The organism is Desulfosporosinus sp. Tol-M2 (genome assembly GCF_059735615.1).
This window is the reverse complement of the sequence record NZ_JCAIJG010000201.1, coordinates 1-57,671: the sequence shown is the minus strand read 5'-3', so window position 1 is coordinate 57,671 and position 57,671 is coordinate 1. Positions and strand designations below refer to the sequence as shown.

General features: G+C 45.1%; 60 protein-coding genes and 1 riboswitch (1 of these 61 running past the window's edge). Of the genes, 3 read left to right on the top strand and 57 right to left on the bottom strand.

Annotated elements, in window-relative coordinates; translation table 11 throughout:
* The 8 genes from AC6I5A_RS14545 to AC6I5A_RS14510 form a co-directional block, all read right to left on the bottom strand.
* Nucleotides 1–549, bottom strand: partial view of a purine-nucleoside phosphorylase gene (locus AC6I5A_RS14545; RefSeq protein WP_034617668.1) — the 5' portion only. 282 nt of this gene lie to the left of the window's left edge; the window shows 549 of its 831 coding nt (coding positions 1–549); it begins with the start codon at nt 547–549; the stop codon falls past the left edge of the window.
* Between the two features lie 110 nt (nt 550–659).
* Complete coding sequence (locus AC6I5A_RS14540) at nt 660–1,835, bottom strand: phosphopentomutase (RefSeq protein WP_034617667.1); 1,176 nt, start codon at nt 1,833–1,835, stop codon at nt 660–662.
* Between the two features lie 30 nt (nt 1,836–1,865).
* Entirely contained in the window at nt 1,866–2,759 is an 894-nt protein-coding gene (gene xerD / locus AC6I5A_RS14535; RefSeq protein ID WP_497900795.1) for a site-specific tyrosine recombinase XerD, read from the bottom strand.
* Nucleotides 2,760–2,833: 74 nt separating this feature from the next.
* Entirely contained in the window at nt 2,834–3,061 is a 228-nt protein-coding gene (locus AC6I5A_RS14530; protein WP_034617662.1) for a hypothetical protein, read from the bottom strand.
* A gap of 144 nt (nt 3,062–3,205) precedes the next feature.
* On the bottom strand, nt 3,206–4,318 hold the full coding sequence (ald, locus tag AC6I5A_RS14525; protein WP_034617659.1) for an alanine dehydrogenase: 1,113 nt from the start codon (nt 4,316–4,318) through the stop codon (nt 3,206–3,208).
* 146 nt (nt 4,319–4,464) lie between these two features.
* Nucleotides 4,465–5,064 (bottom strand): stage II sporulation protein M, encoded by a 600-nt coding sequence (gene spoIIM, locus AC6I5A_RS14520; RefSeq protein ID WP_034617655.1) that lies wholly within the window; start codon nt 5,062–5,064, stop codon nt 4,465–4,467.
* A 136-nt stretch (nt 5,065–5,200) separates the two neighbouring features.
* Nucleotides 5,201–5,737 (bottom strand): NUDIX hydrolase, encoded by a 537-nt coding sequence (locus tag AC6I5A_RS14515; RefSeq protein ID WP_497900794.1) that lies wholly within the window; start codon nt 5,735–5,737, stop codon nt 5,201–5,203.
* A 51-nt stretch (nt 5,738–5,788) separates the two neighbouring features.
* Nucleotides 5,789–7,351: a class I adenylate-forming enzyme family protein gene (locus tag AC6I5A_RS14510; RefSeq protein WP_034617648.1), complete on the bottom strand. Its 1,563-nt coding sequence runs from the start codon at nt 7,349–7,351 to the stop codon at nt 5,789–5,791.
* Nucleotides 7,352–7,564: 213 nt separating this feature from the next.
* Here AC6I5A_RS14510 and AC6I5A_RS14505 point away from each other — a divergent pair, with 213 nt between their 5' ends.
* Nucleotides 7,565–8,122: a DUF3231 family protein gene (locus tag AC6I5A_RS14505; RefSeq protein WP_034617645.1), complete on the top strand. Its 558-nt coding sequence runs from the start codon at nt 7,565–7,567 to the stop codon at nt 8,120–8,122.
* A 211-nt stretch (nt 8,123–8,333) separates the two neighbouring features.
* Here AC6I5A_RS14505 and AC6I5A_RS14500 read toward each other — a convergent pair whose 3' ends face one another.
* From AC6I5A_RS14500 to AC6I5A_RS14305, 40 genes are all read right to left on the bottom strand, one after another.
* Nucleotides 8,334–9,086: an ABC transporter ATP-binding protein gene (locus AC6I5A_RS14500; RefSeq protein ID WP_034617750.1), complete on the bottom strand. Its 753-nt coding sequence runs from the start codon at nt 9,084–9,086 to the stop codon at nt 8,334–8,336.
* Nucleotides 9,064–9,852: an ABC transporter ATP-binding protein gene (locus tag AC6I5A_RS14495; protein WP_034617642.1), complete on the bottom strand. Its 789-nt coding sequence runs from the start codon at nt 9,850–9,852 to the stop codon at nt 9,064–9,066. The genes AC6I5A_RS14500 and AC6I5A_RS14495 overlap by 23 nt, the downstream gene beginning before the upstream one ends.
* 24 nt (nt 9,853–9,876) lie before the next feature.
* A complete protein-coding gene (locus tag AC6I5A_RS14490; RefSeq protein WP_034617639.1) occupies nt 9,877–10,869 on the bottom strand; it encodes a branched-chain amino acid ABC transporter permease in 993 nt (330 codons plus the stop codon).
* Complete coding sequence (locus tag AC6I5A_RS14485; RefSeq protein WP_497900793.1) at nt 10,869–11,750, bottom strand: branched-chain amino acid ABC transporter permease; 882 nt, start codon at nt 11,748–11,750, stop codon at nt 10,869–10,871. Before AC6I5A_RS14485 ends, AC6I5A_RS14490 begins: the two co-directional genes overlap by 1 nt.
* An 18-nt stretch (nt 11,751–11,768) precedes the next feature.
* The gene (locus AC6I5A_RS14480) at nt 11,769–12,944 is read right to left on the bottom strand and encodes an ABC transporter substrate-binding protein (protein ID WP_034617636.1); all 1,176 of its coding nucleotides are present in this window, start codon (nt 12,942–12,944) and stop codon (nt 11,769–11,771) included.
* A gap of 334 nt (nt 12,945–13,278) precedes the next feature.
* Nucleotides 13,279–13,860, bottom strand: a complete 582-nt coding sequence (locus AC6I5A_RS14475) for an indolepyruvate oxidoreductase subunit beta (RefSeq protein ID WP_034617633.1) — start codon at nt 13,858–13,860, stop codon at nt 13,279–13,281.
* Nucleotides 13,853–15,616, bottom strand: a complete 1,764-nt coding sequence (gene iorA, locus AC6I5A_RS14470) for an indolepyruvate ferredoxin oxidoreductase subunit alpha (protein WP_034617630.1) — start codon at nt 15,614–15,616, stop codon at nt 13,853–13,855. The genes AC6I5A_RS14475 and iorA overlap by 8 nt, the downstream gene beginning before the upstream one ends.
* A gap of 218 nt (nt 15,617–15,834) precedes the next feature.
* Nucleotides 15,835–16,653 carry a sporulation transcription factor Spo0A gene (gene spo0A / locus AC6I5A_RS14465; RefSeq protein WP_034617628.1) on the bottom strand — a complete coding sequence of 273 codons (819 nt, stop codon included), beginning with the start codon at nt 16,651–16,653 and terminating at the stop codon, nt 15,835–15,837.
* A 186-nt stretch (nt 16,654–16,839) separates the two neighbouring features.
* A complete protein-coding gene (spoIVB, locus tag AC6I5A_RS14460) occupies nt 16,840–18,102 on the bottom strand; it encodes a SpoIVB peptidase (RefSeq protein WP_034617625.1) in 1,263 nt (420 codons plus the stop codon).
* Between the two features lie 303 nt (nt 18,103–18,405).
* Nucleotides 18,406–20,076, bottom strand: a complete 1,671-nt coding sequence (gene recN / locus AC6I5A_RS14455) for a DNA repair protein RecN (RefSeq protein WP_034617622.1) — start codon at nt 20,074–20,076, stop codon at nt 18,406–18,408.
* An 11-nt stretch (nt 20,077–20,087) separates the two neighbouring features.
* Nucleotides 20,088–20,540: an arginine repressor gene (gene argR / locus AC6I5A_RS14450; RefSeq protein WP_034617621.1), complete on the bottom strand. Its 453-nt coding sequence runs from the start codon at nt 20,538–20,540 to the stop codon at nt 20,088–20,090.
* A gap of 18 nt (nt 20,541–20,558) precedes the next feature.
* On the bottom strand, nt 20,559–21,374 hold the full coding sequence (locus AC6I5A_RS14445; protein WP_034617620.1) for an NAD(+)/NADH kinase: 816 nt from the start codon (nt 21,372–21,374) through the stop codon (nt 20,559–20,561).
* 3 nt (nt 21,375–21,377) lie between these two features.
* Nucleotides 21,378–22,187 (bottom strand): TlyA family RNA methyltransferase, encoded by an 810-nt coding sequence (locus AC6I5A_RS14440; RefSeq protein ID WP_034617618.1) that lies wholly within the window; start codon nt 22,185–22,187, stop codon nt 21,378–21,380.
* A 43-nt stretch (nt 22,188–22,230) separates the two neighbouring features.
* Nucleotides 22,231–24,117, bottom strand: coding sequence for a 1-deoxy-D-xylulose-5-phosphate synthase (gene dxs, locus AC6I5A_RS14435; protein ID WP_034617616.1), 1,887 nt, complete (start codon nt 24,115–24,117; stop codon nt 22,231–22,233).
* A 27-nt stretch (nt 24,118–24,144) separates the two neighbouring features.
* Nucleotides 24,145–25,017 (bottom strand): polyprenyl synthetase family protein, encoded by an 873-nt coding sequence (locus tag AC6I5A_RS14430; protein WP_034617747.1) that lies wholly within the window; start codon nt 25,015–25,017, stop codon nt 24,145–24,147.
* Between the two features lie 8 nt (nt 25,018–25,025).
* On the bottom strand, nt 25,026–25,343 hold the full coding sequence (gene xseB / locus AC6I5A_RS14425) for an exodeoxyribonuclease VII small subunit (protein ID WP_497900792.1): 318 nt from the start codon (nt 25,341–25,343) through the stop codon (nt 25,026–25,028).
* Nucleotides 25,340–26,548 carry an exodeoxyribonuclease VII large subunit gene (xseA, locus tag AC6I5A_RS14420; RefSeq protein ID WP_034617745.1) on the bottom strand — a complete coding sequence of 403 codons (1,209 nt, stop codon included), beginning with the start codon at nt 26,546–26,548 and terminating at the stop codon, nt 25,340–25,342. The genes xseB and xseA overlap by 4 nt, the downstream gene beginning before the upstream one ends.
* Before the next feature lie 70 nt (nt 26,549–26,618).
* Nucleotides 26,619–27,170 (bottom strand): hypothetical protein, encoded by a 552-nt coding sequence (locus tag AC6I5A_RS14415; RefSeq protein ID WP_034617615.1) that lies wholly within the window; start codon nt 27,168–27,170, stop codon nt 26,619–26,621.
* A gap of 179 nt (nt 27,171–27,349) precedes the next feature.
* The gene (locus AC6I5A_RS14410) at nt 27,350–27,985 is read right to left on the bottom strand and encodes a cyclodeaminase/cyclohydrolase family protein (RefSeq protein WP_034617613.1); all 636 of its coding nucleotides are present in this window, start codon (nt 27,983–27,985) and stop codon (nt 27,350–27,352) included.
* Nucleotides 27,985–28,836, bottom strand: coding sequence for a bifunctional 5,10-methylenetetrahydrofolate dehydrogenase/5,10-methenyltetrahydrofolate cyclohydrolase (locus tag AC6I5A_RS14405; protein ID WP_034617612.1), 852 nt, complete (start codon nt 28,834–28,836; stop codon nt 27,985–27,987). The genes AC6I5A_RS14410 and AC6I5A_RS14405 overlap by 1 nt, the downstream gene beginning before the upstream one ends.
* A gap of 12 nt (nt 28,837–28,848) precedes the next feature.
* Nucleotides 28,849–30,261, bottom strand: a complete 1,413-nt coding sequence (gene gltA / locus AC6I5A_RS14400) for an NADPH-dependent glutamate synthase (protein ID WP_052168127.1) — start codon at nt 30,259–30,261, stop codon at nt 28,849–28,851.
* Nucleotides 30,261–31,103 (bottom strand): sulfide/dihydroorotate dehydrogenase-like FAD/NAD-binding protein, encoded by an 843-nt coding sequence (locus AC6I5A_RS14395; RefSeq protein WP_034617610.1) that lies wholly within the window; start codon nt 31,101–31,103, stop codon nt 30,261–30,263. Before AC6I5A_RS14395 ends, gltA begins: the two co-directional genes overlap by 1 nt.
* Before the next feature lie 97 nt (nt 31,104–31,200).
* Nucleotides 31,201–31,318: riboswitch (molybdenum cofactor riboswitch) on the bottom strand.
* 118 nt (nt 31,319–31,436) lie between these two features.
* Entirely contained in the window at nt 31,437–31,874 is a 438-nt protein-coding gene (nusB, locus tag AC6I5A_RS14390; RefSeq protein WP_034617608.1) for a transcription antitermination factor NusB, read from the bottom strand.
* Nucleotides 31,875–31,885: 11 nt separating this feature from the next.
* Entirely contained in the window at nt 31,886–32,134 is a 249-nt protein-coding gene (locus AC6I5A_RS14385; protein ID WP_034617606.1) for a DUF2273 domain-containing protein, read from the bottom strand.
* Complete coding sequence (amaP, locus tag AC6I5A_RS14380) at nt 32,131–32,646, bottom strand: alkaline shock response membrane anchor protein AmaP (RefSeq protein ID WP_034617603.1); 516 nt, start codon at nt 32,644–32,646, stop codon at nt 32,131–32,133. Before amaP ends, AC6I5A_RS14385 begins: the two co-directional genes overlap by 4 nt.
* 53 nt (nt 32,647–32,699) lie before the next feature.
* On the bottom strand, nt 32,700–33,101 hold the full coding sequence (locus AC6I5A_RS14375) for an Asp23/Gls24 family envelope stress response protein (RefSeq protein ID WP_034617600.1): 402 nt from the start codon (nt 33,099–33,101) through the stop codon (nt 32,700–32,702).
* A 424-nt stretch (nt 33,102–33,525) separates the two neighbouring features.
* Nucleotides 33,526–34,101, bottom strand: coding sequence for a SpoIIIAH-like family protein (locus AC6I5A_RS14370; RefSeq protein ID WP_034617598.1), 576 nt, complete (start codon nt 34,099–34,101; stop codon nt 33,526–33,528).
* Between the two features lie 3 nt (nt 34,102–34,104).
* The gene (locus AC6I5A_RS14365) at nt 34,105–34,674 is read right to left on the bottom strand and encodes a SpoIIIAG-related protein (protein WP_034617596.1); all 570 of its coding nucleotides are present in this window, start codon (nt 34,672–34,674) and stop codon (nt 34,105–34,107) included.
* Nucleotides 34,675–34,708: 34 nt separating this feature from the next.
* Complete coding sequence (gene spoIIIAF / locus AC6I5A_RS14360) at nt 34,709–35,290, bottom strand: stage III sporulation protein AF (RefSeq protein WP_034617595.1); 582 nt, start codon at nt 35,288–35,290, stop codon at nt 34,709–34,711.
* Between the two features lie 15 nt (nt 35,291–35,305).
* Nucleotides 35,306–36,475 carry a stage III sporulation protein AE gene (spoIIIAE, locus tag AC6I5A_RS14355; RefSeq protein ID WP_034617592.1) on the bottom strand — a complete coding sequence of 390 codons (1,170 nt, stop codon included), beginning with the start codon at nt 36,473–36,475 and terminating at the stop codon, nt 35,306–35,308.
* A gap of 10 nt (nt 36,476–36,485) precedes the next feature.
* Entirely contained in the window at nt 36,486–36,872 is a 387-nt protein-coding gene (spoIIIAD, locus tag AC6I5A_RS14350) for a stage III sporulation protein AD (RefSeq protein WP_034617588.1), read from the bottom strand.
* Between the two features lie 11 nt (nt 36,873–36,883).
* Entirely contained in the window at nt 36,884–37,081 is a 198-nt protein-coding gene (gene spoIIIAC / locus AC6I5A_RS14345; RefSeq protein ID WP_034617585.1) for a stage III sporulation protein AC, read from the bottom strand.
* A gap of 21 nt (nt 37,082–37,102) precedes the next feature.
* A complete protein-coding gene (gene spoIIIAB / locus AC6I5A_RS14340) occupies nt 37,103–37,612 on the bottom strand; it encodes a stage III sporulation protein SpoIIIAB (RefSeq protein WP_034617582.1) in 510 nt (169 codons plus the stop codon).
* Entirely contained in the window at nt 37,612–38,676 is a 1,065-nt protein-coding gene (gene spoIIIAA / locus AC6I5A_RS14335; protein WP_034617579.1) for a stage III sporulation protein AA, read from the bottom strand. The genes spoIIIAB and spoIIIAA overlap by 1 nt, the downstream gene beginning before the upstream one ends.
* Nucleotides 38,677–39,070: 394 nt before the next feature.
* Complete coding sequence (locus AC6I5A_RS14330) at nt 39,071–40,939, bottom strand: putative ABC transporter permease subunit (protein ID WP_034617576.1); 1,869 nt, start codon at nt 40,937–40,939, stop codon at nt 39,071–39,073.
* A 5-nt stretch (nt 40,940–40,944) separates the two neighbouring features.
* Entirely contained in the window at nt 40,945–41,727 is a 783-nt protein-coding gene (locus AC6I5A_RS14325; protein ID WP_034617573.1) for an ABC transporter ATP-binding protein, read from the bottom strand.
* Nucleotides 41,728–42,090: 363 nt separating this feature from the next.
* Nucleotides 42,091–42,825 (bottom strand): type II toxin-antitoxin system prevent-host-death family antitoxin, encoded by a 735-nt coding sequence (locus AC6I5A_RS14320; RefSeq protein ID WP_034617572.1) that lies wholly within the window; start codon nt 42,823–42,825, stop codon nt 42,091–42,093.
* A 233-nt stretch (nt 42,826–43,058) separates the two neighbouring features.
* Nucleotides 43,059–43,967, bottom strand: coding sequence for a PLP-dependent cysteine synthase family protein (locus tag AC6I5A_RS14315; protein ID WP_034617570.1), 909 nt, complete (start codon nt 43,965–43,967; stop codon nt 43,059–43,061).
* A gap of 108 nt (nt 43,968–44,075) precedes the next feature.
* On the bottom strand, nt 44,076–45,341 hold the full coding sequence (locus tag AC6I5A_RS14310; protein ID WP_034617566.1) for an adenosylhomocysteinase: 1,266 nt from the start codon (nt 45,339–45,341) through the stop codon (nt 44,076–44,078).
* 40 nt (nt 45,342–45,381) lie between these two features.
* Entirely contained in the window at nt 45,382–46,116 is a 735-nt protein-coding gene (locus tag AC6I5A_RS14305) for a class II aldolase/adducin family protein (RefSeq protein WP_497900791.1), read from the bottom strand.
* 160 nt (nt 46,117–46,276) lie between these two features.
* Between AC6I5A_RS14305 and AC6I5A_RS14300 the strand changes: the two genes are divergently transcribed.
* Entirely contained in the window at nt 46,277–46,906 is a 630-nt protein-coding gene (locus AC6I5A_RS14300; protein WP_497900790.1) for a hypothetical protein, read from the top strand.
* 115 nt (nt 46,907–47,021) lie between these two features.
* Here the strand turns inward: AC6I5A_RS14300 and AC6I5A_RS14295 are convergent, their stop codons facing one another.
* The 4 genes from AC6I5A_RS14295 to AC6I5A_RS14280 all read right to left on the bottom strand — a co-directional run bounded on the left by AC6I5A_RS14295 (nt 47,022) and on the right by AC6I5A_RS14280 (nt 50,275).
* Entirely contained in the window at nt 47,022–47,369 is a 348-nt protein-coding gene (locus AC6I5A_RS14295) for a type II toxin-antitoxin system PemK/MazF family toxin (protein ID WP_034617564.1), read from the bottom strand.
* Nucleotides 47,363–47,635, bottom strand: coding sequence for a hypothetical protein (locus tag AC6I5A_RS14290; protein WP_034617560.1), 273 nt, complete (start codon nt 47,633–47,635; stop codon nt 47,363–47,365). The genes AC6I5A_RS14295 and AC6I5A_RS14290 overlap by 7 nt, the downstream gene beginning before the upstream one ends.
* A 181-nt stretch (nt 47,636–47,816) precedes the next feature.
* Complete coding sequence (gene htpG, locus AC6I5A_RS14285) at nt 47,817–49,664, bottom strand: molecular chaperone HtpG (RefSeq protein ID WP_034617558.1); 1,848 nt, start codon at nt 49,662–49,664, stop codon at nt 47,817–47,819.
* Between the two features lie 176 nt (nt 49,665–49,840).
* Nucleotides 49,841–50,275, bottom strand: coding sequence for a YaiI/YqxD family protein (locus tag AC6I5A_RS14280; RefSeq protein ID WP_034617554.1), 435 nt, complete (start codon nt 50,273–50,275; stop codon nt 49,841–49,843).
* Nucleotides 50,276–50,383: 108 nt separating this feature from the next.
* Between AC6I5A_RS14280 and AC6I5A_RS14275 the strand changes: the two genes are divergently transcribed.
* Complete coding sequence (locus tag AC6I5A_RS14275) at nt 50,384–50,782, top strand: hypothetical protein (protein ID WP_034617551.1); 399 nt, start codon at nt 50,384–50,386, stop codon at nt 50,780–50,782.
* 451 nt (nt 50,783–51,233) lie between these two features.
* On the opposite strand, the gene AC6I5A_RS14270 is transcribed toward AC6I5A_RS14275, so the two are convergent.
* The 5 genes from AC6I5A_RS14270 to AC6I5A_RS14250 all read right to left on the bottom strand — a co-directional run bounded on the left by AC6I5A_RS14270 (nt 51,234) and on the right by AC6I5A_RS14250 (nt 57,598).
* Nucleotides 51,234–52,091 (bottom strand): CvfB family protein, encoded by an 858-nt coding sequence (locus AC6I5A_RS14270; protein WP_034617545.1) that lies wholly within the window; start codon nt 52,089–52,091, stop codon nt 51,234–51,236.
* A gap of 241 nt (nt 52,092–52,332) precedes the next feature.
* A complete protein-coding gene (sdhB, locus tag AC6I5A_RS14265) occupies nt 52,333–53,082 on the bottom strand; it encodes a succinate dehydrogenase iron-sulfur subunit (RefSeq protein WP_034617542.1) in 750 nt (249 codons plus the stop codon).
* A 27-nt stretch (nt 53,083–53,109) separates the two neighbouring features.
* The gene (gene sdhA, locus AC6I5A_RS14260) at nt 53,110–54,834 is read right to left on the bottom strand and encodes a succinate dehydrogenase flavoprotein subunit (protein ID WP_034617541.1); all 1,725 of its coding nucleotides are present in this window, start codon (nt 54,832–54,834) and stop codon (nt 53,110–53,112) included.
* A gap of 108 nt (nt 54,835–54,942) precedes the next feature.
* Nucleotides 54,943–55,557: a succinate dehydrogenase/fumarate reductase transmembrane subunit gene (locus AC6I5A_RS14255; RefSeq protein ID WP_034617540.1), complete on the bottom strand. Its 615-nt coding sequence runs from the start codon at nt 55,555–55,557 to the stop codon at nt 54,943–54,945.
* 343 nt (nt 55,558–55,900) lie between these two features.
* Nucleotides 55,901–57,598 carry a sigma-54 interaction domain-containing protein gene (locus tag AC6I5A_RS14250; protein ID WP_497900789.1) on the bottom strand — a complete coding sequence of 566 codons (1,698 nt, stop codon included), beginning with the start codon at nt 57,596–57,598 and terminating at the stop codon, nt 55,901–55,903.
* Between the last annotated feature and the right edge of the window lie 73 nt (nt 57,599–57,671).

The window sequence follows — 57,671 nt, the reverse complement described above, 5'->3', positions numbered from 1 at the left end:
AAGATTTATCCCCAATTCTCTGGCGATCACTAAGGCCTTTTGCCGCCAATCCCAATTATACGCTTCGCTTAGGTCCGGAAAACGTGGGCCTAAACTCGACAAATTTGCACCCCGCAACGGATTGACTCCCATCAGGTTGAGATGATCCTTAATGAGAATCAGGTCCCCCGGCTGAAAGGCAGGATTTATCCCCCCGGCGGCATTCGTGACAACAAGGCCGCTCACTCCCAGGACTTGCATGACCCGAACAGGGAAGATCACTTCGTGCATCGTGTACCCTTCGTAATAGTGAAAGCGTCCTTGCATAACCACGACCCGACGACCATCAACGTTACCAAAGACCAATTGTCCGGCATGCCCTTCAACAGTCGAAGCAGGGAAGTGCGGAATGTCTTTGTAGGCTATCACCTGTTTTTCCAGAAGATGATCGGCAAAAGCGCCTAACCCTGAACCCAGGATCACACCGAGTTCCGGCAGTCCAGTGACACTCTCCATAAGATATTTACGCACTTCCTCCAGTTTAACGCTATATCCCTTTTTCGAAATCATTTTATCATCCTCCTCCTTTAGTCAACGGGTATAGGAAACTTACTTCATCTGAAGCTAGTTGAACTTAGCCAGGGACTAAGCGCCACTCATCTTTCACTTAAACTCAAAATTTAGTGGCGCTTAGTCAACGGGTAAAAACTTGTCCCTTTAGATATCATCTCGGTCTCCAGGTATTCAGCCACTGTTGCCCCGATATCCGCGAAGGTGGCTCTGACTCCCAGATTAATCCCTTTTTTCAGATTTGGACCGCGCACCAGTAACGGAACATATTCCCGGGTATGATCCGTCCCGGGCTGGGTAGGATCACATCCATGATCAGCCGTAATAATGAGCATATCCTCTGAGCGCAGAGCAGCATAGATTTCCGGCAAGCGTTGGTCAAAGGCCTCTAAAGCCCGTGCATATCCTTCCACATCATTGCGGTGTCCATATAACATATCGAAGTCCACAAGGTTGGTCATGATCAGACCGGATTTTACCTTAGCCATGTATTCTAAAGTCTTCTGAACGCCTTCCATGTTTCCCTTTGTGGTCGCAAAGTCGGTTATTCCTTTCCCAGCATAAATATCATAGATTTTCCCCACGCCGCAAACCTCAAGACCTCGTTCCTGCACATATTCCATTAAAATTTTGTGGGGAGGCTCCAGCGCAAAATCATGCCGGTTTGGGGTTCGATAAAACTGTCCGTCAACACCTAGAAATGGCCGCGCAATGACTCTTCCAACTTGCAGCTCACCCTTAAGCATTACCCGGGCAAGCTGACAGATCCGCATCAATTCCGCCAGAGGAATAACTCCTTCATGGGCTGCCACCTGGAAAACAGAGTCCGCCGAAGTATAGACAATGGGTTTCCCTGTCCGGACATGTTCTTCGCCGAGACGCTGGATAATTTCTGTTCCCGAGGCGGCAACATTCCCAAGTACCCTTCGCCCAATCGCTGACTCATAGCGTTCAATAAACTCTGTAGGAAAACCATGTGGAAAGGTCGGAAACGCTCTCTCCAAAATTACCCCCGCCATCTCCCAATGTCCAGTCGTCGTATCCTTACCGGCGGACCGTTCCGCCATTTTCCCAAAACTGCCTTCCGGGTTGGCATTTTCCGGAACTCCAGTAAGCGAGTCAATATTCCCCAGACCAAGTTTTGCAAGCTGAGGAAGATGGAGTCCCCCCCGGAGACGGGCGATATTTCCTAATGTATTGCTCCCCCGGTCTCCATATGCTTCGGCATCAGGCATTTCTCCAATTCCGACACTATCTAAAACAATGATTATAATTCGCCGTGCCATGTTTTCCCTCTCCCTCCCTATCCATAGGGCTTACTCCGCCCGTGGGTGCGACTTCCTAAAGACATCCAGCAAACGTGTCCGTGTTAAATGCGTATAAATTTGCGTCGTCGAGATATCCACATGTCCCAGCATTTCCTGCACGGAACGCAGGTCGGCCCCATGATCCAGCAGATGAGTGGCAAAACTGTGCCGAAACATGTGGGGGGAAATTGTTCGCTCGACATTATGAGTTTTTCCCCATTTTTTCAAAATGTACACTATCCCCTGGCGGGTGAGAGGGCGGCCGTGAACATTCAAAAATAGAATATCGCTTTCCCGCTTCCCGCACAAACGCCGGCGCAAGGAATTTAAGTAAGCCTTCACAGCCCGAACAGCCGGGTCACCTAAGGGGATAATCCGTTCCTTATTTCCCTTGCCCAGGCAGCGAACATATCCGACATCCAACGAGACATCGGACAAACGTAACCCGACCAATTCAGAAACACGGAGACCGCTGCTATAAAGCACCTCCAGCATCGCCAAATCTCGCAGGGCAAGATCGGATTTCTCCCCTGCCCGTAACAGTTTATCCATTGTTGCTTCCGACAACACCTTCGGAAGTGCTTGATTTAGCTTGGGGGTCACTAAATAAGTACTGGGATTGTCATTCCTTCTCCCTTCATCCAACAGGAACGCAAAGAATCCTCGTAAAGTCGCATTGCAACGAGCAATACTGCGCGGTGATTTTCCGTTATCTCTCCATTGAAGAAGGAATAAAAATAGATCATTGGCTTCACAGCCGGTAAAATCTGTCCCCCGCTGTGTAAGGAAGATGATTAGTTGACGCAGATCCCGCTCATAAGCCTGACGTGTATTCTCTGACAGCCCCCGTTCAACATGCAGATAAATCATATACTGCTTCAGTAGTTGTTCCTTGGAGGTCACTTTATCCACTCCTTTCCTAGGAACGTTCTACACGGCAAAGGGATTTTCCTTTCCAACTGTTTTCCCTGCAAAAATTATCGTTCTTTCTGAGCATTCGGGAACAACTGAATGACAAACTTGCTCCACCCCGGTGTTTCAACACGCAGTGGGTTTCCGATTGGTCTTTGCTCATTATGTAAGTGTGAAGACATCCAAATGTTAAACACCGCAGCTACCTTTGGTAAGAGTACGGCTAGAATTATTAGGAGTATTAATATCCTTCCCAGGTAAAGGAAAAAAGCACTCCAGCGTTTTGTCGGCAATGCACTCCCCCCTATCCCTAAAACCTATGCATCACCGGATTGTCCTTATCCTGGAAAAATGAAAGGACGATTGAAACAAAAGTGGAACCCGTTTTAAACGGATTCCACTCAAATACATTAGCCACGAGCTGCTGGAACCTAAACTTAGAGTACTTCCTCCAGTGGCGTATACTCCATGTTTAGCGCTTCGGCGACTGCCTGATAGGTTAACTTACCGTTAACGACGTTAACTCCTTTACGAAGCGAACGATTTTTCTGGATCGCTTTAAAATAACCACTATTTGCTATCTCCAGCACATACTCCAGCGTTACATTGGTTAGGGCATAGGTCGACGTCCGGGCAACTGCTCCGGCTATATTGGCGACGCTGTAATGGATAATCCCATATTTAACATAAGTGGGATTACTATGGGTTGTCACCCGGTCAGTAGTTGCTATATTACCGCCTTGGTCGATGGCAACATCGACGATGACACTTCCAGGCGTCATTGTCTTCACCATTTCTTCCGTAACCAAACGAGGCGCTCGGGCGCCAGGGATCAGTACGGCCCCCACAAGCAAATCCGCTTTAGCTACACTCCTCGCAATATTATAGGGATTGGACATCAATGTTCTTACCCGGCCATTAAAGACCTCATCAAGCTCCCTTAACCGCTGGGCGTTCTTTTCGATAATTGTTGCTCCTGCGCCCAGGCCAATAGCCATCCTGGCCGCATTTGTACCCACTATTCCGCCACCGATAATGGTTATATTTGCGGGAGTTACTCCAGGGACTCCGCCCAGCAAAATCCCTCTTCCCCCATTGGGTTTTTCAAGTAATTGTGCTCCGATTTGAATAGCCATTCTCCCGGCAACCTCACTCATCGGAATAAGCAAAGGCAATGAACCATTATCTAATTGGATGGTTTCGTAGGCAATCGCCACCACTTCTTTTTCCATGAGGACTTTGGTTAATTCCGGTTCATTCGCCAAATGCAAAAAGGTTAACAGAATTTGTTGGGGTTTAAAATATGCGTATTCGGTGGCAAGGGGTTCTTTGACCTTTATGATCATGTCGGCGTTCCAAACTTCTTCAACAGAGTCCAGGATCATTGCACCCGCTCCGCTATACTCCTGATCGCTGATTCCACAACCTTCACCTGCGGATTTTTCCACACCAACTTGATGCCCATTCAAAGTTAAAGCATGGACCCCTGCAGGGGTAATTGCTACCCGACTTTCATTGTTTTTAATCTCTTTTGGTATTCCAATCAGCATAAAACTACCTCCGTCATAATCATTAACCCTCATCTGTTTATTATAAGCATGTATTATGCTATACGCAAGCTTAAGAGGTTTGATGCCTCAATTGTCCGCAATATAAGACCTATACGGCTTCCCAATAAGCACTCCCACTTGTATTATTATATTCCAAAAAAGCGAACTCCAAGTATTGAAAAATATCCTTGCACGACGCCGACAGCAACTGCTCCTACAGTAACAAAAGTTGCTGCAGCCGTATAATATAGAAATTCTCTGCGCAGTGATTCCCCTCTCGCCTTACCTCGAAGTAACAGAAACGAAAAAATAGTGGCAAGTCCTGCTCCGAGAAGCAGCAATGGAATAGCCAATAAGGCGGGTATAAGAACGGTAATTAGAATCAAGCCGAGCCCAAACGTCCCTTTAACCCCAATGATAAAACTGACGGTAAATCCAAGGATAAATCCCCGGGTAAAGACAATGATATATATTAAAGGGGCCCCAATGATCGTGAGTCCTAAAATCCAAATTCCGGCCATCATTATAAACATGTCCCTGGCAAGCGCACTCAAGAAAACCGGATCAAGAGTTTTCGGTTGACTTTGTAAAAGTGTATCCAGGAATTTCCCCAATTGGGAGGTTTCAGATACCTCTAAGGCGCCAACTCCGACCGCTCCAAACACCACACCTGCAAGATAGACACTTGAGAGCGTAAGATAAATGACACAATATTGACGAATGTGTTCGCCAAGTTTTTTCCACATCTTGAACATCCCCCCCCATACATCCTATGAAATTTTATTCCATGAACTGGGAAAGTATGCCCTCAACTCTACCGAATACACCCATCCTCTTCCGCCTTTGGTTCAACATGTCGTGCTTTATTATAATCTGTAAAAATCAGCCGATTCGACCCTTAACAAGTAAAATCCCGAGTATAGTTTTAGCGTCCTTAAACTCGTTCTGTTGGGCCTTTTGTACAGCCTCAGCCCAGGGGATTCTTTCCACCTCAATAAATTCGTCGTCATCCGGAGTCAGCGGATCCCAGACCAAATCCCGAGCCAGAAAAAGGTGCAGCACTTCATCTGTAAAACCTGGCGAGGTATAATAGGTACTGATATGTTCCATCGTCCCTCGGTAACCGGTTTCTTCACGGAGTTCTCTTACCGCACAGTCCAGAGGGGGTTCCTGTGGGTCGAGTTTTCCTGCTGGGATTTCCAAAATTTTTTGAGTAATAGCATAACGGTATTGCCGAACCAGGAGCACCTGTTGATCCTTCAAGGCTACGATCGCAACCGCTCCCGGATGCCTAACGACTTCGCGAGACGTTTGAAGTCCATTTGCCAAGTGAACCGTATCACGTTCCACACGGAGCATTCGCCCCTTAAATAGTACTTCTCCCCCGATGCGTTCCTCTTGTTGGTTTTGCTCTTCCAAAGTGTATCCTCCTTTAGGAATGAGTAAAGCGCTTTTGCTAATGTCTTTCTATCATATCGTAGCTAAACCATAGTTACGCCACTTTTCCCGCAGCTTGGGCTTTTCAATCTTTCCGGTCGGGTTTCTGGGCACCTTGTCAAAAATAACCTTTTTAGGCCTTTTATATCTCGGCAAAGCATTGCAGAACTGAAGCAGATTTTCCTCCGTGATATTTCGCCCGGCTTTCAATTCGACAATGGCTAATGAAATTTCCCCGAGACGCTTATCAGGTATTCCAATAACCGCAACATCCTTTACATCTTCATGAGCCTGAAGAAAGTTTTCAACTTCTACCGGATAAATATTTTCTCCTCCGGAAATAATGACGTCCTTTTTACGGTCTACCAGGTAGATAAATCCATCTTGATCCCGGTATCCGATATCCCCTGTGTAAAGCCATCCGTCCCTCAATGCTTTACCAGTTGCTTCCGGATTATTATAATAACCCTTCATAACTCCGGGACCTTTGACAATAACTTCTCCCTTCTCTCCGTACTGCAAGGGAACTCCACTGTCATCGACTATCTTCACTTCCCAGCCGAAACCCGGGATTCCAATGGCCCCAACCTTGTAAATGTTCTCAATTCCAAGGTGGACACAACCTGGACCGGTTGATTCACTTAACCCGTAATTGGTATCGTACAACTGATTGGGAAAAAACTTTTTCCACTGGATGATCAGGCTGGGCGGAACAGGTTGGGCACCAATATGCATCAAGCGCCATTGCTCCAGGCGATAATCGTTTAAGTCAACCTTCCCGCTCTCGATCGCGTCCAGGATATCCTGTGCCCAAGGGACAAGCAGCCACACTATTGTAGACTTTTCTTCAGATACAGCTTTGAGGATCCATTCCGGTTTCACCCCACGGAGTAGCGTGGCTCTGGAACCGACAAGCAGGCTCCCGAACCAATGCATTTTAGCTCCGGTATGATACAAGGGCGGAATACAAAGAAAATTGTCTTCATGATTTTGCTTGTGATGTACGTTTTCCGTGATGCAGGCCGAATATAAATTGGCGTGGGTTAGCATAATGGGTTTCGGAACCCCCGTTGTCCCGGAAGTAAAATATAACCCCGCCTCATCTTGTTCGATAATATTAATGTTGGGACAATCGGCAGGAAATTCCTCCAAGAGTTTGAAATAATCCTCCGTCTTATCCGGACAGCAGCCGCCAACAAAAATAATACTCTGCAAAGATTCCAGTGTGGATTGGATTTTGCTCATTCTCTCCAGGAACTCCGGCCCATAAACCAGCACTTTTGTCTGAACAGTTTCAAGGCATTTTGCAATTTCCTCCGCTGTGAATCGAAAGTTTAAAGGGACTACCACAGCTCCGGTTTTCAAAATACCGAAATAGATTGGCAGCCATTCAAGACAGTTCATCATCAGCAAGGCAACTTTATCACCTTTTCGGATATTTCGGGACAACAGGAAATTGGCAAACCTGTTTGTCATACTTTCGAATTCAAGCCATGTTATTTCTCTTCGAGAGTTTAAAGCCGGTTCAAGTTCGATAAGACTGGTCTCACAAGGGTATTTTTGTGAATTTAGCTTAAGTAATTCCATTATAGTCATATAAAAACAACCTCGATTCTGCCATTCTGCTCAATATAAGATTAAATTGATAAAATAAAGATAAGGCTCAAAAGCCTTACAATCCCTCGCACCAAATTTTTGTTATTATTCTGTCGAACTAGTGAAAGGCTAAAAAGTACCATACTGAATATTTTTTACATTTCTTGCGAATATTATAAATAAGGTACCCAAACTGGGAGGGGTTTTATCTTAATGAAACCAATAGAACATAATACTGAATCAATTAGGCTGACATCGTCTGAAATAGGGCATCTTTGGAATACTTATATGCTGGAGTCAACGGTACATCATATGTTCTCCTATTTTTTACAACATGTCGCAGACGTAAACATTAAAGAAATACTTGAGATATGTGTATATACGACAAATGATAGTCTTGGCTTATTAGAAAATACCTTTAAAAAAGCTGGCCTGCATACCACCAGGGGGACAATTTCGGAGGACGTATGCTTGACGGCCCCACGTTTATTTTCAGATATCTTCTATATACTTTATCTAAACTGTATGGCTCAATTTGCTTTAACGACATTTAGTACTGCATATTCCCAAAGCTCCAGAGACGATATAAGACAAATCTTTAAAGATTATCTTAATAAACTAATCCTCGTGAATCAACTGGTCACAGAATTGATGCTGAAAAAAGGCTTCTACGTTAGAACTCCTTCTGTGCCGACAAGACCCGAAATGGATATTGTTACGAAGGAAAGTTTTCTAACATGTTCCCTTGGTTTGACCGAAGAGGAATATTAGGTATAGGTCCTTGGACAGGATTAATCGTCTATAGTCTAAACTTTATTCACGCAGCCTTAATCTACGTTTATCAAGTATGGCTGGATGGTGTATATGAACGCAAAAAGTAAACGAATTATATTTATTATCGTGCACTTTTATGTGCACTATTTTAAATACCATTTCTTGGGGTATTTTACAATTTACAGTTCCCTCCCGTATAAACTGGCTCTCAATATCCGAAAGCCACGGCTACTTGGCCGGCATGGCCTCTGGTACGTCCCAGGTAAGCGTGTTGGACTCTTTCATCATTGACAAGCTCGCTGGGCTTGCCGCTAATTACCACCTGTCCCCGCTCGATAACGATGGCTCTGTCGGCGACTCTGAAAGCTGCAGCGGCGTTTTGTTCTACAAGGATTATCGTCGTACCGTCTTCTCTCAATTCTCTCAGAGCCGCCATAATCTCGGCGACTACCATCGGCGCGAGTCCTATGGAGGGCTCATCCAGCATGAGCAGTTTCGGCTTGGCCATCAGGCCCCGCCCTATGGCCAGCATCTGCTGCAGGCCGCCGCTTAAGATCCCGGCTGTTTGCATCTCCTTGCCCTGCAGGGCAGGGAATATTCGCAAGACCCTTTCCATATCTTCACTCAGTTTATCTTTATCTTTAAGATAACGGTGGAACGCGCCCAAGAGCAGATTATCCCGAACGGTAAGCGCATTGAATATCTGCCGGTGCTCCGGCACCAGAATCAAACCCTGCTTCACAATATATCCCGGGGACTGGCGAGTGATCGGTTTGCCCTTAAATAATATTTCACCGGTTTTCGCAGGGTATATGCCGGACAGCGCGCCCAGAAGAGTACTTTTTCCGGCGCCATTGGCTCCCAGCACAGCAACGATCTCGCCCTCTCTGGCCTGAAAGGTCACCCCGCGCAGGGCCTGTACATGTCCGTGAAACACTTTAAGACCATTTACATCCAGCATATTCATCCTGATCATCCTCCCCAAGATAAGCTTTCTTTACTTCATCGTTCCTCTGAATCTCTTCCGGAGTCCCTTCAGCGATTGCCGTACCGAAATTCAAAACCAGAATCCGGTCGGCTACATCCATCACTGTTTCCATGTCATGCTCCACCAGGACTAAGGTAAAGCCTTTCTCTTTTAATTTTTTTAAAAAGTTGGCCAGCTGTTTCGTCTCGCCGGCGTTAAGCCCGGCGGCCGGTTCATCCAGAAAGACCAGTTCAGGGGAACCTGAAAGCACCCTGGCAATCTCCAGCAGCCGTTGCTTACCAAAGGGCAGTGCCGACGCGGGAGTATTGATATCTTTTCCGAGTCCCAGTTCTTCGATGACTTCCAGCGATTTTTTCCGGACCTGCTCCTCTTCCCCGGCTACTCCTGGCAGACGCAGCAGCGATTGGATAAAACCTTTCCTGCCGCTGAGATAAGCGCCGACCATGACGTTTTCCAACGCTGAAAGGCTGTTGAAAAGCTGAAGATTCTGAAATGTACGCGCGATGCCCAGATTTCTGATTTGAAAAGGCTTCAACCCGCTGAGGCGTTGACCTTTGAATGTAGCTTCACCTTCGTCCGGAGGGAGCATGCCCGTGAGAAGGTTGAAAACCGTGGTTTTCCCCGCGCCGTTGGGCCCGATAAGCGCAAAGATCTCACCCTTATTAATCTTAAAATTGATGTGTTCGACAGCCATTACGCCGCCGAAATGCTTGGTCAGTCCGCCTACTTCAAGAAACATGGTGCTCCCTCCGCCTAGATATGATCAAATTTTCGTGTTTTCTCCCGCTTCATCTAAATCGGTTTTCTTCCGCCATCCGCTGCTTAAACCCTCCGGTTTAAAAATCATTGCCAGGACAAGGATCAGTCCGAAAAATATGATCTGATATTCCCCACCCGCCTGAGGGATAACAAGAGGAACCAACCACCTGAGCACTTCGCCCAGGGCCACCACCAAAACCACGCCGAGAACAGGGCCCCAAATGGTGCCCAGTCCTCCGATAACCGCCATCAGTACGAACTGGATCGACATGTTGAAGTTAAAGGGAGCAGGGCTGATGAAGGTAATGTAATAGGCATAGATTCCTCCGCCCAGACCCGCAAGAAAAGCGCTGAACACAAAGGCCTGTAATTTCAAAGCGGCGGTATTGATTCCGTTCGCCTCGGCGGCTACTTCACTGTCCCGGATAGCCCGCAGCGTGCGGCCGATCCTGGAACGGTCAAGGTTGCGCACGCCCAGGAACACCAGCAGCACAACCACACAGATGAGGTAATAAAATTTGATATCCCGGTTGAAAACAAAACCACCGATATTCAGGTAAGGAATACCTGTCAGTCCGGAAGGGCCGCCGGTCAGTTCTCCGCCCTCGTTGAAAAAGATGTTGATCAGGATTCCGAACGCCAACGTTGCCAGGGCCAGGTAGTGCTCTTTGAGCTTCAAAGTGGGCTTGCCTATAACAACTCCCACCAGCGAGGAAAGGACGATCGCTGCCAGAAGGGCAGAAATAGTTCCCCAGTGATAGCGGGTTGTTAAAATAGCCACCGCATAAGCGCCGATGCCGAAAAAAGCTGCCTGCCCAAAAGACACTTGCCCGGCGTATCCCATGAGGATGCCAAGCCCCTCCACCACTAGAGTATATATGCCTATGACAATAATAATACTGAGCAGATAGTTGCTTTTCAGCAAAAACGGCAACACCAAGAAACATACGGTTACCGCTGCAACGAGTAAATATTTCGTTAAGCTACCCCTATGCACTACACTTTCCTCCCAGAAACAACGCCGATAATTCCCTGCGGTCTAAATAAAAGGACAATAATCAAAACAATCATGGCTATGGCGTCTTTAAATCCGGAAGAAATCAGACCAGCCCCGAAAATTTCAAGAACACCAAGCAGGAGTCCGCCGATAATGGCACCCCCGACATTGTTTATTCCTCCGATAATTGCCGCTACAAAACCTTTCAGCCCGAGGGTGAAGCCCATATCATAGGTAGCCAGCGTAATCGGGGTTATAAATACGCCCGCGGCGGCGCCCAGTGCCCCACTAATGACAAAAGCCATCAAGGACAGGATATATGGGTTGATACCCATTAGTTTCGCCGCAAGACGGTTGATGACACATGCTCTGACAACCTTTCCCCAGTAAGTCTTTTCCATGAAAACGAACAAACCGGTAACAGTTACTATTAGAAGTCCAAAAATCCAAATGCTCTGGGTGTTTACGGCGGCGCCCCACACCATCAAAGGACCCCCCTGCGTGAAGGCCGGCAGGGAGTAAGGGTTCGTCCCCCAAATTAAAAGCGCAAGGCCGCGGAGCATTATTGACAGGCCGATGGTGACGATAATCAAAGTTATGCTTGAGCCGTTACGTATCGGGTTAATCGCCAATCTCTCCACCAAGCCGCCAACAAGCGCGGTTATAATCACTGAAAGGCAGAACGCCGCAGGAAGGGAAAAACCCGCTGCAGAAAAGGTGCAGGCGGAAAGTGCGCCCAAGGCGACAAACTCGCCTTGGGCCATGTTCAGAATGCCGGTAATATTATAGGTTGTCACCAGGGCAAGTGCAATCAGGGCATATATGCTCCCGAGCGTCAAGCCGGAAAAAAGAAACTGTAAATACAGGTCGTTAATGTGCACTATTACACCGCCTTGAAGCTATTTAATCAAAGTCCACTTGCCATCTTTAACCATTACCATGACCATGCAGTCGTCCGCCAGCCCGTTATGATCCTTATCGGACATATTGAACACACCGGAGATGCCTACAAAGTTCTTGGTTTGTTCCAATGCATCCCTTACTTTTGCCCGGTCAGTGCCGGCTTCTTTGATCGCGTTAACCATCATATTGAAAGCGTCCCAGGCATGACCACCGAAAGTGCTCGGAGGGGTATTAAATTTGGCGGTATAGTCTTTTGTATATGACACGAGAACCTGCTTCTGCGGGTCATTGTCAGGAAGTTGATCAGCCACAACGATTTTGCCTACGGGGAATTCAATACCGTTGGCTGCGCTGCCGGCCACATCAAGGAAGTTTTGGTTGGCAATACCGTGGCTGTGAATCATGGGTATGTTCATAGCCAGTTGACGGTAATTACTGGTTACAATCGCAGCGGAAGGAGGAATCGCCCACACCATAACTGCCTGGGCGTCGCTGCTTTTAATTTTGGCCAGTTGGGCGGACATTTCCTTGTCGGTTGCTTCAAACTTATCCTGCAGGACAACACTCATACCGTTATCCGCCGCGGCTTTGACCAAGGCTTTTTGTCCCCCATCACCGTAAGCGTTGTTCATGGAAAGGATGGCGATTTTCTGGATGCCTTTGGATTTTGCATATTTAATCATCCCTCCGGCTACGGTCGCGTCACTCTGAGCCATTTTAAAAACCCACTTGCGATCGCTTACCGGCTCGACAATTTTGCTGTTGGTAGCCAGCGAGATCAGAGGGACACCTTCCTTCTGCACCGTATCAACCATGGCCAGTGACGTGCCACTGGCGCTTGAGCCGATGATACCCACTACTTTTTCCTGGTTGATTAATTTCTTGACCGCCAGAACGCCTTCTGTCTCTTCGCTTTTATTATCAAGGACGATCAATTTAACCTGACGCCCATTGATTCCGCCTTTAGCGTTTAACTGGTCTGTCAGCATCTGCAGGGTGTCTCTTTCCGGAATACCGAGGGAAGAAGACGGACCGCTGATATCCAGCACCGCGCCGATGTTGATCGGGTCACCTTCTTTAGATGTGGGACTCTGTGACGAACAGCCAGCGGCAAAGATCAAGGTTAATAATGCCAACACACTAATTAATGAGATCGTTATCCTTTTAGTCATTTTATTAGCCTCCGTTTGATAAAATTAAACAAATAAAAAAACACCTCGAATGAGAGTGCCCAGATCGACAACTTCATTCTACCAATCTACCCGTTCTACTATTTTAACCATATTACCACCTGCCTTTGATCCCTAAAGAGAAAGAGGTCAAGAAACTACTAATTCTACACCATAGTTTTATCATAATTTCAGAATAGATTCAATAGGTTAAATTTCACCTGAAGGGGCATCAAAGGAGGGTGCTATATTCTTTTGGCACCCTTTTGGCACCCGAAAGCAAAAGGCACTGAAAAAGTCTGTTTATCCGGGCAGGATAAGCAGACTTTTTAACACACTAATCCTGGATAGCGTGATATCCTGCATTAAATGCTTCGACATTTACTTCAAGCAGCTTTTCCGGAACAATTTCCTTTAATGCTTCATCCCAAATTTGCTTTTCTATGGCTGTTTTGGCAGCCATCAGACCCAGTAAAACTATATTTACAACTTTGATGTTTCCACACTGTAAGGCTATCTTTAAGGCATCTAACGTAAAAACGTTTTTGTATTTTTGACTCAACGTCCTAACTATCTCTGAGGGATACTTAGCTTTACCTACTATTACCGGCATAGGATCAATTTTTTGACTATTAATAATAATCATGCCCTCATCCTTCACATAGTCAGCCCATCTTAATGCTTCAAGCTCTTCAAAAGCAAGGAGGATATCCGCTTCATGTTTTTCTATCAAAGGTGAATGAATCTTCCGGCCAAATTTAACATATGTTACAACACTACCGCCTCTCTGAGCCATGCCATGTACTTCAGAAAGCTTGACAGCATAATCTTTTTTTAAGGCAACGGCTCCTAATATCCTGCTAGCCAGCAGCGTCCCCTGTCCGCCTACGCCTACAATCATAATATTTAAATTATCCATTAAGCGCACCTGCCTTTTCTGCACTATCCGACGTTTCAAATGCATTGAAACTGCATACTTTCGTACATAATCGGCATCCGACACACAGCGCTTCATTTACTTCAATAAAATCTCCCTTATCAGCAAGAGCAGGACAACCGATAGCCAAACATTTCCGGCATTTTTTACACTTTTCCATATCTATCTTTAATGCCCCGGCATGTTTAACATTCTTTAACAGAGCGCATGGTCTTTGGGAGATAATTACAGAAGGTTCTGGCGACGCGATTTCTTCTTTGACAATCTTCTTTAATTCTTGAATATCGAACGGATCAGCAACCCTTACTCTATCGACTCCAATTGCCCTGGCAAGTTTTACTAAATCAACCTGCCTGGTAACTTCACCCTTAATTGTTAAACCGGTTGTGGGATTGTCTTGATGACCTGTCATACCTGTTGTTGAATTATCCGGAATTATTACAGTTGAATTACCTTTATTATAAACAACATCAATCAACCCGGTTATTCCAGAGTGGATGAATGTTGAGTCTCCAAGGATCGCTACTGTCTTTTTCGCAAACTCCGCCCCCCTTGCTTTTTCCATCCCAAGTGCATTACCGATGCTGGCGCCCATACAGATAACGGAATTCAGGGATTCAGTAGGCGGCTGTGCTCCAAGTGTATAACAACCTATATCACCGATCACATTCAGTTTAAGTTTGCTCAGAACATAATGCAGGCCTCTATGCGGACATCCCGGACACATTACAGGCGGTCTTAGGGGTATGTTTTCCATCAGCGGTTCATTTACTTCCTGCTTAACTCCGAGCAGCTTTTCTTTGATTAATTGAGCGGTCAGTTCACCAATAACAGGAAGAAATTCTTTTCCGATAACTTTGATCCCATTTTTTTTGATTTCGTTCTCCAAAAATGGTTCCAATTCTTCAACGACATAAAGTGTTTCAACTTCAGAGGCAAACCTGGCAATAAGTTGTTCCGGCAGAGGATATACCATCCCGATTTTCAAATAGGAAACATCACCAAAAGCTTCTTTGGCATATTGATATGCTATCCCACTGGTAATCACACCTATTTTTTTGCTTCCCCATTCTATAGTGTTTAAATTAGCTGTCTCTGCGTACTCCTGTAAGGCAAGCATTCTTTTTTCTACTTCAACATGTCTTCTTCTGGCCATTGCAGGCATCATTACATATTTATTAATGTCCTTGGTATAATATTTAAGCTGATAATCTACCCTCTCTCCTGTTTCAACGGCACTCTGAGAGTGTGAAATCCTTGTCGATAGTCTGACTATCACAGGGCAATCGAAGCTCTCGCTTATCTCGAAAGCTTGTTTGACGTAATCCAAACATTCCTGACTGTCGGAAGGTTCAAGCATCGGAACCTTTGCTGCCCGGGCATAGTGCCTGCTGTCCTGTTCATTTTGCGAGCTGTGCATTCCCGGATCATCGGCTATCATCAAGACCAAGCCGCCGTTTATTCCGGTATAGGATACTGTAAACAAAGGATCCGCCGCGACATTCAAGCCAACATGCTTCATTGCACAGATTGCTCTGGCTCCGGCAAAAGCGGCTCCGATTGCCACTTCCAGGGCAACTTTCTCATTAGGTGACCATTCTGCATAGATATTATTATATTTGGCAATGGATTCGGTTATTTCCGTACTTGGTGTCCCCGGATATGCCGCAGCTACTGTAACCCCTGCCTCATAAGCTCCTCGAGCTGCAGCTTCATTACCGCTCATCAACCGTTTCATCTATAATCCCCCATTCAATCCTTGGAACTACATCACCCTATTCTAAACTTTAATCGACTATATGTAAACTAATATTTAGCTATTCGGCATAAATCACTTTACAATCCCGGCTTCAAATTGGGGATAATCTTATAACAAAAACACCTCCAAGTTTATTCAACATAGAGATGTATGCAATCTGTTTTCAAAACCCTGTATCCCTTGTTATAAGCCAATTCTTATTCCATCATCGACATCCGCAATTTATCAGCGACCATCGCCACAAATTCCGAATTTGTTGGTTTACCACGATCAACGTTAATGGTGTAGCCAAAATAACGATTCATAAAATCTACGTTTCCCCGATCCCAAGCCAACTCTATAGCATGACGAATTGCGCGTTCGACACGACTTGGGGTGGTTTTATATTTACCTGCGATCATCGGATAAAGCTCTTTGGTTACAGCTCCAAGCAGCGATACATCCTGAACCACGCAAACGATAGCATCCCGTAAATACTGGTATCCTTTGACATGCGCCGGTACCCCCATCTGATGGATCATTCGCGTGACTTCAACTTCATAATTCTTCGTCGTCGGCGGCAAAATCCCATTTGAGATTTGTGTATATAACATCCTGTTTGACCCCGCATTTGTTTGTTGAGCTCCACTGAGTGACTCCGAAAAATCATCATGTAATTGGCGAATTCGCTTACCTAATGTTTCCAAATCAAAAGGTTTCAATATGTAGTAATTCGCTCCGAGTTTTACGGCACGTTGGGTCATTGTTTCCTGTCCAAACGCTGTTAAGATAATGATCTTAGGTCTTTGAACTAAATTTTGCAGTTTTTCAAGGACCCCCAAACCATCAAGATGGGGCATAATAATATCTAATAGCACAACATGAGGTTCTTCTCGAGATATTAGTTCCAAAGCCTCATTCCCATGATACGCTACCCCAACTAGGGTCATATCTTCTTGCCGTTCAATAAATTGTTTGACTATCTCGACAAATTCCCGGTTGTCATCTGCCAATAAGACTCTTATAGGCCTTTGCATTTCCTAGAATCCCCCTCATTTTGTACACGTTAAATTTTGCTTTAATTTTAAAATATTAAATGGATGTTCATTTCGACAATAGTTTTCTATACTCCTCCTTTTTAATCATAGAAAAAAGTTAAAATTAAAGAAAGAGCAGTTTTTGTAAAGACTGCTCTTTTCCAAATATAGCTCCAATTTTTATTTCTAAGCCGCTCTGTTTTCGGTCAGTTGACTACTCTCATTGATCATATTTTGGATAAACACCCCATATCCGCGTTGACTATCATTGACAAAAACATGCGTGACCGCTCCGATGATTTTACCGTTTTGAATGATTGGACTTCCACTCATGCCTTGGATAATTCCACCCGTAACCTCCAGTAATCTTGGATCGGTCACTCGCACGATCATATTTTTACTGTCCGTACGATTATGCATCACACGATCAATATTTACCTCAAACTCTTCAACTTTCTCCCCCTGAATCACTGTATAAATCTTAGCAGGACCAACTTTAACCTCAGATTCCCATCCCACCGGAATTGCTTCTTTATAATAGGGATTTACTACTTGGCCGCTTATTGTACCGAAAATACCTGTCATGGTGTTTTTTTCAATTGTCCCTGTAAAAGCCGAATTTGGATCGAAGGAACCGATTTTTTCACCAGGATGACCCCGCTTCCCTTTTTCAATGGCATAAATTGTAGAAGCAACAATTTTACCGTTGAAGACTTCAATTTTCTGATTCGTGTCTGCATCCGTGATTACATGTCCTAGTGCGCCATATTTCTTAGAAACCGGGTCTAAAAAAGAGAGGGTTCCAACCCCTGCTGCTTCGTCCCGAACAAATAAACCCATGCGATACCTACCCGTTTCCACACAATAAATTGGTTTTATAATTTTTTCTAATATCTGGTCTTGATGCTTGTAAAGCACATTTACATTTCCTTTTTGCTCTCCAGCCAGATGAACTGCATTTGACACCTCCTGATCTGTGCGGACCTCCTGGGTGTTAATCTTCAAGAGAATATCTCCTATTTCGATTCCGGCTTCTTTGGCAGGAAATACTTTTCTGCCGGTTATATCGACTACCGGCGCCTGCCCAACCACCATAACACCTTTTGTCTGCAAAGCTACCCCAATGGATTGTCCGCCTGGTATCAATTTTATAGGATTCATTACTTGAACCTCACCGGATTTTAAGGGGAAAATCCCAAAAAGCTTGTAAGACACTTCCAACTTTTCCGACCCTCGAGAATTAGACTTCCCTGATAATACAGTAACAATTGGACTGGATGATACTTTTTCTACCTGAATAACTTTGGACCAAACACCATTTAATTGAATCCCCTCTTTACTGATAAGATAATGATCTGGAAATTTCATCAACCGTTGAACATTTGGATTGAAACTAATGAAGGTACAGAACAAGAGACTGACAAAAATTATAATCCTTCTGTTTTTCACTCTCTTATCATCCTCCACTCTATTTCTCCCCACATCTCTTCCTTATTCCTCCATAAATAGAGTGCCTGTAATAAGTTAAATGAATTCTGATTCTATGTTAAATTAACCAAATTCGTTGCGATTCATCCTGTAAAATAAGTTCCAAATTTTCTAAAACAATACCATAGGGACAGAAAATAAAGATTGCAAAATTATTTTTGCAATCTATAACCATGGGAATCCCTGATTTGATGAATACCATAATCAATTTAACAGATTTTTTATAAGCTTATTTAATGTTAGAGTCGAGCACTCTACTTAAGTTTACCTATGTTGTCCGGAGCGCTGCCATAACTCCTGAGCGTGTTGACGCGTAATTTCTACTTCCCCGCCGCCCAGCATCCGGGCAAGTTCCTCAATACGCTCGAATTCTGACAACGGTTCAACCTGTGTTCTTGTTCTTTCGCCGTTTTCTTCTTTCACAATACCATAATGAACATCTGCAAAGGCGGCTATTTGCGCAGCATGAGTAATACAAAAAACCTGTTTACTTTGAGCAATTTTTGCCAGCTTTTCACCCACTTTATGAATCGTCCTGCCACCAACCCCGCTGTCAACTTCATCAAAGATAAAGGTTCCAACAGACTCTACTTTAGCTAATAAACTTTTTAAGGCTAACATTAAGCGGGACATTTCTCCTCCGGAAGCGACTTTTGCCAAGGGTTTAGGGGGTACTCCGAGATTGGCCGAGAAATAAAATTCTACCATCTCCGCACCACCGCTCGTTGGCTCAGGCTTGGGTACAAAGCGAACTTCAAATCGACTTCTCTCTAAGCCCAAATCTGCAAGTTCAAGGGTTAGCCCACTCTCGATGCGTTCAGCAACTATACGGCGCTTCTGGCTGAGCTGCTCTGAGACTGCTTGATAGGCAAGGAGCGCCATTTTCTTTTCTTTATGGATCGTCTCAAATTGTTCCTGAATATGGGTGATTTGCTCCAACTCTTCAAGCATTTTAAAACGTCTTTCCAAAACGTCACTTAAGGTTGTCCCATATTTACGGAGCCTATTTAACTGAAGTAACCTCTCTTCAATCTGTTCGAGCCTTCCCGGTTCGGACTCGAAATTATCCTTATACACCCTAACTTGGTCAGCCAAATCCTCAACAGCATAATAGATGGCTTCGACTTGATCGATGGCATTAAATTCCTCATCCAGGCGAGCCAACTCTTGGAGGGCTTTGCGAGCTTGACCTAATAGGTCAAAAACTGCGAGCTTCCCTGATGAACCCTCATAAAGTATAGCGTAAGCTTCAGAAACCAAATTCGTTATACGTTCCGCATTGGTTAAGCGTTTCTTTTCCTGGATGAGTTCGGCCTCTTCTCCTGGAAGCGGGTTAATAAGCTCGATTTCCTCAATTTGATAACGCAGGATTTCCTCTTTCTTTTGACGTTCCTCTTCGGAAATAGACAACTCACGTTCTTTGCGGATAATTGCCTGATAGGTTTTCGCCGCTTCATTTACTAAGCTGACGTCGTCTTGAAGCCCCCCCAGCGCATCTAAGAGGTCCCGATGAGTTTCTGGGCGAAAGAGAGACAAATGTTCAATTTGGCCGTGAATATCTACGAGTCCTTCACAGAGTGAACGATAAAGGGTCAGCGGAATTGTCCTCCCCTGAAGACGACAGACATTTTTTCCTGAGACATTCATTTCACGACAGAGAAATAATTGTCCTTCGTCAACGGGATAACCTGCCAATTCAAGCCTCATTACGGATTCTGGAGCAAGATCTTCGAAGACTCCTTCAACCCGCGCCTGCGCTTCCCCATGCCGAATAAGATCAGCACTGGCTCGTCCGCCCAAGAGAACCCCCAGCGCATCAATCAGCATTGATTTTCCTGCGCCGGTTTCTCCCGTGAAAACCGATAATCCCCGGCCAAATTTCAAGCGGACCGCTTCCATGAGGCCGAAATTCTCAACGTTCAACTCAGCAAGCATAATGCCCCCTCCTATCCAAGCAAGCCGGCAAGCCGCTCTAAGACCTCCGAAACAGCTTCTTTCGGCTTGATGACCAAGAGAATCGTGTCATCCCCCGCTACTGTACCGATGATCTCTTCCCAATTGCTATTATCCAGGACCGCTGCCAAAGCATGGGCATTTCCCGGAAGCGTTCGAATGACGACCAGGCTTTCCGTGTCATTAATGGAAACCACGGTTTCGCGCAGTACACGCTTAAGGCGATCCTGCAGGTTCGGCGGATGCACTTCATTAGGAACAGCGTAGCGGTATTCCTCATCTGCACTAGGGACTTTAATTAAACCCATTTCCTTAATATCCCGGGAGACTGTTGCCTGCGTGACGTCAAAGCCGGACAGGTGCAATTTGTCCGCCAGATCTTCCTGGGTACGAATGATCTCCTTGGTAATAATTTCCTGAATTTTCATCTGGCGTCGAGCTTTCATATACTGGCTCCTTTCCCATTAATGCCAACGATCCCTCAATTTCTCGCGTACCACTTGAGGAAAGCTGCGGCTTCCTAACCGAATCAGTTGAGCCTTGATCGGAGCAGTTTTGATAATGACTGTTTCTCCTGAGCAAATCCTGATACTATGCCGCCCATCGAAGGTCACCAGGCATTGCTCCCCGCTTATTAAAATAATTTCAATTTCCTCCAAATCCGAGACAACCACAGGGCGTGCCGACAAGGAATGCGCGGCCAAAGGCGTCAGTAAAATTGCTTGAACATTTGGACTGATGATGGGGCCGCCTGCCGAAAGAGAATAGGCCGTAGAGCCGGTTGGAGTGGCCACTATCAACCCGTCGACCGGATAACTTATGGTGGGTTCCCCCGACAGATTTGCTTGAAGCGTGATTAAGGAGTCGGTGCTCTCTCTGGAAAACGCAACATCATTTAGAACGAGATGCATTTGATCGGCCTCCCCAACCCGCTTAACAACGGCGCTCAACATCAAACGTTCCTGAATTGTATAGTCCTGACGCAGAACCTTTTCTAAGGCACCAAAAACGTCTTCCCGCTCTATCTCACATAAAAAGCCTAGCTGTCCAAGATTAACCCCTAACACGGGGATCCCAAACGATGCTCCTTCGCGAGCTGCTTGAAGAAGCGTTCCATCTCCGCCTAATGAAATAAGAAACTGTGTTCTGCGTTTAATAATATCTTCCCACTCTGTTAAAACGTCCCACCCACGGGCTTCAAACCAAGGTCTGATTTGGAGGCTAAACGTCAAAGCTTCCGGTTTACTCATGTTGAGCCATAAACCAACGACCCTTTCCATTCGTTAATCCGTCTCTTTCTGAGCATTTTGAACCACGCGTTCGAGTTCTAAATGCCAATCTATTCCTGAACCCTTTTGTAACCCCAGCCAAACAAGGTATTCTATATTACCTTCCGGACCACGAATCGGCGAATAATCCACACCCAAAACATGAAAGCCCATATTTTCTGCTTGGCTGAGGACAAACTTCAGAACTTGTTGATGAACTAATTTATCTTTAACGACGCCTTTTTTTCCCACATGTTCACGTCCGGCTTCGAATTGAGGCTTAATTAAAGACAACACCTGCCCGTCTACTTTAAGAATGGCCAGCATGGCTGAGAATATCTTCGTAATTGAGATAAAGGCAACATCTGAAACAATCCAATCCACCTGCTCAGGAAGAGAATATTCATTTAAATAGCGGGCATTCACCCGTTCCATAGAGACAACTCGGGGATCCATACGGAGTTTCCAAGCCAACTGTCCATACCCAACATCCACAGCATAAACTCGCTTCGCCCCGTTTTGCAAAACACAATCTGTAAAACCGCCGGTCGAAGATCCTAGATCCGCAACCACTTTATCCTGAAAAGGGAGCGCAAAGGCTTCAATTGCTTTGGCTAGTTTTAGTCCGCCGCGTGAAACAAACGGCAGGGATTGCCCTTTCAGTTCGATCAAAACATCTTCCGGTAATTCCGTGCCAGGCTTATCCACGCGTTGTCCATCGACAAACACAATTCCCCCCATGATCGTTGCTTTCGCTTTTTCACGGCTGGCTGCTAACCCGTTTTTAACCATTAAAACATCAATGCGTTCTTTTCCTTTTATCACAATATCCCTTCCGTCCCTTCCTTTTGCCCATGAGCAGACTTAACTAGGATCCAGCGACGCGGCGAAACAATTGCAAGCGTTCTGCTGCTTGGACGATCCCCTTGACCGATAAGCCGTGAACGGCATGAAGTTGGGAAATTGATCCCTGATCCACGAAGCCGTCATACCCTAGGCGTTCAAGTGCTACGCCAGCAATTCCTTCCTCTTCCAGAAGTTCTAAAATAGCGCTTCCCATGCCACCCTTGAGGATATGGTCTTCGATCGTGATAATTTTTTTGGTTAACCGTGCATAGTGGGACAGAAGTTGGCGATCGAGTGGGTTAATATAACGCAAGTTAATAACTGCAGCATCCACGCCGCGCTGACGCAGCTCCTGTGCTGCCTGAAGACAGGTCTTAACCATGGTTCCCACCCCAATCAAGGTTACATCCCTGCCTTTGCGTAAAACTTCTGCTTTGCCGATGGGGATTTCTCTGAACGTTGCATCCATCTTTACGCCCTGACCCGCCGATCTTGGGTAACGCAAGGCCACCGGTCCGCAATGCTGCAGGGCAGTATAGAGCATATGCTGTAATTCATTTTCATCTTTGGGAGCCATAAAGATTAGATGAGGAATAGCCCTGAAAATTGAAATGTCAAAGACGCCATGATGCGTAGGTCCGTCATCCCCCACGACTCCCGCACGGTCGATTGCCAAAACAACATTAGCCTGCTGTAAACAGACATCATGCAGTACTTGATCATAGGCCCGCTGAAAAAAGGTCGAGTAGATGGCGACGACCGGTTTGAGGCCCCCAAACGCCAAACCGGCTGCAAAGGTTACGGCATGCTGTTCGGCAATTCCGACATCATAAAAACGGTCTGGAAATTGTCTGGCGAATGCATTCAGGCCGGTCCCGCCTGGCATAGCCGCACTGATTGCTACGACCTCAGGATCTTCCTTGGCGAGCGAACAAAGGGTTTCGCCAAAAACCGTCGTATAAGTCGGCGGAGCAGGTTTCTTGATGAGTTTTCCTGTTTCCGGCTCAAACGGACCAACCCCATGGAAGATATCCGGATTTTCCTCTGCGGGTTTGTACCCTTTCCCTTTACGCGTCAGGACATGGACCAGCACCGGTCCCTTTTTATTTTTAGCCTGGTCTAAAAGCTGTTCGACCAAAGCTTGATCATGTCCATCAATCGGTCCCAAATACGTAAAACCCAGTTCCTCAAAAATCAGTCCCGGAACGAGAAGATATTTTAAACTATCTTTGGCTTTAGCTACCCCTTTAGCAACTTGAGTACCAATAACCGGGATTCGTTTTAAGAGATACTCAATATCCTCTTTACGCTTATTATACCGTGGGTCAGCCCTCAAGCGGCTAAGGTAGGCTGACATGGCCCCTACATTCGGGGCAATAGACATTTCGTTATCGTTAAGCACCACAATCAGATGAGTTTGACTATGTCCGGCATGGTTTAAGGCCTCATAGGCCATGCCACCTGTCATTGCCCCGTCTCCGATCACCGCCACAACATTGTGTTTCTCTCCCAGGACATCCCGTGCTTTGGCAAATCCAACAGCAGCGGAAATGGACGTACTGGAATGACCTGTTTGAAAGCAATCACAGTCGCTTTCAGCCCGTTTAGGAAAGCCGGACAATCCATTATATTGACGAATGGTCTCAAACTGGTCCAATCGGCCGGTTAAGAGCTTATGTACATAGCTCTGATGACCCACATCCCAGATAATCTTGTCGTATGGGCTATCAAATGTCCGGTGTAACGCCAAGGTGAGTTCTACGACCCCAAGGTTCGGCGCCAAATGTCCGCCATTCCTGGAGACCACGTCAATCAATACTTCCCGAATCTCTTGCGCTAGTTTGTTAAGTTCGTGGAAATCTAAAGTGTGCAAGTCCTTCGGCGCATGAATACTTTCGAGCAGTCCCATCCTTCTTGCCCCCTTTCTCGACCTCTTTCAATGCTGACGATGTTCAATATAGTATGCCAGGTCACTTAGAAAGATTGCGCCTTCATCTAATGGTTTTAAAGCAGCTTGTGCTTTGAGAATTTGGGCATGCAATTGATGCTCTGCGCCTTTGAGCCCAAGCAAAGAAACGTAGGTCGCTTTACCCTGACGAACATCGCTTCCTGCAGACTTACCATTACCAAGTATTGCACTGTTCCCTGCCACATCCAAGATATCATCTTTTATTTGAAATGCCAATCCCAACGCTTGGGCATAATCGGTCAGTGCCTTAACCTGCTGCTCCGTTCCTCCCGCTAAAATTCCCCCCAGTTGTACAGAAGCTTTTATCAAAGCACCTGTTTTCCTTGTATGAATCTTTTCTATTTCATCCAGGTTCAGCGTTTTTCCTTCACCGGCCATATCCGCAACCTGCCCTCCAACCATACCGTCTTTTCCGGCGGCTGCAGCAACTGCACGAATAATCCGCAGCTGTCTCTCAGGCTGGCCAACTCCTGGGTCGGCGAGCAGTTCAAAGGCATAAGTCAATAACGCATCCCCAGCCAAAATTGCGTTAGCCTCCCCAAATACCTTATGATTTGATAATCTTCCCCTTCGATAGTCGTCATTATCCATAGCCGGTAAATCATCATGAATTAAAGAATAGGTATGAATAAGCTCCAACGCAACTGCAGCAGGCAGGACCCTTTCCACGTCTCCTCCCACGGCTTCTGCAGAACCCAGCGCCAAAACCGGTCGGATACGTTTCCCTCCGCCGCATAGGGAATAAGACATGCTCTGATTTAAGGTATCTTTATCCTGCAGCAATTGGGCGAGGTACTGTTCAACCATGGTGAGATAGCGTTGAAAGGTTACCTTGAACACGTTGACCTTCATCCTTCCATTTCAAAACTCGCGGGTTTTATCTGCAACTGTCCATCCGGACCAACAAGTAATATTTCCATCTGTTTTTCCGCTTGATTGAGTACGCTGGAACAGTACTGAACAAGACCCACACCTTCCTTAAATAAACTCAAGGCCTCTTCCAGGGGAAGATCTTTTTGTTCCAGTGTTTTAACTATCTTTTCCAGATGTTGAAGACCTGTTTCCAGAGTAACCGTTTCTTCTGCCTGCTCATCCAATATAGCCGGCGGTTCTTTAAGCTCTGAAGGCTCAACAAAGAGGTCGTCCGTCCACTTTTCTCTGCTCATGGTGTAAGCTCCTTCTCTAACACTAGACCACTTAAAGTTCCTTCCCCTAAACGAATCCGAATCTGTTCCTTTAACTCTACCTGGCTCGCGGAGCGCAAAAGGGTTCCTTCTGCATCGTAAGTCAAAGAGTACCCCCGGCCGAGAATAGCCAAAGGACTCAGTAAATCCAGTTTCGCAGTCAACAGATTCAGTATATCATTTTTATCCGCCAGAAATCCAGTCATACTCTCCTGCAGGCGCATTTGCAGGCTATCTATACGTTGACGATTCTGGTCGATCCGCCAGAAAGGATCTTTGAGTGCCCCCCTGTTGGCAAGCCCTTCCAGGATCCGCCGTTTCCGCTCGATGAGCATCCCCATCCCACCTTGCAGCCGAACACTCAATTGGGCCACATATAACTGCAAATCCTGCAAAATAGGTACGGCCAGTTCAGCCGCCGCCGAAGGGGTTGGCGCTCTTAAATCCGCTACGTAATCCGAGATAGTCACATCCGTTTCATGCCCCACGGCTGAGATGACCGGTATGACTGATGCTGCTATAGCCCGGGCAACCAGTTCAGTGTTAAAGGCCCATAGTTCTTCTAAAGAACCACCCCCACGGCCAATGATAATAACATCTACTGCTCCATAGCGGTTCAGCCGGGCGATCGCCTCAGCCAATTCCTGCGGCGCTGCTTCCCCCTGGACGGCAGAGGGTGCCAGGATCCAGGACATCCCCGGATGGCGACGACCCATAATGTTAATTATATCCCGAATGGCAGCTCCCGTCGGGCTCGTCACAATCCCAATTCGCCGGGGAAAACGAGGGATCTCTTTTTTGGTTAAGGGGTCAAATAACCCTTCCTCAGCCAGTTTCTTTTTAAGTTGCTCAAAGGCCAAATAAAGCTGTCCGAGTCCGCTGAGCTCCATCTCTTCGGCGTAAAATTGAATAGTTCCTTCCCGCTCGTACATACGTATGTTTCCCCGGATCATGACCTTTAACCCATCTGTCGGGACAAATCGCACGCGTTCAGACCTGCTTCTAAACATGACCCCCTTGAGACTGGACGACTCGTCTTTCAGCGTAAAATACCAGTGTCCGGAAGCACGGTGGTTTTTAAAATTGGAAAGTTCACCACTAATCCAACAGTTATGTAATTCCACTCTGTCCTGCAGGACTTGACCGATTTGGTTCACAAGCTCGGATACTGTCCATATTTTGGGCACAATCTTCACCTCACTCCGCCTGGCTCAAAAAGCACGGCAACAACAAAAATCCAGGTCCGACCAGCCATCTTTATGGGTTGAGCGGATCAACTACCGATAATTCATCAATACGCTTATTACATTCTTCAATTGTTGCTTTTCCTTCCTTAAAATCTTGTTCTATTTGATTCAGTAGATGCTTTTTCTGTTCTATGACTTTAGCAGCCTTTTCGTATTTTTCTTTAAGCACCGGATCATTTTCTTCTTTTATATAATCTGCGTAATTTTGAGTCACTAGAGTATCTCTTCTATAAAAAATTCTTGTTTCAAGGTCGATTTTGGGTTGTTCCGAACTTGGCGGCGCTAATTCGCGTATTAACTGATCAGCTTCCGGAGACATAGGCATTTCTTTAAGTTGTCGTTCAGCCTCCCTAATTTTTTCCCAATCTTCCTCAGTATTTCTGGGCATTGCTCCAAGTGCTTTTTCCATTTTCACTTGTCTATCATGATATTCGGTTTGTAATTGTTCAAGTCGTGCTTTTTTTGTTTCAATATCTGATTTTTTTGCATAAACCGCATAAGAACCAATACTGAGCGAAACCGCTAATAACGTAACAATTGATACTATTTTAAATAGCTTCATTTGTAACGCCTCCTATTAATAAATTATACCATCTACTCGCACGGATTAAATGAGAGCGTTAAAAACAAAAACAAGCGGTAAGAAAATCAATCCTTTCCCCCTGTATTGAATCGATGATTGAAATCGGAAGTCCAAAGTTCGAACCTCGTGCCTCGCGCCTCGAACCTCGCGCCCCGTGCTCACATCCGGCTTTGAACGACGGCCACAGTCTCCGCACAAAGGGCAGTTGCTTGTTCTAATAGTCTGGTTCGTTCAGCCTTTACCCGCTCTTGATAACCCTCATCTTTTATCTGGGGAAGGTTAATGTCGACACTCAGCATTGCTGATTTCAGCGCACTTTCCGCTAAATAAGCCGCAACGCCAACATCACTGATCGCGCCAAGGTTGCCAATTGGAGCAAGTTCCTGAGCTAATTGCAGGATTTTATAACAATTTTGGGCAATTCCCAGCGGGGTATCCGTAGCCGAGACTAAAGCCTTTTGCAGTTTCTCAGTACGCACGGTTTTTTCCTCCGCCGTACTTTTCGGTAATTTTAAAACAGCCATAAAATTCGAGAATTCGGCGATATCCTGACTCAGTCCGGTTTTAAGTAAGGCAAGTACCCTTTCGGCCTGAGCTAGAATCTCTTGCACTTGCGGTTCTACCTCTCGATACTTTTCCTTACCCAATGTGAGCCGAGCTACCATACAAGTCATCGCCGCCGCCAGGGCTCCAACATAAGCGGAAACACTACCCCCACCCGGTGTCGGTGAAGAGCTGGCAGACACGGCCAGAAATTCTTCCGTCGTCCATTCCCAAATCTTACTTGTATCCATTAATACGTCCTCCCTTGCAGGGCGATTCCTTTGAGCACATTACGCAGCACCAAGGCAGTGGTCAAAGAACCAACCCCACCCGGTACCGGGGAAATCAAGGCGGCGACTTCTTGAACAGTATCAAAATCCACATCTCCGCAAATTCCGCCTGGAATTTCATTGATCCCGGCATCAACAACTATCGCACCCGCTTTGACCATATCCTTTTTGATCAATTTTGCGCGTCCTACGGCGACAATCAAAATATCAGCCTGACTGGTAAAAGCCCCTAAGTCGGGTGTTTGGGAGTGACAAATAGTCACAGTAGCATTGTGTTTCAAGATCAGAAAAACAAGGGGTTTACCGACAGTTTCTCCCCGCCCGACGATGACAACATGTTTTCCCGCAATCTCAACCCCACAACGCAGCAGTAATTCCATACAGCTTTGCGGGGTTGCTGGGAAAAGCCCGTCCTGGCCGCTTAAAATATACCCCCGATTGAGCGGATGAACCCCATCGACGTCCTTGTCCGGACGTACTGCGGCCATGATCTTTTCTTTGCGTATTCCCTTAGGCAGGGGAAGTTCAATCATAATGCCATGAACTTCCGTGTCCTGGTTCAGACCTTCAATCCGCTCTAAAACTTCGGTTTCGAGAGAATCTGCCGACATTACGAAGAGTTCGAAGGCCATGCCTATACCCTCACAAGCCTTCTGCTTTGAGTGGGCATAAACGACTGAAGCCGGGTCATCTCCGACTAAAATCACCGCGAGTTTTGGCTGTAACCCTTTATTTTTCCACTGGGTAATTTCCTCACGAATTTCTTCCTTGAGAACCTTGGCTACCGCTTTACCATCCAATAACTGAGCCAATTGACTCAATCCTCACTTCGCTTTAAGATACTGATCAATACCACTGGCAGCCTTTTTACCGGCTCCCATCGCCAAAATAACGGTAGCCGCTCCGGTAACTATATCTCCGCCCGCAAAAACTCCCGGCTTAGAAGTCATTAACGTTTCTGCGTCAGCAACAATGTTACCCCGTTTGCTCAAATCCAATCCCGGAGTAGACGTTGTCACCAAAGGATTCGGTCCTTGCCCAATCGCCACGACTACCGTATCCATCGGAATCTCGATTTCTGATCCTGGAATAGCAAGCGGAGAACGTCGTCCGGAAGCGTCCGGCTCTCCAAGTTCATAGCGCAAACAAGTTAGGCTTTTAACCCACCCACGCTCATCTCCCGCGATGGAAACGGGACTGGTTAAGAGATGAAAATGGATCCCCTCTTCTTCCGCATGCTCCAGCTCTTCATTCCTTGCCGGCATCTCGGCGCGAGAACGTCGGTAGATAATAGAAACATTTTCAGCGCCTAAACGTAAGGCGGTGCGCGCAGAATCCATAGCGACGTTTCCCGCACCGAGAACCGCTACATTTTTCCCTACCTTAACCGGGGTTGCATAGTCAGGGAACTTGTAACCCTTCATCAAATTAGTCCGGGTTAAAAATTCGTTCGCGGAATATACCCCATTAAGGTTTTCTCCAGGGATATCCATAAAGTAGGGCAGTCCGGCACCTGTACCGATAAACACGGCCTCGTATCCGTTACCCAGCAGTTCATCCACGGAAGTAATTTTGCCGACCACTTGATTCGTGAGAATTTCAACCCCCATTTGTTTCAGGTTGGCTATCTCCGTCTGCACAATTTCCTTCGGCAAACGGAACTGCGGAATCCCGTACATCAAAACGCCCCCGGCAACGTGCAGCGCTTCAAATATCGTCACTCCATGCCCAGCTTTTGCCAAATCACCGGCACACGCCAATCCGGAAGGTCCTCCCCCGATAATAGCGACACGTTTACCGGTCGGTACCGGTTTCTCAAACGTAGATTCGCCAAATTTCATATCATAGTCGGCTACAAAACGCTCTAACCTGCCGATAGCCACGGGCTCCCCTTTTTTTCCCAGAATACATTTTATTTCGCATTGATTTTCCTGGGGACAAACCCGACCACAAACGGCGGGCAAGGAATTCTTAATTTTCAGGACCTTGCCGGCTTCCAGAAAATCCTCTTCCGTAATCTTTTCAATAAACTCCGGAATGAGAACTCCGACAGGACATCCCGTAATGCATAAAGGTTTCTTACAGCGTAAACAGCGCTTTGCTTCTTCCACAGCCGTTTCCTGTGTATAGCCCAGGGCTACTTCATCGAAGTTATGCGCCCTGACCTGAGGCTCTTGACAGGGCATTTCATGACGAGGGATGATCACTTTCCTGGTCTTCTCAACATTCTCCGCCATTAGTGATGCCCTCCTTCGCGGTCACATTCCAGCCGAGCCTTAGCCCGATTCTCTTCGTCCCTATAAAAGGTTAAACGTTGCATAGCTAAATCAAAATCCACTAGATGTCCATCGAATTCCGGTCCATCCACACAGGCAAATTTGGTTTCATTGCCTACACTAACCCGACAAGCACCACACATTCCAGTCCCGTCAACCATAATTGGATTCATGCTGACAATCGTTTTGATGCCCTTTGGCCGGGTATAATTCACAACTGCTCGCATCATGACCATGGGGCCAATTGCCCAAATCACCTTAACCTGATGTCCTTGGTCTAAAACCTGAGCCAGCCCGTCTGTCACAAACCCTTTAACACCCCTACTGCCATCGTCCGTGGCAATCACAACTTCGTTACTCACGGCACGCATTTCTTCTTCTAAAATCAAAAGATCCGCACTCCGTGAACCTAAGACGGAAATCACATAATTCCCGGCAGCTTTTAAAGCCCGGGCAATCGGATAAATGGGGGCATTTCCCAGACCTCCTCCGACGCACACAACCGTACCATAATTTTCAATTTCGGATGCAACACCTAACGGACCCACGAAATCCTGAAACTTATCCCCCTCATTCATGTGCGTAATGAGGGCTGAAGAATATCCCACATCTTGCACAACAAGCGTGATGGTCCCTTTTTCTCGATCAAAGTCCATGACTGTAAGCGGAATGCGTTCACCCAACTCATCTACCCGCACAATAACAAATTGTCCAGGCTCAACTTTGGCCGCCACAGCCGGTGCGTCAACTTCCAGCAAGACAATTGTCGGTGCCAGTAGTCTTTTTTTAACTACGTCATACATTTAACTTCTCCCCTATATCTTGATAATTTTGACTCAACAAGGGAAAACCTAAGCTCTCTTTTTAAGATAACCTTAGGTCGCAAAAAAACATAACAAAAAGTCATCTCATATTTCTCCTTCTCAACACGGAAGGCCCTATCATTTCTAATAGAACCCATTGGCCGATTATCATATGCAATGCACCCAGACAAGTCAGCTTGGAGAAAATATAACACTTGTTTTATTATAGATTACATTTTTCGTAATAGCAATAAAATCTTGTCGCATTTAATCCCTTGGGATCAGAAATTGTAACTGAAGATTATCTGTGAATTAATAAAAGAGCCCATACAATTACTTGCCTATAGGCTCTTTTCGTTCTAGTTTCGAAATCCTAGCGACTATACCGTCAAGAATTCCGTTTACGAACTTTGCCGATTCCTCGCCCCCAAAGCGCTTTGCTAATTCGATCGCTTCATTTAGACTGACTCGTCCTGGAATGTCCGGACAGAAAAGAACCTCATACGTTGCTAAACGCATCACATTCCGATCCACGTTCGCCATACGGCTAATGGTCCAATCCTGAGCAAATGAAGTAATCATATTATCTATTTCAACCAGATGTGCTATCGTTCCGTCGACTAATTCCTGAGCAAACTTTCTACTGGCCTCGGGGACTACAAATTCCGTTGCCCAATGTTGAACTTCCTCGGATGTAATCAGCGGTTCTTTCGTCAGGTCCCTTTGAAAAAGCACTTGCAGGGCTGTTTCACGGGCTAATCTTCGACTCAAGGAAATTCCTCCTAGTACTTTTTCAAGTTTTTTTCTAACCAAGTTGTAATAAATTTATAATCATCCTGGCGTTTTCCTAACACAAATCCCAGAATAGCAAACAAGGCCAAGACCAGTGTGCGCCAAAAGCCAAGAGTCACCATTAGCAAACCCAGAACTAAACCTATTGACGTTCCGATGAATTTGCCCGGATGATTGTCAATGACCCATACTAAAAACCTGGAGATTTTCTCTCCAATTTTCGACCAGAACTCACTCATCGGACGCGTGTCAAATGGGCCTTATCCAAACTTAGCACCAGCACTTTCACCTCTGTTACCATAATTCCTGTATAAAGTTCGACATCCGCCTTGACCTTTGCTTGAAGTTCTTCGGACGTTATTGGAATTCGTTCGCCCTGCTCAAATTGGCAAGAGACCATTATCTGAAGACCAGTTTCCCGTTCTCTAAGGTTCGATTTAACATGCAACACACCCGGCAGCGCCATTGCACTTCGCGCAATAATCTCCTGCAGGGCATCCTGAGAAATTCGGACATTTCCCCCTTTGGAAGACGTTTGAAACGTACGAACCGAACTTCTGCGCGGACGCACAAACAAAAGTAATCCCAGTAAGAGCAAAACAGCAGCCACAATAATACTTTCCCATGGGTTTGATTTTAACCACTCCAGCCCTTGAGCAAGTATAACATAAGGAAGCTCCCACCCTGTGGCCATGGCTAATATCCAAAGAGCACCCAGGATTAGGGTGAGTCCTAAAGCATAGGCCAACATTTGTCGTCCCCTCTTTCAGAAACCCCCCCTGGCATATCCAGGGGGGGACCACTCTACTTCAGAAGAAATTCTTCTTCTTTGATTTTGGTTTCCGGTATCGATTTGAAGTTTACCCCTTGCACATGAACATTTGCTTCTACGACCATGAGCCCAGTCATTCTTTCAATGGCTTCCTTCACCGCTTCCTGCACGTATAAAGCGACCTCAGGAATTGATACGCCATACTCCACCACAATAAAAAGATCTACGGCAACCTCATGTTCGCCAACTTCAACCTTGACCCCTTTAGACAGGTTTTTATTTCTCCCTAACATGTGCGCAAGATCTCCAACCAGACCCCCGCTCATGCTAACTACTCCCCCGACTTCAGAAGCTGCTAATCCGGCAATAACTTCAACTACTTCATCAGCAATCCGAATAGAACCGAGGGAATTTTCCGTTCCCAAGCTTTCCATATCTCTTCACCTCCATATCGATGTTCGAGGCCCGATGTTCGAGGCTCGATGTTTAGGGTTCAAATATTGAACATTTTACCCTTGGAAAACCTAACTTAACCAAGATTGAGTTAAAACTCCACCTAAAGTTTCCTTTATCCAATGTTGTCGCTATTATAACAAATAAAGACTAATCTGGCAAAGGCAATCTGCGAACACGAGCACACCCCCTTCAAAAACTCTTCATATTCCATAGAAGCAAATCTCCTCTCATGTGTGACATCTTATTATAGAAACGGGGAGAGCGTAAAGCTTCTCCCCAACCTAAAATACTTACGGTCATTGTACTGTGTAATGCCCCCAATAAATTGATGATCTGGCAAAAGATCCTATTGATGCTGATGTGTATGTGGAAAGTTTTCAGTCTCGACGATGTCTGTCCGATTTATTTTCTAGCTGCTATCGTAATCTTATCCAATCGGACTTTTGTTACTTGGACGACAATGTCTTGAATGATACTCACTTCATTCGGCGTTAAGCTAGGAGCATAAATAATTACGGTAACGTTTTCCGAAAAGACATCCGCCACAACATCTTGAAACCCTTTTATTTTGAGAAGATTCTCGATTTCTCCTTCTTGAAGAATTTTCGTACTGAGTGCAAGCCATTTTTCTTGCGCTTGCCCTTTATTCTTGTCTACCGTGGAGTTCAGCAACTCCGAGAGCATAGCTTTTGTTTCCTGGCGAAACTGTTCTCGTTTCAAGCGATAATTCACAAAATAATTTTCCCCGGCATCGTTTTGCTTGACTGTTTCCACTTCAAATTGAATCGAACTGTCCTCCACGGAGGCATTGACAGGTAAACTTGATTGAACTGAAAAGTAGGCGGGTGGTTGGGCCTTCATCATCCCAATCCCAAGTGCCGCAAGGATCACCACCAAACTCACGAGTCCTCCCAACCACATCTTATTCATGTGTCCGATAAACAGGATGACCGGTCGCTTTACTCGATTATTAAACATACGTTATGAACCTCCCATCGACACAACGGTAATTTTAGACCCTGGTATATTCAGGAGCGTTTGTACTGCCGTATGAATCCCCTCTCTCACCTTGGCGTCCCTGGCACCCTCCGCAATAATTAAAACTCCGGCCACCTCCGGACGATCTTCCATTACCATAACCGGTTGGGATGAACCACTGGGCATGACTATTTGATTATTTTGCGTTACTTCCGTCGTTTCCCGAATTCCTCCTGTTTTGTCTGTTTCCTTTGAAGTTCGTTTAGTAACATTCTCATTACGCGCATACTCAGTTTTTAGTCCAGTTGAAAAGCTTACCGAGACCAGCACCTTACCTGCTCCTTCCATCTGCAATAAATTGGCTTGCAGTTTGCTCTCTAATTCTTTTTCCAAAACACCTATTTTTGTCACGGAGGTCGCCAACGAAGTTGTCTCAGCAGATTTAGACAGTGTTTCCTGAGCAGGCGTTACAGACTCTTTCCCGATATAAATGAGTGACATCCCCAGCGCAATGAGTACAACAAAACCAATGAACATTTTGTTTGATGATGAAATATCTTTAATTATCTTCATCTTCAGAATCTCCTTCTAAACTTATTTTTTCTTCCTAACCTTCTTGAACGATAATCTTTTCCTGGGAAATGCTCATTAGCTCGGCAATCCTTTCACGTACCCTATCGGCTCTGGGGGACTGGTTTTCCGTAGGGGGGGGTGATTGTCCGATCGTAACGGATTGGACTGGAGATATTTCTCCTTTTGCAGAAGTGAGTGTAACTTCAATCAGCGCTATCTTCGGCTGCTCCGTTAAGCCGCCCGCCCCCTCTTCAAATTCAACGATGACCTCCGCTCCCTCGACTCCCTCAAAACCCAGTGCGAGGGCTTGAATCTGATGGACAAGAATCTGGCGGTATTGCTCTTGGAAAGCATTGCGTGCCAATTTTAGTCCTTGCCCTTCCGTGGCTATTGCCGGTAAATCCTGGGGGTTTGTGGCTGTCCAAGCTGGTATTTCCATCTCCAAAGGAGTATGCAAAAACGTTGTGATCGGAGCGAGAACCGCAGAAATCACAAATAAACCCATCACCATCTGGACAAATCCGCGCATCGATTTATTGGGAAGCAGCATTTCCAGAAAGGTGGCCAACAGCAAGATCACGATCAAATTGCGCACAAGTGTCTGTAACGTCTGCACAGTGCTTCACCTCCCTTAATGCAACATCACGGAAAAGGTTCCCGTTCCTATGACTACTGCAACGGTCATAAAAAACATAATCGCCACCGCAGCTACCGTTACTACGATTAAGGTTAGACTCTTGGCCATATCCTGGAGACTTTCCGCAAGAGCCTTTTCGCCGAGTGGTTCAGTGAGGGCAGCAGAAATACGAAACATAAGAATCATGGCTAGTAGTTTCACCATAGGAGCGACACAGATCACAATAATTGCCAGCAAGGCAATGATTCCGACAGCATTTTTGAGCAGTAAACCGGATGTAATAACCAGCTCAACAGCATCTTTAAAAAATTTGCCTACGACTGGGATAAGATCCGCCGAATACTTAGCGGTCCGGAAAACTACGCTATCCGCGACCCCCCCCGTCACCCCTTGAACCGTCATAACCCCGATAAACACGGTCATAATGACGCCTAAACTTAATTTACCCGCAAATTCTAGAAGTCCAGCGAGTTTACTAAGCTTAAATTGTTCAGAAATATGATTAAAAAGTCTCAGTACGGCTGCCAGAAAAAAGAGCGGTAAGACAACCGTTTTGATCAGAGTGGCTAATACCGTCAAGCTCCCCAGAATGAGAGGTTTAAACAAGGCTGCGCTGGTTAGGTTACCCATGGAGATCAGTAAGGTTAACATTACCGGAAACAACGTTTGCATCAGCCCAACCATCTTCTCAATTGTCTCCGTGGCGACACCTAAGGCCTCCCGAAAAGAAGTTAGGGCCAAACTAAACAGAACAAGGTAAGTCATAATCCGGGCTATTTTCCCAACTTCTCCGCCATAGGCTGCCTGCAGTTGCCCCAACACTGCACAGAGAACGGCTAAAATAAGCAACTTGCCGATTAAAGGAGCACTGTTCAAAATTTCCCGTCCAAGTATTCCCATTAAACTCTGGCCTAGCTTTTCCGGGCGCAGATCCAACGTTCCGCTCTTTAAATCCTCAAACATTCGGGCCAAGGAGAACCCAGGCATAGCCTTCACTACATCAGAATCCAGTTGTTCCAGATACCCCCGCATTTGACTCAGATCAATCTGCTCGGCAAGTCCTGTTGAATCCGTTTGAGAAGTAACCTCCCCGGCAAGTAAAGGGGAAGTTGTCCCACAAATCAAGACGACAAATAATAGTAACCCAGCGAAGAATCGTCGCAAATACATCACCTCACGGAACGAGTCGTACCAGTGACTCTGTAATGGCTACAATAATTGGAATGGCTAAGACAATGACCCCAACTTTAGCAGCAAGCTCAATTTTGCTGGCCAAGGCGCCTTCCCCCGCATCACGGCATATTTGAGCGCCAAACTCTGCCAGATAGGCCACACCCACTATTTTTAAAATAATGAGTAAGTAATAAGAGCTGATATTAGCTTGATCTGCCAGGTTCTGGAGCACATCAACAATGACCTTGATTTTACTCATCACGAGGATAAAAATCGACGCTCCTGCTAAAATGGTCAGTTGCAAGGCAATTTCCGGTCGGACCTGCTTCAGAACAACACTAATCACTGTAACAATCAGGGCTAACCCTACGATTTGCCATATCTCCACGTTATAGCCCCCTAGTAAAGGTTAAAAACACTCTTAACCATGGTAAATAATTCCGCGATAGATTGAACTACAATATAGAGAACCACAATAACACCTATTATCGTAACGCTCTGAGCCATTTCCTTGCGGCCGGATTGTTCCAACACGGATGCTAATACTCCGACCAAAATACCAATTCCCGCAACAGTAATAATTAGATTAAAGCTCATTTTTCCGACTCCTCTCCATGGTTAAATTAAAATGAGCACACCTGCGATCCCACAGAGGAAGCCCAAATAGGACCACATTTTAGCTTGCTTGTCAGACCATATTCCTGCTTGATCCTTAATTAAGGCGAGTTGACGCCCCACCAGTTCTATTTGTTTGTGTTGCTCATGACTGTCCGAGCGACCTAATCCTTTGCCAACGTCACTGATCACTTGCCAGTCTTCTTGTTTCAAACAGAAATGCTGATTCTGGGTGAAGATTGTCTCTTTCCAAGCCAAGCTTGCTGACTCTCCCCGCTGCAAGCGTTCCTGGAGTTCCGCAAAAAAACCTTGCCAGGGTGGATCCGTACGTTCCTTTACGCTACGGAAGGCCTCTGGCAAAGGGGTCGACCCCCAAACAATTTCCGTATCCAGAAGTGCCAAGGCCATCAAACATTCTCGTAATTCTACCGGTCTAAGTCGAATTCTATGAGCTAACCAGACTCCCAAACTCCCGCACCCGGCGATAAGTGCGACACATCCCATTATGAGCATCACAGGATCCTCCCTGTCTTCAGATCATAAACTCCGTCGATCGTTCCCGGCCCATGTTTTCTGCTTAACACAACCAGACGCTCAAAAACTCCTTGCTCCAGCAAATGAGCTAAGGTCGGCCTGCCCCGTGCTTCTTCTAAAGTACCGGCGTGTGCCGTACTAAGAACCCGCACCCCGGTGCGTAAGGCATCCATTAGGGCCGCAGCATCATCGGTGTGACCGAGCTCATCCATGGCCATCACTTGAGGGGCCATAGAACGAACGATCATGTTCATCCCCCTGGCTTTGGGGCAACCGTCCAATACGTCTGTGCGGTATCCCAAGTTATAGGTGGGCACCCCTTGCCACATCCCAGCCAGTTCCCCACGTTCATCCACGACGCCGACAGTCTGCCCTCTGAGCCCTATTTGCGGAACCCCGTTACTAATTATGCGAATCAGATCACGTAAGAGGGTTGTTTTACCAGCCCGAGGCGGAGATATCAGGAGAGTATGCCTTAACATTCCGTCTGCTCCTAAGAGTAAGGGCATGATCTTCAGACCTTGTCCCTTAATTTCCCGGGCAATGCGAAGGTTCAGGGCAGAAACGTGTTTCAACGTTTGAATTTGACCACGTAATATGACTGCCTCTCCGGTTACCCCTACTCGATTCCCTCCCGGAAGGGTTAAAAATCCCTGTTTAAGATCCTCTTCGGCAGCATAAATCGAACTGTGAGTCATTCGTTCCAGCGCACAGACCAGATCTTCCTGCCTAACGAAGTAAGCCTTTTCCGGGCTCGTTACTCCGCCTTCCCGGTTGAGGAAAAGATCCGAGTCTGAGGTGCGAACCAAGAGTGGCTGTCCCACGCGCAAGCGGATCTCCTCAACCTCATGAAAGGAGATAGTCCTGATCTTGTCTAAAACTGAGCGAACATCTTCGCCAAACCACTTAGCCATATCCCTCCATAAGGCTACACTCTGATCTGGGCCGGAAAGGTTCTCCTCCGGATGAGGGGGCATGGGTTTTGGCAAATTAGACCTCAATTTAGAATCCTGAACGACAGATAGCGTGTAATGCAGCGACACGTCATTGCCTCCCTTGATTGATGGTATGTCCTCAGTTTTTGTTTTAGACATGATTAGACTGGAAAAAGTGGAGGAAGTTTACAAGCACGTTCGGAGGAAGTCTCTTAGCGCGTTCGCACACGTTCCATCGCTATTCGCTTGACGCTAAGGCTAAAACGCAAAACCTCTGGGCTTTTCTGCATGTTAACCGTTGCGTTTCTTCACACCTTATCGTCTGCACTCATTGACGCGATTCCTCTCTCCGTGCTCTCTAAGCTAAGAAACTTCCTCTGGCTTGTGTCGCCGCCCAGGGATTGGTGCAGGGATTAGGTACAACCTAAGCGTCCTGTGACGCAGGAAAAGCCGGATGCATGAATAACATGCACCCGGCTCAATGCTCAACAAAAACTAGTCATCATAACTTTTTACCAGAGGGCAGGTTTTTACCGGACTTTTTCTTGCTGCCTGTGACAAGTTCAACCCGAAAGCCTTTCCTGCTTTGCCGCACCGTAGCAACCATAAATCCAAAAAATATCAACGACCATACTCCGCCGGTCACAATTATTCCCAGGATAATCCGTAAAGTTGCCGACCACATCAGGGGACGGCTCAAGAGATAAAGTCCATATATTAGAGCTGACAAAAACCCTCCCTCAAATTTTAGGGGCGGGAGGTTCGTAATAATTGCAACCAGCTCCCCGGGTGGGATAAGATAGCTTAATCCTAAGGCCAAGAAGAGTATGAAAAGCAAATTCACAATATACATGAGCATGGAAGCGCCAGGCGAAATACGCTGTTGAGGCTTATCTGGATTATAGCGGCAGTTATTGATGGAATAAAAAAGCCCGATAGCACTTGAGCCTAAACTAAGGAGCACTGCCGCCAATACAAGCCCGATGATTAAAGTGGCGGAAACACCTATTACTAAGGCAGTACCTACCAGCAAGGTTTCCATTAACACCAGGGTAGGTAGAACAGCAGCAACTAATTTTCCCCATACTATAGGCCATCCGGCAAGTGGTACACTATTTAAGAGCCAATCGGCTTCTCCCTCTCTGCCAAAAGAGAGCAAAGCCATATTACCGCTGAACATGATAGTGTACATGATTAAAACTGTGATCAAGGAAGCCTGGCTGGATTTCTCAGAAGACAGGAAATATTGACCTATAAAAAAAGCCATGATAATCAAAGGAACCATATAGCCAAACCATTCCCGAGTGTCACGCTTCATAGAAAGCAAATCTTTTTTAGCCACTGCCCACATTCCTAACCAGGGAGAAGCTGTATAAGTAACTTTTTCCTTAAAAAAATATGAAATACTCTCCCGTCGGAAATTCCTTTCCAACTTCACTACCTTACGACGCCTGCCGCCTTTTCCCTGGCTCAGCGCAATAAACCCTCGGCGGAATCCCCGTTCAAGCAGAACAAAAGCGATCATAAAAAGCAGCCCACCCACCAAAAGTATGAAAAGACCCCATCCCATTCCAGCGAGGAAGTTTCCTGAAATTCCTTCAATTAAGGAGAGCGAACCCCATCCCCAAGGGAAAAAGTCCATGATCTGAAGCACTCGTTCTTGTCCTTCCAGCCAAGCACCTATGTTTAGCCCTTCCTGACTGTTAAACATTAAATTAGGCATCTGAAAGACAAGGGCAATCAGAATGCCTGCAATAGCTCCAATAAAACCAATAGCTTCCTTACTCCTATGCGGCGGTACAATACGCATCACCAAAAGATTGATTAGTTCGGCAACAGCTGTACCTATTACCCATAACCCAATGCCTACCAAAACAACCAGGCAGTAAAATAATGCTCCTGCTTGAAAGAGGAGACCGTAGAACACTCCCGGTAAAAAGGCAAACAAAATGGCTATTAATAAATTACTGCCCAGAACAGATAGGGACTTTACAGCAAAAACGACCTTGAGGGGAACGGGCGCCATGAAAAGCAGCTCCAAATCATCAGACATATACAGGGCGGCAAAAGCTGCCGTAATACCAAAAAAAACCTGACTGGCTAGTCCTACCATAAATAACAGGGAGAGAAACCCCCGAGCTATTTGAGGGGGCATCGTTTTTAAAGCGCCATAGGCAAAAGAACCCAAGGAAACCAAGATAGCCAGCACCAGAACTAAGAGGACAATAATCCCGAAGAAAGTGCCCAACGGTCGCTGTCGCATTGTATTCCAGGCAACCAGCATTTGGTTTTTCAACAACAACTTAAAATCCTGGGCAAAAGTTTGTTCTGGTGGAGGATCGGTCAGAGGGGGAAGTAATTCTATTCTCACCGGTTTTATTCCTCCTCCAGGCTTTTTATTATTTCAGCATTTTCGTGACCGCCGGTTAGTTCAAGGAAGATATCTTCCAAGCTTTCCCCACCGTGCCCTACTCTCTGACGCAGTTCCTCAGGGCTGCCTTGAGCAATCAGTAGACCCTCCTTAAGTATAGCGACCCGATGACACATTCTTTCAGCAATCTCCAGAATATGAGTAGAGATAAAAACTGCCGCCCCCTGCCGGGCCATCTCCTGCAGGATGTCTTTCAGAAGACGGGCACTGGCCGGATCAAGACCCACAGTAGGTTCATCCAGAAGGATGACCTTAGGCTGGTGGATAAGTGCCGCTGCCAACACTACCTTCTGCCGCATACCATGGGAGTAGCCCTCCAATAATTCATCCGCCCGTCCTTCAAGTACAAACATCTCTAAAAATTGTTCTGCTCTTTCTTTGGCGATTTCTTTAGGCACACGGTAAAGAGCGGAAATAAGCTTTAAGAATTCCCGTGCAGAAAGCTTATTGTACAATTTAGGCTGCTCAGGCACATAGGCCATCAAGGCCTTAGCTTGTGTTGGCTGTTTTTTTATATCATAGCCGCAAATAAATACTTCTCCTTCACTGGGATCCAAAAGCCCTGTAAGCATTTTAATAGTGGTCGTTTTACCTGAACCGTTTGGTCCGAGGAAGCCAAATATTTCCCCGCTCTTAACTTCTAAGTTGAGGTCTTTGACCACAGGGACAGACCCATACCGTTTATTTAATTGATTCGTCTTAATTAAGACCGTTTCCTTGGTTTCCATGGATAGTACCTCCTTTCTAAAACACATAAAACTGATAAAGCAATTAATCCATTAAAATTCTGACATAATTAGTAAGGTCTTCTAACAGAAAAATATTAGCTTTCTTCTAGAATGCCCCAAATATCTAACCCAATCAAATAATTTCTAAGAAGAGACACAATAATAACAATAATAACAATAATAACAATAATAACAATAATAACAATAATGGGACGCAAAATTATTCAAATGCGTCCCCTAAAAAGAAAAAGATGTCCCATTCAGCAACTGCGTCAAAAGGACTCAAGGCTGATCATCATTAAGCAAATGTCTGAAGAAAAAAATAAAATAACAAGAGCATGTTTGCTCTGATCAGAATCTTTATTAAATATCATTAAAAATATCTCTTAATACTATCTCAAGTCCTCGAAATTCAATTGATTGAATTGTATCATCCCCATTAACACTCCTTAAGCTTTCTATATCTTTATCTTGAGAAAAGGAGTATTGAAGAATACTTTTGTTTTCCAGATTTACAATCCAGTATTCTAAAACACCGCTTTTCATATAGAGATTTAACTTCTTCACCATATCTTTACCCTTGGTCGATGGAGCTAAGACTTCGACAACTAGTGTCGGTATGCCTTCATACATGTTCTTTTCATTAACCTTATCTTCATCACAGATCACCATAACATCCGGCTGGACAATATTGGGATCCTCTTCGAACTTGGTCGCATAACCGAATAATCTCACATCAAATGGAGATGTCAATGATTGACAGGGTTTTCCTTTGAAATAGTTATAAAAATGACCTGATATTTCATTAACAACCACCTGGTGGGTAAAGGAAGGTGAAGCCAGCAGATAAATCTCACCGTCGATGAGTTCGTATCTTTGATCAGAAGAATCAACCAGCCTCATATATTCTTCATAGCTTATTCTTTTTGTCGATTGATATTTTAATGATTCTTCGTAAACAAGAAAACAGTCAGGTTCGTTGTAGCGGATGAGTTTGGCAACACTCTTTCCGTTTTTCGTAATAATAATGTCCTCCTTCTCCACGAGGGAAAGATATTTTCCAAAAGCATTTTGTATATCGGTAGTATTAATACGCATGCTATCACCTGCTAATTTTAATTTAGGTATAATTATAAGGCGTATTAGCTATTTTGTCAACCAGTCTTAGCTATTAACCCTCTTTTCCCTCGCTATCTATGCCTGGGAGCTGGTTGGATAACAGGGGGCGTAACGAAACTGAAGTTTCGTTACGCCCCTTAGTATCACTGATGTTTCCTTTTTCTCTTATCCATTTTTAAAGATTATCATGTGGTTATTAATACACATAACTTTCAATAGTTTGAAACAATCGGACTGAATAAATCCGTGCTCAAATATTTTTCTCCCCGGTCGGCGAATAGTACAACCACAAAGCCTTCCTGCATATCTTTGATGCATTCCAGAGCAGCAAGCATGGCTGCTCCGCTGCTCATACCTACAAAAATACCTTCCTGCAATACAATAGCTCTGGCCATGGAAAAAGCGGCCTCGGATTCAATCATAACTGTCCGGTCGATTTTCGTTGGATCGTATATTTCCGGGACTATCGCTTCCTGCATGTTTTTTAGACCTTGAATATAATGACCGAGCACAGGATGGGCCTCTACGATCTGGATCTCGGGGTTTTTATTCTTCAGTCCCATTCCTACCCCCATGATGGTCCCCGATGTGCCAAGTGCGGAAACAAAATGGGTGATCCTTCCCTGGGTGTCCTCCCAAATTTCATTTGCAGTAGTGTAATAATGCGTCAGTTTATTGTATTCATTAGAAAACTGGTTCGGCATGAAATATTTGCCCGGATGGCTGTGGCAGAGCTCATGAGCTTTCCGGATGGCTCCATCAGTTCCCATGGAAGGATCTGTCAGAGTTATCCTTGCCCCAAAAGCCTCAATCATTTTGCGGCGTTCAATGGAAACAGCCTCACTCATTACAATTTCTACGGCATAACCTTTTACTGCGCCAATCATAGCCAGACCAATCCCCGTATTGCCGGAGGTAGGCTCGATGATTGTTTTTCCCTTGGTTAGCATACCGCTTTCTTCCGCCTGCTCAATCATTTTTAGGGCAATTCGGTCTTTGATGCTTCCAGTAGGGTTGAAGCCCTCCAGTTTAGCATAAAGCGGAATATGAGGTTTCGGGTTCAACCGGTTGATCATGACAAGCGGTGTATGGCCTATGGTATCAAGAATATTATTATACATATGTATCATCCTTTCAGATTACTAGCAATACCATAACATATATTAACAAGAGACTGCAATCAGAACGGGTTGCCAAAGAGACCAGCCTTGGCCGGTTCCGCTGATCAATTATTTTGCTTCTTCCGAACTCCAGGATGCTAGATACACTACTTGCTCCTCGGTTAATTTATCTATCGATAGGCCCAGCGACTGAAGTTTGAGCATAGCCACTTTTTCATCAATCTCAGTATTGACTTGATATACTTTAGCTGACAATTTATCATAGTTCAAAGCAACGTATTGCAGAGACAGGGCCTGTAAGGCAAAGGTCATGTCCATTACTTCCGCAGGATGACCATCACCGGCGGCCAGGTTAACTAAGCGTCCCTCAGCTAAAAGGTACAATAGTTGACCTCCCGGCAGAGAGTATTCTGTAATGTTAGTCCGAGCAATTCTTTCAGAGATTGCTATTTCTTTTAGTTGGGCTACGTTTACCTCCACATCAAAATGTCCTGCATTACACATAATAGCACCTGATTTCATTAAGCCAAAGTGCTCCTTAGTTATTATATCTTTGTTACCGGTAACCGTTATGAAGAAATCTCCGAACTTAGCGGCCTCAGCCATAGGCATTACATCAAAACCATCCATTAAAGCCTCATTGGCTTTGATGGGGTTAACCTCACAAATAATTACACGTGCCCCTAATCCCTTGGCCCGGAGGGCCACTCCTTTACCACACCAACCATACCCTGCGATGACTGACGTTTTACCGGCTACAACCAAGTTCGTCGTCCGCATGATCCCATCCCAAACAGATTGCCCGGTACCATACCGGTTATCAAACAAGAACTTGCATTGGGCATCATTAACCGCAATCATTGGAAACTTCAGTGCCCCATCCCGCTCCATTGAATATAAGCGCAAAACACCTGTCGTCGTCTCCTCCGCTCCTCCCTTAACTTTCGGAAGAAGCTCAGGACGAGTTGTATGGATTGTGGAAACCAGATCTCCTCCGTCATCAATGATAAGATCCGGCTCTGTATCCAGAGCCAATTGCAGGTGATGTTTGAATTCCTCTTCCGTCGCATTGTACCAGGCATGTGCTCCGATTCCTTGTTGAACCAAAGCAGCTACCACATCATCCTGAGTAGAAAGAGGATTGCTGGCCACCACAGTCACCTCTGCTCCTCCGGCTCTAATTACCTGCGCAAGATAAGCTGTTTTGGCTTCTAAATGTAAACAAATAACTACTTTCTTTCCTGCAAAGGGCTGCTGCTCCTCAAATTCTTGACGCACCATATTTAGAACCTGCATGCGTGGTGCCACCCAATCAATTTTGCGCTGTCCAAGCGGAGCTAAGGCTATATCCCGGATTGTTGATTTCATGCTCATACCCTTCTTTCTTAGGTATTTTATTTTGCAGACGCTCAATTTAGGATACATCTTTATCTTTATCTTTATCTTTATCATTGTCTTCGTCTTTATCTTTATCTTTGTCTTTATCTTTATCTTTGTCTTTATCTTGACCATATCCCTGAAGATAGAAATTTCGCATGCCGTCAATATCCTCTTGAGATAATTCGACAACCCCACCCATGAGTTGTGCCAGAAGTGTAACTTGCGCCGATTTTTCAACGACTTGGCAAACTCTAAAGGCTTCCTCTAAGTTTCGGCCAACACCCAACATGCCGTGGTTGGCAAGTAAAACTGCATTTCTGCCTGCCATTGCTTTTACCGTGTTGATGCCAAGCTGCTCAGTTCCTGGCAGCGCGTATTCATTAACCCGCACATTTCCGCCGACAATTTGCACCAAATCTTCGACGGCTCCCGGTATTTCTCGCCGTGCCACGGCCATTGCGGTGGTATAAGCGCTATGGGTATGTACAATCGCCTGGACGTCCTGGCGAGCATGATAAATCGCCAAATGCAGGGGCACTTCAATGGAAGCTTTACGATATCCGCTAATGGTTTTTCCTCTTAAATCCAAAACAACGATATCCTCAGGGACCAATGTATCGTAGCTCATTCCGGTCGGAGTGATGGCAATATTGTCTTCTCCGGGGACCCGACAACTGATATTGCCCCAGGTTCCTACCGTAAGGTTTGTCGAGAGCATTTTCATTCCTGCCTCAACAACTTTTTGTCGGGTTTCCAGGCGATGATCCATTATATCCTTCTCCTTTTCTTTTGGTTGTGGGTCGTTATGCCAGCCCACCACAAACAGCTCCGACTTCTTTTTCATTAATGTTTCATAGAGCATTGGCGGAAAACGTTGCCTACTTAAATCCGGGAGCAATCCGTTCCTGCAGGAACCCCTCAATGAAGTATTGGCGACTTCTCTGCACCAGCGTTTACAACATACCGCTTATGTAGCATACAGCCTCCTTTGGGAGAATGAAACCCCCTACAGCATATGCGAAAATTTTATCACGCCTGAGACAGAACTGGTCACTGCTTACAGCATTTTTAAGAGTGAACAGAAGCGCAATCATCACTCCTTACATGAACATTTTCTTCTTTGCTGTGAACACCTTGGCATCCCCGGCATGAAGGAATTTCTGAATTATCTGCTGGTTTTTGACTTTCTCATTGCCAACACAGACCGCCATTTTGGAAACTTTGGTGCTGTCCGCAATGTGGATACCCTTACATGGTTGGGAGCTGCACCAGTCTTTGATAGCGGTACAAGCCTCTGGCATGATCAGGTTTCAAGGGCAATTCATCCGCATGGTGATGTGCCCAGCCATCCGTTTAAACCGACGCATGCCGAGCAGATCATTTTGGTCGGCAACCTTGACTGGATTGATTTTTCAGCGCTCCGGGACATCGACGAGGAGTTCCGCATTCTTCTTTCCGCTTCTCCCTATATTGATGAGCCGCGTACAGATAAGTTGTGCAATGGTTTAAAAGGGCGTGTGCGGCAACTCGAACAACTTGCTTTGGAACAGAAACATTAAGTAACCATCAGCTAATAATTCGTATCAAGTAACTGCCTAAAAGGATCGGGCAGTTACTTTTTATGAGCTTATTGCTTTTCCTCTGGCAAAATACGATTTAACTCAAACCCTATATTTACAGATCCAGATAGGTCTTTATCGCTATTCTCACCTGTTCTTTGAGCTCATCAGAGTTAATACTGCCACATCTCTCGCTAAGCCTTTCTTTAGCAATTGCTCTTATCTGATGGGCCATTGCGATCGATTCTTTGGGTAATCCAGTTTCTTTTGTGCTTAGCAATACTTCAATAGGGTATACTTTTCTACCTGGTTTAACCGAAGTTAGTGACAATATTGTAACTATCGGCAATGCTTCATTAACTGCTTCCGCCGATACAACCAAGACCGGCCTCTTTCCGGCTTGTTCAGAACCTTTTGTCGGTTCAAGATCAGCCCAGAAGATTCCCCACTGGTACGTTACCATTCAGTCTCCCTCCCGGCCGTATCCAGGTCGGAAGATTCAAACGCCCGCATGCTTTCTTCCAGATCTTGGATAAATAACGGGTCTTTGGCTGCTTTCAGCATTTCCTTTTTCAATATTTCTCTTTCAATTTTACCGGAGTATTCCTCAAGCGCTTCCTTCACTCCGGCATTTACTGAAGGTATATAGTTGCTTATTGCATAGTCTTTATATTTTTCCATCAGATCGGTTGGTAATGAAAAGGTTACATTTTTAACTTTTCCTGACATAAAAAGCACCCCTTACTGTATTATTGGCTGGTTATATTGTATTCCTGCCAATAATATTGTGCAAGTAAGTATATGCAATAGGACATAACATAAAATAGCTTAACAAAATAAAATAAGTTGATTGATTATTCACAAAGAGGATGGAAACCCATCCTCTTTATTTCAACCTATATTTAACTGTTTACCCCAAGGCACGCTCCAAAATTTCATTGAGTCGTTTTACCATACCCCTGGGATCAATAATCAGTCCAGCGGCAATTTGGGCGTTCTCGAAAATTTGTTCTGCGGCAATCTTCGCAAAGGGATCTTCATTTTTCCGAGCTTCATCCAAACGTTTAATCATTTGATGTGAGGCATTAATTTCCAAAACACTGGGGCCTATGTTATTGAGATCTTTATTCATGAGTTGCATCATCCGCTGCATACTATTTGTCCCATATGGGCTGAGAACAACTGCCGGACTGTCTACCAAACGCTTAGATTCCCGTACTTCAGTCACTTTACTGCCTAAGACCTCTTTTAGCCAATCTGTCAAAACCTTAACTTCTTCTTCGGACAAGGCTAGTTCATTTCTATCTTTCGGTTCATCATTACCTAAATCTAAATCATTTTGATCCGCCGAAATGAGTTTCTTGCCTTCAAATTCTCCAAGTGAACCAAAGATGTAGTCGTCAATGGCTGCATAAGTATAAATCACTTCATAGCCTTTTTCCCGAAATACTTCTAGATACGGACCAGACTCTATCCCCTCTCGCGTTGGACCGTTGACATAATAGATTGCTGTTTGATCTTCTTTCATCCGACTTACGTAATCTGCTAAAGAAACCGATTCTCCGGAAAGGGTCATAGACGATTCAAACTGTAAAAGTTTGACGATTTCTTTACGATGGATGAAGTCGTTTGCTGCCCCCTCTTTAATGAAGAAGTTAAACTTTTCCCAGAACTCTTTATACTTCTCCGGTTCGGAAGTTGCTTGCTCATCCAGGAATTTAAGAAAACGGCTGGTGACTACTTTGCTAAGTTTACTGACCAAAGCATTATCTTGCATGGTCTCCCTGGAAATATTAAGCGGCAGTTCCTCACTGTCGATGACACCTCTTAAAAAGCGCAGCCATTCAGGTAAGATATCCGGAGATTTTTCTTGTATTAATATTTTTTTGCAATAAAGGTTTACCCCCGGCTCAGTTCGTCCAAAACCAAATTGCTCGATGTTCTCCTTGGGAACAAATAATAAGGTGTTAATATTTATCGGAGCATCTGAGGAGAAATGCAGGCGAAAGAGCGGCTCGTCATAAGCATTGGCAATAAACTTATAGAATTCGTCGTACCCTTCATCTGTGATTTCATTTTTATTTTTTGTCCAAAGTGCCTCAACCGTGTTTACTTTCTGCCCATCGACGATAATAGGATAGGGTACAAAACTGGAATATTGTTTAATGACTCGTTGAATAGTTTCTGCCTTGGCATAATCGTAAGCATCTTCTTTTAAATGAAGAACTATCTTCGTACCTCTACTTAGTTCTTCTCCTTCAGCAATCGTATAACTCCCTACGCCATCTGATTCCCAGACGAGGGATTCACCCTCCATTTGATAGGAACGGGTATAGACGGTTACTTTATCCGCGACCAAAAAGGCAGAGTAAAACCCAACCCCAAATTGCCCGATCAGGTTAAGATCCTTTTGATCCCCTTTGGCGCTCAAGTGTTTGATGAATTCCTTGGAGCCCGAATGGGCGATGGTCCCTAAATTCTCAACCAGCTCTTCTTTGGTCATCCCTATTCCGGTATCAGTGATGGTCAAAGTACGGGCGGTATCATCCGTATCGATCCTGATTTCTAAAGGCAAATCCTTGTCTTTAACCTCTGGACCCGTAAGTTGCGTGTAACGCTCTTTTTCCATGGCATCGGCCGCATTGGAAATAAGCTCCCGCAAAAAAATCTCGCGCTCAGTGTAGAGTGAGTGGATGACAATATCCAGCAACTGCCGGATTTCTGTTTGGAATTCCTTTGTTTCTACTATTGTATTCATTTATTAACCCCCATTGTTTTCTCTGATAAGTTTTGGGCACCGACTAACGACAATATCGGGCCAATAATAATTAGTTTATCAAATTTTGTTAAAAGTGCAAAGTCTTTTTACTTTTGAGCTGTCAAGCATCAGATTCCAATCTAAGTTATCTATTATTAGTGCAGCTACTTTAAATCTCATAACCTATTGAGTATCTTCTGAAGGCAGGACTCGAATTGTCGATCATCTTCTAACCTTCTCTTTTTCGGTCCTTTGGTTCTGCCGCCACCCCGTCGGAACTTTGCTTTAACCTCCCGTTCTTCCAGTAAAAATGCAATACTCTGAGCACTAAACTCTTGTCCATCAGGAGTTAAACACCTTACCCCTTTCCCCAGAAGCATTGCCGCTAAGCCCCAATCCTGCGTAACTGCCACATCTCCCTCAAGAGCTAGATTCATGACCCGAATATCCGCCTCTTGCGACGCATTTCCTACCACCACATGATGGTCCGACTTAATATTATGATTAAAACTCGCTACCGTCCAAACTGGTATAGCATAATCACGGGCAATCCTCAGGCAAATCTGCAAAACAGCCCTCGGGCAAGCGTCGGCATCCACGATAATCTTCAAAAAACCACACCTTCCCAGATAAAATATAAGAGCCAGGACAAAAACCTGGTTTTTATTTTTTTGTTTTAATGATATTCTTTATATTATTCAATGGATTGGAGGGCAACTATGCTAAGAAACAAATCAGCTTATATACTTATAGCTCTAGCGGTAGTGGTTATTATTTGTATTTTAATAGGTACTTTTTTGTCTTCAAGAGATAGCACTCTTTCAATTCAAAATAACACTGATGAAACTATTTCGGATTTAAAAATTAAATACTCAAATTCTCAGAGTATCATTGAAGTTCCAAGAATATCCCCAAAGCAAGTATACGAAACTAAATTAATATTACCAGATAATTTTATAGAAGGTTCAATAAAAGTTTTTTATACGGACAAGCAAGGGGAAAATCATGAAGACTATCTAGTAGGATATATTGAGAAAGGTTACAAAGTGAAGATCAATGTAATTATAGAATCAGTAGACAATAACGGAGTTTTAACCTTGAAGATTTATAGGACATAGACCTCCAAATCTGAGGAAGTCTCTTAGCTTAGAGAGTACGGAGAGAGGAGTCGCGTCAATGGATGAATGCAAATGAATTGCATGTTCACCAAAGCTTTCAAGGAGCACTTCTTAGGGGTTGGCTTAAACGGTTCACCTGCATTTCATTTCATTCATGGCTTGGTTACGACGAGGTTTTGCTACGACAAAGATCCGAACAGCTCTAAGACTCCCACCACGGTTCCACTCCCCCGTCGACCCAGAGCAAGCCAGAGGAAGTTTCTTAACTTAGAGAGCACGGAGAGAGGAGTCGCGTCAATGAGTGCAGACGATAAGGCGTGAAGAAACGCAACGGTTAACATGCAGAATTGCCCAGAGGTTTTGCGTTTTAGACTTAGCGTCAAGCGAATAGCGATGGAACGTGTGCGAACGGGTTAAGACACTTCCTCCCGACGGAACGTGTGCGAACGGGTTAAGACACTTCCTCCCCGCTCGGAATTTCCTTCAATCCGCCATCCGTCTGCATCACTTTCTTCTCTTTGAGCAGTCTGCCCAGTGCTCTTTTGAAAGCGGCTTTGCTTATTTGTAAGCGACTTTGGATTTCAAGGGGGCTGCTATGGTCATTAAGCGCCAGAAATCCTTCGTGATTCTTGATTCCTTGGAGGATTTTCAACGTGTCGTTATCTATTTGAATATAGGAAAGATCTCTTAACGATAAGTCAAGCTTGCCATCTTCTCTAACCCGGATAACCCGTGCCTCAACTTGATCACCCTCTCGCAACTCACTAAAATACTCATTGACCGGAATGAGTCCCAGAAACTTATTATCTACGGCTACAAAAGCGCCTATATCGAGGTTCACAGCATAAACAGTCCCTCCTATTTTGTCGTTCTTCTGATAGGGAGATTCTGCCGATAAATACTCATAAATTTCTGTCGTGGCGCTTAATCTCTGACTCTTATCCAAGTAGACCTTTACCAAATAGCCTTTACCCACCTGGAGCGGATATTTTTGTTCCTGAAATGGTAATAATAAACCTCTCTCCAGACCTATATCCAGAAAGGCCCCAATCGATGTCTTTGCAGATACTTTTAGATAGGCTAAGTCCCCTAATTGAGCCAACGGTTTTTTCCGGGTGGCGATTAGCCGTTCCTCGGAATCCCGATATATAAAGACCTCTAACTCGTCCCCCTCTTGAGCGCTCTCCGGTACTTGTTTTTTGGGCAGAAGGATATTATCGCGCCGAATGCCCGTGCCTGCATCTAAATAAGCGCCAAAGGATGTGAAATTAGCAATTTTAAGGTTTTGTATTTTCCCTATTTCAATCATCTAAATATCCCCTTTCTCATTCACAGTAATAGGTTTGCCGTGGGCACGATTACTTAAACCCTTTAACGCCAATAAAAAGGGACTAGCAAAGCTAATCCCCGACAATCCTATTGAACCTTAATTCTAATGCTATTCTTGCCGAATTCCCTATACTTTTTCGAACCAAAAGCACTTTCTCTTAGTATTCCCAAACAAGCTAATCTTCTTTATAAATTAAATAATTGTCTTCTGTGTTATTGTGCTATTTGCGGAGCCAACGATCCAAAGCAAACTTATTGGCTTGACGGTTCATTTCGGCCAGGTTATCCGTTAAAGGAATTTCCTTTGGACAGGCCCGAACACAGTTCTGGGCGTTACCGCAATCTGCAATCCCACCGTCATCAAGTAATGGTGCCAACCTTTCATGTTTATTCATACTTCCGGTCGGATGGGCATTAAAAAGACGGACTTGTGAAATAGGAGAAGGTCCCATAAATTTAGAACGTGAATTCACTTGCGGGCAAGCTTCCATACAACATCCGCAAGTCATGCACTTGGATATTGCATAAGCCCAGCGGCGCTGGCCTTCTGAGAAACGCGGCCCGGGTCCCAAATCAAAAGTCCCGTCAATATTAACCCATGCACGGACTTTTTTCAGGTTATCAAACATGAATTGTCTGTCAACCATGAGATCCCGTATCACCGGGAATTTCGTCAGTGGTTCAAGTACGATTGGTTGTACCATTTTGTCTATGAGAGCAGAACAGGATTGCCTCGCTTGTCCATTAATAATCATTGTACAAGCTCCGCAGACTTCCTCTACACAGTTACATTCCCAGACCACTGGGGTCGTCTTCTGCCCAGCAGCAGTTACCGGGTTTTTCCGAATCTCCATTAAACAAGAAATAACATTCTGTTTCTCTTTATAGGGAAGATTAAACTCTTCCCAACGACTTGGGCTATTAGGACCATCTTGACGACGGATTTTTAAGCGGATTATTTGTTCAGCCATCTTAAATTCACCTCCAACTTCTCTTTATTAATAGACGCGCGGACGAGGCTTAATATAAGCAATGTCAACGTCTTCATAACTAAACTTCGGACCGCTGGGAGTCCACTCGGCAATCGTTGTTTTTAAGAAATTCTCATCATCACGCTCCGGATAATCCGGTTTATAATGTGCCCCTCTGCTTTCGTTGCGGTTTAAGGCTCCTAAGGTGATCACTCTTGCCAGTTCCATCATGTTCCAAAACTGACGGATGAACGTCGCTTCCTGGGTTCCCCATTCAATATTATCGTTGCGGCCAATATTCTGCCAGCGTTTCATAAACTCCTGAATTTTAACATCGGTTTCCGCCAGTTTATCGTTGAAGCGTACGATGGTCACATTCTGAGTCAAAATATCACCAAGTTCTTTATGGAGAGCGAAAACGTTTTCTGTCCCTTTCATAGCCAGGATCTTCGCCCATTTCTCGTCTTGCAGTTTCTTCTCTTTCACAAAGGTCGGCTCAGTGCCGCTTGGAGTTTTAATCTTGTTGTTCTTAATGTACTCCAGTGCTTTGGGTCCGGCGACCGTGCCCGAATAGGTTGCCGAAAGCAGGGAGTTCGCTCCCAGACGGTTTGCCCCATGGTACTGGTATTCGCATTCCCCGGCAGCAAAAAGTCCGGGAATACTGGTCATCTGATCGTAATCAACCCAGAGCCCGCCCATGGAAAAGTGAACACTTGGGAAAATCCGCATGGGGACTTTCGTCGGATCATCACCCACAAACTTTTCATAGATCTCCAGGATTCCCCCCAGCTTAACTCGTAAGTATTCCGCATCAATATGCGACAAATCGAGGTAAACCATTTTTTCGCCTTCAACCCCAAGGCCTTGGTTATAAACAACATCATAAATGACACGTGTCGCAATATCGCGCGGCACCAGGTTTCCGTAGTTCGGAAACATTTCCTCAAGAAAATACCAAGGTTTTCCGTCTTTATAGGTCCAGACCCGGCCTCCTTCGCCGCGGGCTGCTTCGGACATCAACCTGTTCTTGTCGTCACCGGGAATTGCGGTGGGGTGAATCTGGATAAACTCCCCATTGGCAAACTTGGCACCTTGTTGATATAACGCTCCTGCAGCGGTTCCCGAACAAATCGTCGAGTTAGTGCTTTTGCCAAAGATAATACCCAACCCGCCGGTTGCCATAATCACGGCGTCCGCCGCAAACGCCTTAATATCCATACTCCGCAGATCTTGCGCGACAATCCCCTTACACGTTCCTTCATCAAGCACAGCAGACAGGAATTCCCACTGTTCATACTTTTGAACCAGGCCTTCCACTTCATAACGCCGCACCTGCTCATCAAGCGCATAAAGAAGCTGCTGACCGGTTGTAGCCCCTGCAAAGGCTGTTCTTTTGACTTTGGTCCCTCCAAAACGACGGAAATCCAGTAATCCCTCCGGCGTACGGCTAAACATTACGCCCATCCTGTCATACATGCGGAGGATACCCGGTGCCGCTGCAGTCATGTTTTTCACCGGCGTTTGATTGGCCAGAAAATCTCCCCCATAGATCGTATCATCAAAGTGAAGCTCCGGTGAGTCCCCTTCTCCTTTGGTATTAATTGCCCCGTTAATCCCACCCTGAGCGCATAACGAGTGTGATCGTTTCACCGGCACTAAAGAAAATAAGTCGACGGACGTACCGGCTTCGGCCAACTTGATTGTTGCCATCAGCCCCGCAAGGCCGCCTCCCACTACGATGACTTTACTCATCCCCTTGACCCTCCTAAAATCTTTGTTCTTAATTATGAATACCGTTTCTGTTTATTTCATTCCAGACTGTTGAATCCAGACCGTTGAATCTTAAGGCTGATTCTCCCTCTACCGCACAAAGGCTGAAAGGTCTGATAAACCTACCCCCGCCAGGAGTATAAAAACTACCGTCAAGGCATACGACCACATTTTTTGGGAACGCGGTCCAATGGTTAAACCCCAGGTAATGGCAAAGGCCCATAAGCCGTTGGTAAAATGGAAAATCGCAAACAACACGCCAAGGGCGTAGAAGATCAGTCCAAGAGGCTGACTTACAAATTGAGAGAGTGAAGCGAAACTTAAATCGCCAAAACGCAGAAGATAAACGTGAATAACAACAAAGACCACGGTGTACAGACCAGAAACCCGTTGGATTATATAGAACCAATTCCGGGCATACTTATACCTCAAAAGATTGCTTTGACCGGTATAAACCACCCATGAACCATATATGGCATGTAATGCAATAGGAATAAAGATGACAACAATTTCAATAATCAGAATCCCCGGCATACCCCGCATAAAATCAATGAATCGGTTATACTGCTCTTCTCCCCCAAGGGCGTTTAAATTAGCAATCATATGAAATGTTAGAAATACGCCGATGGGCAGAAGTCCCAATAAAGAATGGACTCTACGGATTAAAAAGTGATACGGTTTTTGTGTTGTTTGTGCTGTACTCATAAATTTTCGTTTCTCTCCTTTCAACCTCTTTATTTAGAAACATGGAATTTTTGTCATATATTTTCCAAATCGGCTTTTCCATGACCAAATAAGAAATATGCAAGCTATATGCCAATTGAAATTAAATAGCCTATATTTTCCGTCATTATTTTAATTATAGAGGATACCCCCTTTAAGCAGTCGGTTTCAACCAATAAACCGTTAAAACCGGGCTCGGTAAATTACAGAAAATCGGTCAATATTCCCTTTGATTCAATCTTTAATTAGTCGATAATGTATAATTTCTAGAAATTATACATTAGAATCTTCTAATTGATGGAATATACTTAATCCATCTTCCCAGCTAAGACATTAATCTTAGTTTATTGTATAGGGTGGCCAGGGATATCTTTAAGGCCTTTGCGGCTTGCTTCTTTCCTTCTACTGAGTCGCCGTAACGCTTCAAGGCAAAACGGATCATCTGTTTTTCCATTTGTTCAATGGGCATAATTCTACCAATCACCTGTTCTTGTTGAATTGTTTTCTGAGGATCCAGGAGATTGGGCATAGACTTATGGTTAATTATTTCTTCTTCCGCTGTGACCATGGCGCGTTCCAAGACATTTTGAAGTTCCCGTATGTTACCTGGCCAATCATAATTCATCAACAGTTCTTCTGCTTGGCTTGTTAAACCAATTACGTGTTTACCATATTTACGGTTAAATTTGCTAATAAGGGAATGAACATACGCCGGAATATCTTCTTTGTGTTTGCGCAGTGGTGGCAAGCGCAATTCAAGGACATTAAGACGGTAATAAAGATCTTCGCGAAAATCGCCTTGTTTGACCATCTTCAGCAAATTACGGTTGGTAGCTGCAATTACGCGGACATCCACTTTGATGGTCTGGGTTCCTCCAACTCGTTCAAATTCCATTTCCTGTAAAACACGGAGGAGTTTGGCCTGTAAGTAGGGTTTCATATCCCCTATCTCATCTAAGAAAATCGTTCCTCCGTTTGCTAACTCCATCTTTCCGTGCTTTGTTTTCAGGGCTCCTGTGAAGGCTCCCTTTTCATGCCCAAAAAATTCGCTTTCGAGTAACGTCTCTGGAATTGCCGCACAGTTCACCTTAATAAATGGCTTGTCCAAACGCAAACTTGCGCCATGGATGGCATGAGCGAATAATTCCTTTCCGGTACCTGATTCTCCCGAAATGAGAATGGTCGAGTTACTTCTTGCCCCTTTACGGGCCAAATCCAAAGCACTTTTGAATTCGGGATGGCTTCCGATCAGGTCATCAAATGTATATGAACTAGTGGAGATTTGATTGATACGGCTTTGCAAATCATCAATCACTTGATTAGATACTTTCAATTGTTCCATCAACTTATAAATATCCGTTATTGACTGAAATACCACGACTGCGCCTTCCGATTTTCCGTCAACAACAACAGGGGATGCATTTGAGATTACTTCCACGCTCGTACCTCCAACCTGTCCCCTGTGAGCAAACACAGGTTCATGCGTCCGGAGAGATCTCGCCAGTGCACCGTTGGGAGAAACGTCAAAAATATTATGCCCAATTCGCTGACTCGCCGGAATTGAAGTAACTCTGCTAAAAGACGGATTGACATATTTTATCTTTCCGTCAATTCCTGCTACTTCAATGGCTTCCTGAACAGAGTTCAAAACAGTATCCAGTTCACCTTTTAAGCGTTTTATATCCGCCAGTTTTTCTTTTTCTTCAATAACATACATCATAAGATTTGCGCCTTGGGCTTCAACTATCGCGCTGGATTTTGCTTTATTTCGTTCTAATTGTTCTTGTACATCAGGATTACCTGTCGCTTCAATAATTACATCAAGATTTGGAACCTTAAGAAATGATTCCAATGTTACGCAGGTCGGCACACCATCCAGCCGCGCCATCCCCATCCCAGAATTCTTTTCTATAAGATCACAGACCACACAAATCTCAATCTGGTCAATACTTCGCAGCGTTTTATAGATTGTCGAACCCCCTTGTCCCATGCCCACGATACCCACTCGTACCTTCCGATCCACTATTTAACCCTCCCAGCAAAATTATCATTCTCTCCATCTTCTGTATTCTATACTAATTATTGTATCTTATCTA

Bases quoted from the DNA above. Each gene is read 5' to 3' on its own strand.
- AC6I5A_RS14540 (WP_034617667.1), bottom strand. From the start codon at position 1,835: ATGGCACGGCGAATTATAATCATTGTTTTAGATAGTGTCGGAATTGGA.
- ald (WP_034617659.1), bottom strand. From the start codon at position 4,318: ATGCTGATTGGAATACCAAAAGAGATTAAAAACAATGAAAGTCGGGTA.
- spoIIM (WP_034617655.1), bottom strand. From the start codon at position 5,064: ATGTGGAAAAAACTTGGCGAACACATTCGTCAATATTGTGTCATTTAT.
- AC6I5A_RS14510 (WP_034617648.1), bottom strand. From the start codon at position 7,351: ATGACTATAATGGAATTACTTAAGCTAAATTCACAAAAATACCCTTGT.
- AC6I5A_RS14505 (WP_034617645.1), top strand. From the start codon at position 7,565: ATGAAACCAATAGAACATAATACTGAATCAATTAGGCTGACATCGTCT.
- AC6I5A_RS14500 (WP_034617750.1), bottom strand. From the start codon at position 9,086: ATGCTGGATGTAAATGGTCTTAAAGTGTTTCACGGACATGTACAGGCC.
- AC6I5A_RS14495 (WP_034617642.1), bottom strand. From the start codon at position 9,852: ATGTTTCTTGAAGTAGGCGGACTGACCAAGCATTTCGGCGGCGTAATG.
- AC6I5A_RS14480 (WP_034617636.1), bottom strand. From the start codon at position 12,944: ATGACTAAAAGGATAACGATCTCATTAATTAGTGTGTTGGCATTATTA.
- AC6I5A_RS14475 (WP_034617633.1), bottom strand. From the start codon at position 13,860: ATGGATAATTTAAATATTATGATTGTAGGCGTAGGCGGACAGGGGACG.
- iorA (WP_034617630.1), bottom strand. From the start codon at position 15,616: ATGAAACGGTTGATGAGCGGTAATGAAGCTGCAGCTCGAGGAGCTTAT.
- spo0A (WP_034617628.1), bottom strand. From the start codon at position 16,653: ATGCAAAGGCCTATAAGAGTCTTATTGGCAGATGACAACCGGGAATTT.
- recN (WP_034617622.1), bottom strand. From the start codon at position 20,076: ATGCTTGCTGAGTTGAACGTTGAGAATTTCGGCCTCATGGAAGCGGTC.
- argR (WP_034617621.1), bottom strand. From the start codon at position 20,540: ATGAAAGCTCGACGCCAGATGAAAATTCAGGAAATTATTACCAAGGAG.
- AC6I5A_RS14445 (WP_034617620.1), bottom strand. From the start codon at position 21,374: ATGGAAAGGGTCGTTGGTTTATGGCTCAACATGAGTAAACCGGAAGCT.
- dxs (WP_034617616.1), bottom strand. From the start codon at position 24,117: ATGGGACTGCTCGAAAGTATTCATGCGCCGAAGGACTTGCACACTTTA.
- xseB (WP_497900792.1), bottom strand. From the start codon at position 25,343: ATGAGCAGAGAAAAGTGGACGGACGACCTCTTTGTTGAGCCTTCAGAG.
- AC6I5A_RS14415 (WP_034617615.1), bottom strand. From the start codon at position 27,170: ATGAAGCTATTTAAAATAGTATCAATTGTTACGTTATTAGCGGTTTCG.
- AC6I5A_RS14410 (WP_034617613.1), bottom strand. From the start codon at position 27,985: ATGGATACAAGTAAGATTTGGGAATGGACGACGGAAGAATTTCTGGCC.
- gltA (WP_052168127.1), bottom strand. From the start codon at position 30,261: ATGGCGGAGAATGTTGAGAAGACCAGGAAAGTGATCATCCCTCGTCAT.
- AC6I5A_RS14395 (WP_034617610.1), bottom strand. From the start codon at position 31,103: ATGTATGACGTAGTTAAAAAAAGACTACTGGCACCGACAATTGTCTTG.
- AC6I5A_RS14385 (WP_034617606.1), bottom strand. From the start codon at position 32,134: ATGAGTGAGTTCTGGTCGAAAATTGGAGAGAAAATCTCCAGGTTTTTA.
- amaP (WP_034617603.1), bottom strand. From the start codon at position 32,646: ATGTTGGCCTATGCTTTAGGACTCACCCTAATCCTGGGTGCTCTTTGG.
- AC6I5A_RS14375 (WP_034617600.1), bottom strand. From the start codon at position 33,101: ATGGAAAGCTTGGGAACGGAAAATTCCCTCGGTTCTATTCGGATTGCT.
- AC6I5A_RS14370 (WP_034617598.1), bottom strand. From the start codon at position 34,101: ATGTTTAATAATCGAGTAAAGCGACCGGTCATCCTGTTTATCGGACAC.
- AC6I5A_RS14365 (WP_034617596.1), bottom strand. From the start codon at position 34,674: ATGAAGATAATTAAAGATATTTCATCATCAAACAAAATGTTCATTGGT.
- spoIIIAC (WP_034617585.1), bottom strand. From the start codon at position 37,081: ATGAGCTTTAATCTAATTATTACTGTTGCGGGAATTGGTATTTTGGTC.
- spoIIIAB (WP_034617582.1), bottom strand. From the start codon at position 37,612: ATGCTCATAATGGGATGTGTCGCACTTATCGCCGGGTGCGGGAGTTTG.
- AC6I5A_RS14325 (WP_034617573.1), bottom strand. From the start codon at position 41,727: ATGGAAACCAAGGAAACGGTCTTAATTAAGACGAATCAATTAAATAAA.
- AC6I5A_RS14320 (WP_034617572.1), bottom strand. From the start codon at position 42,825: ATGCGTATTAATACTACCGATATACAAAATGCTTTTGGAAAATATCTT.
- AC6I5A_RS14315 (WP_034617570.1), bottom strand. From the start codon at position 43,967: ATGTATAATAATATTCTTGATACCATAGGCCATACACCGCTTGTCATG.
- AC6I5A_RS14310 (WP_034617566.1), bottom strand. From the start codon at position 45,341: ATGAGCATGAAATCAACAATCCGGGATATAGCCTTAGCTCCGCTTGGA.
- AC6I5A_RS14305 (WP_497900791.1), bottom strand. From the start codon at position 46,116: ATGGATCATCGCCTGGAAACCCGACAAAAAGTTGTTGAGGCAGGAATG.
- AC6I5A_RS14295 (WP_034617564.1), bottom strand. From the start codon at position 47,369: ATGGTAACGTACCAGTGGGGAATCTTCTGGGCTGATCTTGAACCGACA.
- AC6I5A_RS14290 (WP_034617560.1), bottom strand. From the start codon at position 47,635: ATGTCAGGAAAAGTTAAAAATGTAACCTTTTCATTACCAACCGATCTG.
- htpG (WP_034617558.1), bottom strand. From the start codon at position 49,664: ATGAATACAATAGTAGAAACAAAGGAATTCCAAACAGAAATCCGGCAG.
- AC6I5A_RS14275 (WP_034617551.1), top strand. From the start codon at position 50,384: ATGCTAAGAAACAAATCAGCTTATATACTTATAGCTCTAGCGGTAGTG.
- AC6I5A_RS14270 (WP_034617545.1), bottom strand. From the start codon at position 52,091: ATGATTGAAATAGGGAAAATACAAAACCTTAAAATTGCTAATTTCACA.
- sdhB (WP_034617542.1), bottom strand. From the start codon at position 53,082: ATGGCTGAACAAATAATCCGCTTAAAAATCCGTCGTCAAGATGGTCCT.
- sdhA (WP_034617541.1), bottom strand. From the start codon at position 54,834: ATGAGTAAAGTCATCGTAGTGGGAGGCGGCCTTGCGGGGCTGATGGCA.
- AC6I5A_RS14255 (WP_034617540.1), bottom strand. From the start codon at position 55,557: ATGAGTACAGCACAAACAACACAAAAACCGTATCACTTTTTAATCCGT.